The sequence below is a fragment of the Kitasatospora sp. NPDC056076 genome (assembly GCF_042266305.1).
Lineage (GTDB): Bacteria > Actinomycetota > Actinomycetes > Streptomycetales > Streptomycetaceae > Kitasatospora.
On sequence record NZ_JBHJWG010000004.1, the window covers coordinates 63566 to 118144 of the forward strand.

Below are 54579 nucleotides of genomic sequence, written 5' to 3' on the forward strand. Positions count from 1 at the left end.
GGGGGGGGGTGGTCCCACGTCTTGTTTTGGGGGTTTGGGGCGGGGCGTGCCCTTGGGGGGCGGGCGGCCGGCCTCCCCCGGGCCCCCCGGCACGGTTGCCACCGGTGGTCCACGAACGACCGTCAACTGCCGGAGGGCGCACGTGAAGATCGGTGACATCGAGATCCTGGCGATCACGGACGGGGTGGGTCGTGAGGTGGCCGCCGATATCCTCACCCGCCCCGGCATGGCCGACCCGTGGGCCTGCCACGGGCACCACCGGGCGGCCGACGGCAGCCTCGACCTGCCGCTCGGCGGCTTCCTGGTCCGCAGCGGGGAGCGGACCGTCCTGGTCGACGCCGGGGTCGGCCCGTACGACGACGGCAAGTACCGCGGCGGCGCGCTGCTCGACTCCCTCGCCGCCCACGGCGTCACCGTCGAGGACATCACCGACGTGGTCTTCACCCACCTGCACTTCGACCACATCGGCTGGGCCACCGTCGACGGCCACCCCGTCTTCCCCCGCGCCACCTACCGCGCCCACCGTGCCGACTGGCAGCACTTCGTGACGGGGGAGACCGCCCAGCCCGAGGCCGTCGCCAAACTCAGCCCGCTCGGCCCCCAACTGGAGCTGTTCGACGCCGATTTCACCATCGCCCCCGGCCTCGACGCCCTCCACCTCCCCGGCCACACCCCCGGCACCACCGTCTACGTCGCCTCCTCCGGCGGCCGCCGCGCCCTGCTGCTGGGCGATGTCGCCCACTCCGTGGTCCAGTTCGGCGAACGCGACTGGCAGGTCATCTGGGACATCGACCCGGAGGCCGCCTCCGCCGTCCGCAACCGCATCGCCGACCAGGCCGCCGACACGGACGATGTGCTGGTCGCCGCCCACTTCCCCGCCATGCGCTTCGGCCGAATCCTGACCGGGGACGGCCCCCGCCGCTTCGTCGCCGTGTAGCCCCTCACGACCCGGTAGCCCGGACGTACACGTCGGCGGCGCCGGGCCGTTCGCCCGGGTGCTCCACCACGAACACCTGCCGCCCGGGTTGCCCTTCCGGCAGCAACACGCCCTCGGCCGGCTCGTCGCCGGGGAGTGCTGTTCTCAGGTCCTCAGGCAGTGGGGCGGGGGAGCCGGCCCTCGGCAGGCGGTAGGTGGACAGGAAGTCGTCGATGTTGACCTCGTCGCCGCCGACCATCCCGTAATGAAGGAAGGCGACCTGCGCCCCGTCGGGGGTCCGTGACAGCACGGCGGCCGCCGGTATGTAGTACCGCCCTAGTCTGGCGTCGTTCCTGTAGTGCAGACCCGCCAGCCGCTCAGCGCGCGCCGCGACGGTGTCCGGCGGTTCGGCGCTCCGCCGCAACCCGGCCACCCCCCACCAGACGCACCCCACGGTGATCAGCACGCACAGCGCGAGGAATCCGCGCAGGAGCCAACGAGCCCAAGGCTTCTCTGGGGTCCAATCGGACGTCATCTCAGAGCTTCCTGGTTCGCGTGTCGCCGGCACCACCCATGTCGAACTCCCGTGCCAGGCCGGTGCGATGGAGGCGCTGGAGGTCCTCGTCCGAGACGTACCCCAGGCCCGGTACGTTCGTTCCCTTCTGATGAAGCGGGTCGTTCTTGTCGAAGTCCCAGTTGTACCGGTCGCGGACGTGGGTCTTGTAGGTGACGGTCACCTCCGGCGGAGCGCCGGGTGAGGTCGGCTTGACCTCGATCTTCGCCTCGGTGTTGTAGTGGAAGGACCCGACCGCGTAGAACCAGTCCTTGCTGCTGTCCGGGGTGGCGGACATGGGTTGCCAACCGGTCTGCTGGACCAGCGCGACCGGCTTGCCCGTGCGCCGGTACTCCGCCAGGGTCTCGGCCTGCCAGCCCGGGAGGTTGCCGTCGAGGGTGGTGGCCACGCTGTTCTGGAAGTCGGGGATGTCCTTCAACATGTCCTCGACGTTCAGGTTCAGCGGTTCGCCGGTGCCGGAAAGGTAGTGGGCCATGTTGGCGCTGGCATTGGTGCCGCCTGTTGCGAACGGCAGACCCGCGATTCCGGCCCCGAGGGTGGCGGCCAGCTTGCGGTCTCGGTCGGTCGGGGCCTCGGTGTTGTAGGCGCCCGCCCCCCGGTCGTACGCATCGGGCGGCAGCAGTACTCCACCCTCGCCGCCGAAGACCTTTGAGAGGTCCCGCGCGCCCGCCAGGTCCTCGCCCACCACCCGCTTGGTCCAGTCGTCGAGGTGGCGGTACTTCACAGCGTCGTTGATGCGGTCGAGCTCGTGCCCCGCCGTGTTGCTGACATCGGATGCGTACTTCGTCGCAGCCGTCAGCAGATTGCGGATGTCTCTGGCCACCGTGCCCAGTCGCCGGGACTCGCCCCCGCTCTCCGGGTCGTTGCTCCTGGTCAGCCAGGCCGGATAGCCGATGTCGCCGTCGTCCTTGATCGTGAGGTCGTTGGCGCGGGCGAGATCGTCCGCTTCGGCGACCCATCGGCGGGCGAGGGCCAGGCCGGTCGCGGTGTTCGTCAGCGTGAGCTTCGCTGCCTCCATCTCCTGTTCGGCGATGGACATTTCGTCGACCAGGTCGGTGAGTGCCCGGCGTCCGAGGGTCGCGGCGTCGCCACTCCAGCCTTCCTGGAGAGTGGAGAGCACATCGACGGCGATGAACTTGGCCGAACTCATGGCCGACCCGACCTTGTCCCACTCCTCCGCGGCCCGGTGGAACGCTTCTGGGTCGCAGGAGCGGATCTGCTGGAGGGTGACCGGTTTGGCGAAGCGGCGTTCATGGAGCGGCTCACTGGTCTTCCGGCGCCCGTCGGGATCTTCGGCGTAGACGGACGGCATCAGCTCTTGTCCTCCAACAGATCGGCAGCACGCTGCAGTTGTTCCGCGACGGCGGCTTCCTGCCGGTAGTAGTTGGCGGCAGTGACGCGGAGTCCCTCGGCGATCGTCTTCACCGCATCGGTGACCTTGCCGGCTTCCGTGGACCAGTGGCCGGTGGCCGCGCCGAGGGACGAACCGACGGTCCACTCGTTGTGACGGGTCGCGGCAGCGGTCGACTCGCCGAAACCGGTGTTCGCCTGCGTGAGTTTGTCCGCCCCCTCGTCCAGCTTGGCCGCCGCCACCGGAAGCCGTTCCGGCTCCGAGATGTATCCACCCATAGGGTTCCCCCCCAACTGTGCTCTGTGGTTCTGGTCTTCACACTAACGAGCGGCTGGGGCGGGCGCAGGAAGTCGGCCAGGTCGACTTCCTGTGCGGGGGTCAGGCGGCTTTGGGCTGGTCCAGGGCGGCGGTGTTCGGCTGGGCGAGCCAGACGAGGCGGGCGGTGAGACCCGGGTGCCCGGCGAAGTGGCGGAGGGCTCGTTCGGGGGAGGCGAGGGTCAGGCGGGCCCGGCCGTCGAGGCTGATCACGTGGGTCGGCCCGTCGGGGTCGGCGAGGCCCCAGGCCACCACCCAGCCGTCGGCGTCCGCGCTGCTGTCGCCGCACACCTGGACGACGGCGAAGAGCCGGGGTGCGGTGTCGAGCACGAGTTCGCACAGCTCCTGGTTGAAGGAGGGGCCAGGGTTTGGCGAGGGTGCAGCAGCCATGGAAGTCTCCTAAGAGAACGGGAGTTGGACGCCAGTTGCCACCAGCCAGAGCGGCGAACATCCCTGACGCTTAGTCAAGCGTATCCAGTGGGTAGTATGTAATCCACCGCCTTCGGATAATTCTTAGCACCACCACTCCAATGAGTGAACGATGCCGAGGATGGTGGTCGAGAGTGAGGAGAGAGCGGATGCCGCCCAGCAAGTTTCCGCCGACCATCCGGCAGCGGCGGCTCGGCGCAGAGCTGCGTCGACTGCGTGAACAGGCCGGGCTGTCGGTCACTCGAGCCGGGGAGTTGCACGGCACGCAGCAGTCCCGGATCAGCAACATCGAATCCGGTGGCTACCCGGTGAGTGCGGACCGGGTACGGACCCTGGCGCGCCTCTACGGCTGCGTTGATGAAGCCCTGATCGATGCACTGACGCGCCTGACCGGCGGGCGTACCCGGGGCTGGTGGGAGGAGTATCGCGAGATCCTCCCGGCCGGAGCGCTTGACCTGGCCGAACTCGAACACCACACCCGGTCGATGCGGATCGCTTCCGCGATTCACATCCCTGGACTTCTCCAGACCCCGGAACACGCTCGCGCACTCTTCCGCGATGCGGTTCCACCCCTTTCGCCGCCCGAGGTGGAGCATCTCGTCTCCCATCGAATCAAGCGGCAGGCAGTGATCTATGGTGATCAGCCGGTCCAGTTGTCGGCCATCGTCCATGAGGCCGCCCTGCGGATGGGGTTCGGTGGCTCTGAGGTTGCACGCGCACAGTTGGATCACCTGCTGGCCATGAGCGAGAATCCTCACATCGACCTGCGGGTGATTCCGTTCGGTACCGGCAGCTATCCGGGTTCGGGCGCTGGCGTTGTGTACTTCCATGCTGTGGTGCCGCGGCTGGACACTGTTCAAGTCGACACGGACAAGTCGGAGTTCATCGACACCGAACCACAGCTGATCAAGTATCGAGCCGTGATGGATCGGCTGGAGACGCACTCGCTCAAGCCGGGCGCGTCCCGTGACCTCATCCGCCGCGTTGCTCAGAGCATCTGAAGACAGGAACGAACATGGCCGCTCATGACTGGCAGAAGTCCAGCTACAGCGCAGATGCAGCAAACTGCATCTACCTTGCGGCTGCTGCTGGCGGCGCCATCAGGATTCGTGAGAGCGATGACCCTGACATCATCCTCACCACTGCGCCGGAGAATCTCCGTGCGCTCATATGCGCAGCCAAGGCCGGGGAGTTCGACCACCTGACGGCGTAGCTACCCTGACCCGCATGGACTGGCTGGAGCGGGTGGCGAAACTCAGGCGCTGGACGAACAACGGCGTCCGGGCGCCGCACAAGCCGTTGTTGCTGCTGTACGCACTCGGCAGTTACCAGCGGGATGCGGACGGCGAACTGCGCTACAGCGCGGTCGAGGAGGAGCTGAAGCGGCTGCTCGCCGACTACGGGCCGTCGAATCCGACCACCCCCGGCTACCCGTTCCACCACATGATCAGCGACGGGGTGTGGGAGGTCCGGACCGATCACGGGCCGGGGAGCCCCGGCAGCGGGGTCGGGGTTCTCCGCGCGAGCGGGGCGACGGGCAGGCTCGCGGCGGAACTGCGCCTGGCGCTGGGGGAGGAACCGGCGCTGCTGGGGCGGATGGCCAGGGTGCTGCTGGACGCCCACTTCCCCTCCTCCCTGCACGCCGATCTCTGCGAGGCGGTCGGTCTCGACCTGGAGCAGGCCGAGGCCACCGCGACCGCCGCCGCCCGGCGGCAGCGGGATCGGCGGATGCGTGACCTGATACTCACCGCTTACGAGTTCCAGTGCGCGTTCTGCGGCTACGACGGCGCCCTCGGGGCGAGCGCGGTCGGGCTGGAGGCCGCGCACGTGCGCTGGTGGTCGTATGACGGGCCGGACGACGTCGACAACGGCCTGTGCCTGTGCTCGCTGCACCACAAGCTGTTCGACAAGGGCGTCCTGGGCCTGGGGGAGGGGCGGCGGATCCTCGTGTCCCAGCGGTTCGTCGGCCGAAGTGAGGCCAGCCGGCAGCAGGTGCTCGCACTCGCCGGACGACCCGTCATCGGCCCGCAGCCGGGCGTCCCGCCGGTCGCGGACCGGCACCGGGAGTGGCATGCGCGGGAGGTGTTCCGCGGGGCTCCGCGTCAGGTGGCGTAGCCGCGCTCTGCCCGTGGCGAATCTGCGGTGGGCAGAGAATCGGGGGGCGGGGGGCGGTGCGGGGTGAGAGTGGAGGGGACGGCAGTTCCGCCTCGACCAGGAGGACCAGATGACTCCATTCGCCACCGCGCTCGCGCCCCGCGCGGGGGACGGTGATACCCGGCCCGGGCCCTTCGACGACCAGCTCGCGGCCCAACTGCTGGCCCAGCGCATCGTGTTGCTCGGCACGCAGGTCGACGATGTGTCGGCGAACCGGGTGTGTGCGCAGCTGATGCTGCTCTCGGCGGAGGATCCGCGGAGCGACATCGGGTTGTACATCAACAGCCCCGGCGGGTCGGTGTCGGCCGGGCTGGCGATCTTCGACACCATGCGGCTGATCCCCAACGACGTCTCCACCCTGGCGATGGGGTTCGCGGCCAGCATGGGGCAGTTCCTGCTCACCACGGGGACGCCCGGCAAGCGCTTCGCGTTGCCCAATGCGCGGATCATGATGCACCAGCCGTCGGCGGGCATCGGCGGGACGACCGCGGACATCGAGATCCAGGCCGAGAACCTGGAGTACACCAAGCGCACCATCGAGCGGATCACCGCCGAGCACACCGGGCAGAGCGAGGAGACGATCGCCCGGGACAGCGACCGGGACCGCTGGTTCACGGCCGAGCAGGCCGTGGCGTACGGGCTCGTGGACCGGGTGGTGGAGTCGGTCGACGACATCCGCCCGGCCTCCTCGCGGCGACGGATGGGGCTCTGACATGGGGTCGTACACGGTTCCGTACGTGATCGAGCGGACGGCGAAGGGCGAGCGGACGTACGACGTGTTCAGCCGGCTGCTGAACGAGCGGATCATCTTCCTCGGCACCGAGATCGACGACGGGGTCGCGAACGTGGTCATCGCGCAGCTCCTGCACCTGGAGTCGGAGAACCCGGAGCGGGAGATCTCGATCTACCTCAACTCGCCCGGGGGATCGTTCACTTCGCTGATGGCGATCTACGACACGATGACCTTCGTGCAGGCGCCGATCTCGACGTTCTGCGTCGGACAGGCGGCGTCGACGGCGGCGGTGCTGCTGGCGGGTGGGGATGCGGGGCGGCGGTTCGTGCTGCGGCACGCGCGGGTGCTGCTCGGGCAGCCGGCCAGTGGTGGGCGGCAGGGGACGGTCTCGGACCTCAGCCTCGCGGCGAAGGAGATGGTCCGGATCCGGTCGCAGGTGGAGGAGGTCCTTGCCCGGCACACCCACCACGACGTGGCGACGCTGCGCGCGGACATGGATCGGGACAAGGTGCTCAGTGCCGAGGAGGCCGTCGCGTACGGGCTCGCGGACCAGGTGTTGAGCCGGCGGTGAGCGTCGGCGGTGGCCGGTACGACGGGGGTGTGCCGGCCACCGCTGCGGTCAGGCCGCCATGCAGAGCCCGTCGTACTGCGCCCGGGGCCCGCTCGTCCGGTTCGGCCGGGTGTGCCGGACCAACTCGTCCTGGGCGAGCGAGAGGAGGTCGCCGAGGCGGAGTCCGAGGGCCTTGGCGGCGGCTGCGAGCACCTCGGAGGAGGCCTCCTTGCGGCCGCGCTCCAGCTCCGAGAGGTACGGGACCGAGATCCGGGCGGTCTCCGCGACGTCCTTCAACGTCCGTTCCTGGGCGATCCGTTCGCGCCGCAGCACGTCGCCGACGAGGTCGCGCCAGAGCGGTTCCTTCGGCGCGGGAGGTGCGGGCGGCGCGGCCTGCGGGCGGCGCAGCGGGATGACGCGGGCTTCGTTCGGCGCATGAGTGCTCACCCCTCCAGCCTAGGGATCCGGGGCGCGGGGGGAAGGGCGCCGCGTTCTGCCCTGGGTGAAGCGGTGCTACGCAGGGAAGACCCGGCCGAGGTGGTAGCGGAGGACGGCCGTGGCGTCCTCCGCCGTCCGCTGGTCGAGCAGCACGCTGAGGCCCAGGCCCGCCGAGACCGCCAGCAGGACGACGGCCTCCTGGCGCGGGTCGGCGGCGCCGGCGGCGGCGAGCTGGGCGGCGAGGAAGGCCTCCATCTCGTCGGGTGCGGCGAGGAAGGGCTGTCCGCCGAGGGCCGGGTCGGTGACGGAGAGGACGGCGTACTCGGTGTAGATGAGGTGGAAGGCGCGGCTCTCCTCGTCGGTGGGGACGGCTTCGAGCAGCACCGCCTCGACGACGGCGCGCGGGTCGCTGCTCGCGCCGGTGGCGCGGACGCGGTGCTGGACGCGCTCGCCCATCCGGGTGGCGAGGCGGGTCATGGCGGCGAGGAGCAGCTGTTCCTTGGTGTCGAAGTAGTACTGGACGAGCCGCACGGAGACGCCGGCCTCGATCGCCACGGAGCGCATGGTGACGGAGTGGAGGCCGCTGCTCGCCGCCGAGCGGAGCAGGGCGTCGATGATGTGGGCCCGTCGCTCCTCGTGGTCCACCAGCTTGGGCATCGGGTTCCTTCCGGATGTTTTTGTGGTACAACCATACCATCAAAACCGGGAGGGATCATGACCAGGACCAGCGTCGGGCACTTCACCAGTGAGGCGGCGAAGGCGAAGTTCCTTGAGGCGTACGACCGGGCGATGGAGCTGTGGCCCGGCCCGCGGCAGGAGTTCGACGTCGAGACCGGGTACGGGAGCGTGCACGTCCACCGGTACGGCGCGGGGACCGGCGAGCCGATCGTGCTGCTGCACGGCCACGCCGGGCACCCGTCCAACTGGTACCCGCAGATCGCGGCCCTGGGCGCGCACCACCCGGTCTACGCCGTCGACACCCTGGACGACCCCGGCCGCAGCGTGCAGCGCGCCGTCGCGGCCGGATCGGCGGAGAACGCCGAGTGGCTGGGGGAGGTGCTGACGGGGCTCGGACTGGACCGGGTGCACCTGGTGGGGGTCTCGTACGGCGGCTGGCTGGCCCTCAACCAGGCGATCCACGCGCCCGAACGGCTCGCCTCCGTCACCTCGCTGGACCCGGGCGGCATCGAGAAGGTCCCCGCGCGGTTCTACGCCCACATGATCGGCGGACTGTTCGGCATGCTCGCGCCGCGACCGCTGCGCCCCGCGCTCGGGCGGCTGCTGGCGAACCCGGCGCTCAGTGCGCCGCGCGAGATGATCGCCCCGCTGATGCTCGCGATGCGCAGCTACAAGCCGGGCGGCCGGCCGCCGGCCCGGCCTTTCACGGACGGGGAGTTGGGGTCGATCGGGCTGCCCGTCCTGGTGCTGGTGGGCCGGCGCAGCGCGCTGCTGCGGCCGCGGCAGGTGGTGGAGCGGGTGACGGCGCTGGTTCCGGGGGTGCGGGCCGAGATCCTCGAACGGGCGGGCCACGGGCTGAACCTGGAGCAGCCCGAGGCGGTCAACGAGCGGCTGCTGGCCTTCGTCGCCTCGGCTGGACAGGGGAAGCAAGCGGCGTAGCGGAGGGCGACCGGCCGGGTCGGCCCCCGGCCGATCAGCCCGGCGGGGTCGGCGGAGGGGGCGGGGGCGGTGTGCAGTGCCGCAGCACCATGCCCCTGCGCCACTGCACGCCGCCGGGCAGGTCGAACTGTCCCCGTCGGCTCGCCACCGTGATCTGCTCGACGGCGACCGTCGCGGTGGCCGTGCAGTAGCCCGCCCGCACCGCCACCAGCGTGCCCCCGCGCACGACGGCCACGAGCCCGTCGATCTCGAAGACCACCTCGATGTCCACCACGAGGGTGCCGACCGACACCCCGTCGACCAGCACCTTCACCGAGGGGTGGTGGACCGACCTGACCCGGTGGTCCACCAGGGCGACGACCTCCTCGCTGCCCGGGGCCGCGCACGTGCTCCGCGCGGCCTCCATGAGCCGCGCTTGGGTGCGCCAGCCGCCGGCGACCAGATCGATCATGTCCAGCCCCAGGAAGCCGTGCACGACGCTCGCCACCTCCTGCTCGGCGGCCCGGGAGAGAGCCCGGTCCAGGCCGCCCAGGGCGGTGACCGCGTCGTGTCGGCGGAGGGCGTCGGCGAGCGGTTCCAGGGGCCCCAGGAACGTCGCCAGGCTGTACGGGTCATCCGTCGCGACCATCGTCATGGCGCACCTCCTCGAAGCTCGGCCGGCCCGGATCCATCCGCGGGTCCAGCCGGACGCTGTGCCCGGCCCCGGTGGGGCCGGCCCGGTCGGTCGGCTCGGTCAGCTCGGTCCGGGCGTCGCCCCACGCGCCCGCCTCGGCCGTCACCGTGCCCGCCTTGCCGCCCGCCCGGCCTGCCCGGCCCGCTGTGCCGCCCGGCCGCAGGACGCGGCGCAGCCCGAACGCCGCCAGGGCCACACCCGCGAGAGCGCCGAGGACGATCCAGAGCAGGTGGGGCTTCGGCGGGGGCGGCGGGACCTGCTGGGCGACGACGACCGGGACGATTTCGGTCACCGTGTGGGTGCCCGCGCACTCCACGGTGATCCGGTGGGGGCCGGTGGGCGCGGTGGCCGGGACGGTGGCGATCGACCGGAACCTGCCCGACTTGTCGGCCGTGACCGGGTGGGACCGGGGCCCGTCGTCCCAGGAGAGCACCACCTGGTGCGGGTCGGCGCCCCCGGCGCAGGCGTTCGTCCGGCCGTCGACGTGCAGGGGGGCGCCCGGCGACGCGGTCATCGTCCGGACGGGTGAGGGTGAGGGTGAGGGTGAGGGCGAGGACGAGGACGTGGTCGGACCCGGGGCCGGGACGAGGACGTGCACGTCCGCCGTGATCCGGGGCTCCGCCGCACAGGACGCCCGGACGTCGTGGTCACCGGCGGCCGCGTCCGCGGGCACGGTGACGCCGGTGCGGAAGCCCCCGTCGGCGTCGGGCTTTCCGGGGCCGGGAAGCGCGGTGGTGCCCCAGAGCAGGGCGACGGTGTCGTCCGCGGGGCAGGCGAAGCCGGTGCCGACGACGGTCGTGGTGGACCCGGGCGCCGAGCGGGCCGGATCCGCCGTCAGTGTCGGCGGCGCGACGGTGAAGTGCGCCGTCGCCACGGTCGGGGGGAAGCCCGGGCACGTCGCCGTGACCGTGTGCACGCCGTCACCGGCGCCTTCGGGCACCGTGAACGTGCCGGAGGACGGCAGCTTCGTCCCGGTCCGGACGGTCGTGAGGTGGGTGGCCGGGGTGTCGTCCCAGGTCACCAGGGCGGGGACCGGGGTGGGGCGCGTCGAGAGACCGCTCTCGCAGACCGGGAAGCCGGAGAGCGCCACCTGAACGGTCCCGAACCGGGGTCCGTGCGTCGGCGCCAGGGTGACGGCCGCTGCCGAGGACGTGGCCCCCGAGGTCGACGGCGAGGGGGAGGGCGACGGCGACGGCGAGGGTGAGGTCGGCGAGGGCGAGGACGACGAGGTCGTGTCCGTCGGCGAGGGGCTCGCGCCCGTGGTCAGGACGGCGAGGCAGGCGAGGACCGCGACGAGCGCGGTGCGGCCACCCGGTAACGCCTTCACCAGCGACTCCGTCCACTGCCCGGCCCCGCCGCCCATCCTCACCGGCGGCCGGTTCGTGTGCATCCGGTGGCCACGGGCTCCCGGCGGGGTCCCGGCGGGCCGAGGCGCGCGGCGGCAGGGCGGATCCCGTGACGGTGTGAGACCTTCCGTCAACTGTCGGCCAGGTGTAACTTCTCCGCCACCCGGCTACCGGTCGGTAGCCATCTGGCTGCCCGACAGTCGCCGACGTCGGAGTTGTCCAGACTTCTCGGAGGCCACCCGTGTCACCCGTCACCCGCCGTACCTTCCTCGGCTCGGCCGCCGCCCTCGGCGCCGCCATCGGGCTGGACACGGCCCTGCCCGGCGCGGCGCCGGGCGCGCAGGCCGCCACGACCGGCAGCACCGGCAGCACGGGGACGATCCGGGACGTCAAGCACGTCGTGGTGCTCATGCAGGAGAACCGCAGCTTCGACCACTACTTCGGCACCCTGAAGGGCGTGCGCGGTTTCGGCGACCGCACCGCCCTGCAGATCGCGGGCGGCACCAGCGTGTTCAACCAGCCGAACGGCAGCGGGCGGCAGTACCCCTGGCAGCTCAGCAAGACGAACACCTGGTGGTGGGGCGTCAGCCCCGAGCAGCTCGCGCAGTGCGACGGCTCGCTCGACCACTCCTGGTCCACCCAGCACCAGGCCTGGAACAACGGGAGGATGGACTCCTGGATCGCCGCCAAGGGCTCGGACAGAACCATGGGCTTCATGGCCCGCGAGGACATACCGTTCCACTACGCGCTGGCCGACGCCTACACCGTCTGCGACGCCTACCACTGCTCCATCCTCTCGGCCACCGGCCCCAACCGCACCTACCTGTGGTCCGGCACGATCGACCCGGCCGCCACCGCGGGCGGACCGGCCTACGACGGCGGCTCCGAGTCGGGCCTGCGCTGGCAGACCTACGCCGAGGCCCTCCAGGACGCGGGCGTCAGCTGGAAGGTCTACCAGAACGCCAACGACAACTTCGGCGACAACGGCCTCGCCTACTTCAACCAGTTCACCGGCGCGCCGAGTTCGAGCCCGCTCGCCCAGCGCGGCATGGGCTCGGTGCCCGCCCGCACCGGCTCGACCCCGGACGACATCGCCGCCGCGATCAGGGCCGACGCGCTCGCCGGCACCCTGCCCCAGGTCTCCTGGGTGGTGGCCGACCAGCTGTTCTCCGAGCACCCGGACGGCCCGCCGGAGAACGGCGCGCACTTCGTCAACCTGGTGCTGCAGGCCCTGGCGGCCTCCCCGGAGGTCTTCGACTCCACCGCCCTGTTCCTCAACTACGACGAGAACGACGGCTTCTTCGACCACGTGCCCCCGCCCGCGGCCCCGGCCGGCACCGCCGGCGAGTTCTGCAAGGGGGCGGGCATCGGCCTCGGCTTCCGCGTCCCGATGATCGTGGTCTCGCCGTGGACCCGCGGCGGCTGGGTCGACTCCCGGGTCTACGACCACACCAGCGTCATCCGCTTCCTGGAGACCTGGACCGCCGCGCTGGGCACCCCCGCCGTCTGCCCCAACATCAGCACCTGGCGCCGCCAGGTCTGCGGCGACCTCACCGGTGCCTTCGACTTCGCCAACCCCGTCCACGGGGTGCCCGCGCTGCCCGACACCAGCGCCACCATCAGCCAGGCCACCGCGAACCTCCAGATCAACCCGAGCCCCGGCACCAACTCCATGCCCGTCCAGGAGCCCGGCACCAAGCCCGCCCGCGCGCTGCCCTACCAGCCCAACGCCTGGGTGGACCGGATCGAGTCCACGGCCGACGGCCGGACCCTGCTCTGGATCGACCTGGCCAACCAGGGCCCGCAGGCCACCGCCTGGGCGCACTACTCGATCCACGCCAACGCCTACCGCACCGAAGGCCCCCGGCAGTACACCGTCGCCCCGTACGACGCCGGCAGCGGCACCGACGGCAGCGCCCGCGACTCCTTCGACATCGGCGCCGGCTCCGGCAACGGGCAGTACGACCTCACCGTGCTCGGCCCCAACCGCACCCTGCGCCGGTTCGCCGGAAACGCGACCACCGCGGGCCGCACCGCCGAGGCCACCACCTCGTACGCGCCGGCGCCGGACACCGGCCGGCCGGCGCTCTGGTTCGCCATGACCAACACCGGCACCAGTACGGTGACCTTCACCGTCACGGCCACCAACTACCGGACCGGCAGCTGGACCTACCAGGTCGCCCCGGGGGCCACGGTCAGGGACTACTTCAACGCCGTCACCATCGCGCAGGGCTGGTACGACTTCACCGTGACCGTCGGCAGCGACCCCGCCTGGAGCCGCCGCGCCACCGGCCACCTGAAGACCGGCGCCGCCAGCGTCACGGGCTGACCACCGGAGCGGGTGATCGACTAAGGGGTCGACGGCGGCGCGGGTTCGCGCCGCCGTTCCAGCCAGGTGCGGCTCAGGTCGTCCCAGACCGCCTGGTACCTGCCGAAGACGCCGTCGAGCTGGTGCCGGGTCGGGCCGTCGGCCGTCGTCGACGCCAGCAGGTACTCCAGGTCGTCGGAGAGCCGCCGGAAGCGGTACTGCGCCTCCTCCATCAGCACCCACCGGGAGCGCCAGTTGAAGAACGGCTCGGCGGCCGCCAGCGCCGTCACCAGGGCCACCAGCGCGAACGCCAGGTCCGTCCACCGGTGCAGGCCCAGCAGGATGGTGGAGGCGGCGGACAGTGCCAGCGTCAGCAGCTTCACCGCGGAAGCGCGCCGACGGAACCGTTCCTTCCTCCGGCGGGCGTAGTCGTGCCCCCGGCGGATCTTGTCCAGCAGGAGTGCGGACGTCTCCGTCGGGGTGAGCCCCACACCCACGACCGGTCCACTGTTCGGATCCACCCTGCCCCCACCCGTGCCTCTCGCCCGCTCCCGCCCGTCCCCGCCTCCGCGGGGCTTCCGGTCGACGGTAGCGGAGGCCTGCTCCGGGCATCCGGCAGGGCGGTGCACCGCCGCTCCGAACGCCCGGAGCCGGGGCCCGCGGGCCGGTCAGGCGGCCGTGGGCAGGGCGGTGGCCGCCAGTGCCTGGTCGTAGCGGTGCAGGACGAGGCGGGCGACGGCCGGGTGGGCGCCCAACGGGGCGGTGGTCCAGGTGGCCGCCGTGGTGGCCGCGCGGCGGGCGAAGAAGCCGGGGGAGAGGAGGTAGCCGGCCAGCGCGACGTCGGGGTGTCCGGCGGCGAGGAGGGCGGCGACGGCCTGCTGCGGGGTGGGGGCGGCGGCGGACAGGTGCGCGGGGGTGACCGGGCGTCCGATCCGGGCGGTGAGCAGCCGGGCCATCCGCTCGGTGTCGGCGAGGGCGGCGGGGTCGGAGGAGCCGGCCCCGGCCAGCACCACGGGGGCCCCGGGCGGGGCGCCGGCCTCGGTGAGGCGGTCGGCGAGGGCCTCGGCGAGCAGCGGGTGGGGGCCGAGGGCCCGGGCGAGCCGGGCGCGGGGGAGGCGGGCGGCGGCGATCGTCTCCGGGAGGTCGACCCGGACGTGGTAGCCGGTGCCGAGCAGCAGCGGGACCAGCACCGTCTCCGTGCCGCGCAGCCGGGACAGCGCCTCGGCGAGCGAGGGCCGGGCGAGGTCCAGGAAGCAGCAGTGGACGGTCAGTTCGGGCCGGAGCGAGCGGACCAGGCGCAGCAGGGCGCGGGTCGAGGCGGCCGCCGCCCGGTCGCGGCTGCCGTGCCCGACCGCGAGCAGCGCCGGTGGCATCAGCCCGCCGCCAGCCGGTAGCCGCGCTTGGGGACGGTGCGGATCAGGGCGGCGTGCGGGCCGAGCGCGGCCCGCAGCCGGCCCACCGCCGCCTCGACGGCGTGCTCGTCGGCGGCCGCGTCCGGCCAGGCGGCGCGCAGCAGGTCGGCGCGGCTGAGCACCCGGCCGGGGCGTTCGGCCAGCGCTCGGAGCACGGCGGCGCCGCGCGGGCTGAGCCAGTGGCTCTCGCCGTCGACCAGGGCGGCGTTGCCCTGGAGGGTCAGCACCCGCCCGGCGAGGTCGATCCGGCGGCTGGCCCGGCCGGGCAGCAGGTCGGCGAGCAGCCGGACCAGGGAGCCGAGCCGGCCGCGCTCGGGGTGGACGGCGGGCAGGCCGAGGTCGGTGAGCGGCCGGGCGCACAGGGTGCCGACGCAGACCGGCAGCACGTCGGCGCGCAGGGCGTCCAGCAGCGGCTCGTACAGGCCCTCGGCCTCGGCGGCGGCCAGCAGCGCGGTGATCGCGGAGGCGCTGGTGAAGGTGAGCGCGTGCACCTGGCGGCGCACGGTCTGGTCGAGCAGCCGGCGCACTGCGCCCGGGTCCTCGGGCGCCGCCCAGCGGTAGACGGGGACGGAGATCACCTCGGCGCCGCGCTCGCGCAGCGCCGCCGCGAAGGCGTCCAGCCGGACGCCGTGCTCCTGGACGGCGATCCGGCGCCCGGCGAGGGGGCGGGCCAGCAGCCAGGTGAGCAGTTCGCCGGTGGCCTCGGTGCCGGGGGAGTAGCCCTCGTCGAGCCCGCTGGCGCGGACCGCCCCGGTGGCCTTGGGGCCGCGGCTGAGCACCACCGCGTCCCGGCAGGCCTCGGCGAGGGCGGCGCCCCGGTCCCAGCCCTCGGCGGCGCTCATCCAGCCGCGCCAGCCGACGCCGGTGGTGGCGACCACGTAGTCGAGCGGGGCGGTGAGGCAGCGGTCGGTGGCCTCGCGCAGGGCGAGGTCGTCGGCGAGCGGCAGGATGCGCAGCACCGGGGCCTCGACCACCTGGGCGCCGCGCCGGGTGAGCAGGGCGGTGAGCTCCTCGCGGCGGCGTGCGGCGGTGACGCCGACGGTGAAGCCGGTGAGCGGGCCGGGCGGTGCCGGCGGCCCCGGTGGTGCTGCCGGTCCCGGCGGGGTGGGGTTCGGTGCCATGCCGGTCAGCCTGCGCGGCACGTGTTACGGGGGCGTTGCCCGCCCGTCACCCGCCGGTAAGCGAAAGTGCCGCTGCGATGACGGGAGATGTCCGGGTGTGCACCCCGGTGGCCGGGCGCCGTGAGCGAGGCGTACCGCGTCCGCAACATCCGCGACCCGGCCGCGAAACAGCGGGCCGCGACCGTTCTCGGCATGGCGTCGACCAGCCCCGCCGCCCTCGCCGCAGCCACCGACACCCCCTGCACCTGCTCACCCGAGGAACCGCAATGACTGGAGACACGCGATGACCCTTGACGACGGCACTGTCCGGGACCTCGTGCTGGTCGGCCACGGCATGGTCGGCCAGCGTTTCCTGGAGGCCTGGAGCGAGCAGCCCGCCGCCCGCGGCTGGCGGGTCACCGTGCTCGCCGAGGAGCCCCGGCCCGCCTACGACCGGGTCCACCTCAGCGCGCTGTTCTCCGGCAGCGCCCCCGAGGACCTCGCGCTCTGCCCGCCCGGCTTCCTCGCCGACCACGGCATCGACCTGCGGCTCGGCGACCCGGTCACCGCGATCGACCGGGCGGCGCGACTGGTCCGCACCCGCTCCGGCTCCGAACTCCGGTACGACGCCCTGGTGCTGGCCACCGGCTCGGTGCCCTTCGTGCCACCCGTCCCCGGCACCGACGCGCCCGGCTGCCACGTCTACCGCACCGTCGAGGACGTCGACGCGATCCGCGCCGGTGCCGCCGGCGCCGCCACCGGCGTGGTGGTCGGCGGCGGCCTGCTCGGCCTGGAGGCGGCCGGCGCCCTGCGGGCCGGCGGACTGGCCACCCACGTGGTCGAGTTCGCGCCCCGGCTGATGGCCGTCCAGGTCGACGACGGGGGCGGCGCCGCGCTGCGCCGCAAGATCGAGGACCTCGGCGTCACCGTCCACACCGGCGCGGGCGCCGACGCCGTGCTGACCGGCCCGGACGGCCGGGTCCGCGGCCTCGCCCTCTCCGACGGCCGCGAACTGGCCGCCGACCTGGTGGTCTTCTCCGCCGGGGTGCGCGCCCGCGACCAGCTCGCCCGGGACTGCGCCCTGCCCGTCGGCGGGCGCGGCGGCATCGTCGTCGACGCCCACTGCCGCACCGAGGACCCGGCCGTCCTCGCCATCGGCGAATGCGCCCAGGCCGCCGACGGCCGGGTGTACGGGCTGGTCGCCCCCGGCTACCAGATGGCCGAGACGGCGGCCCGCACGATCGCGGAGCAACCGGGTGCGGGATTCACCGGCGCCGACACCTCCACCAAGCTCAAACTGCTCGGCGTCGACGTCGCCAGCTTCGGCGACCCGCACGGCAGCGCCGAGGGCGCCCTCGACGTGCTCTACAGCGACGGCCGCAGCGGCGTCTACCGCAAGCTGGTGATCGGCGCCGACGGCGCCCTGCTCGGCGGCGTCCTGGTCGGCGACACCGAGGGCTACGGCGCGCTGCGCCCGCTCGCCGTCGCCGGGAAGCCGCTCACCGTCGCCCCCGAACAGCTCGTGCTGCCGGCCGGGTTCGCCCCCGCCGGACCGCTCGCCCTGCCCGACGACGCGGTGCTCTGCTCCTGCCACAACGTCACCCAGGGCGCCGTCCGGGCCGCCGTCCGCGACCAGGGTGCCGACGGCGTCGCCGCCGTCAAGAAGTGCACCCGGGCCGGGACCGGTTGCGGCAGCTGCCTCAAGCAGCTCGGCACCGTCGTCAGCGAGGAACTGGCCGCCGCCGGGGTCGCCACCGTCCAGGGCCTGTGCGAGCACTTCGCCCACAGCCGTGCCGAGTTGTACGAGATCGTCCGGGTCACCGGACTGACCGGCTTCTCCGACCTGCTCGCCGGGTACGGCAGCGGCGGCGAGGGCTGCGACGTCTGCAAGCCGACCGTCGCCTCCATTCTGGCCAGCCTCGGCAACGGCCACATCCTGGACGGCGAACAGGGCGCCCTCCAGGACTCCAACGACCACTTCCTCGCCAACCTCCAGCGCAACGGCTCCTACTCGGTGGTCCCCCGGGTGCCCGGCGGCGAGATCACCCCCGAGGGCCTGATCGCGATCGGCGAGATCGCCCGCGACCACGGCCTCTACACCAAGATCACCGGCGGCCAGCGGATCGACATGTTCGGCGCCACCGTCGACGAACTCCCCGTCATCTGGCGCAAGCTGGTCGACGCGGGCTTCGAGTCCGGGCACGCCTACGGCAAGTCGCTGCGCACCGTGAAGTCCTGCGTCGGCGAGACCTGGTGCCGCTTCGGCGTCCAGGACTCCACCACCCTCGCCATCGAACTGGAGCTCCGCTACCGGGGGTTGCGCTCCCCGCACAAGCTCAAGGCCGCCGTCTCCGGCTGCGCCCGCGAGTGCGCGGAGGCGCAGAGCAAGGACTTCGGCGTCATCGCCACCTCGGCCGGCTGGAACCTCTACGTCGGCGGCAACGGCGGCACCACCCCCCGGCACGCCGACCTGCTCGCCGCCGACCTCGACCGCGAGACCCTCATCCGCACCATCGACCGCTTCCTGATGTTCTACATCCGCACCGCCGACCGCCTGGAACGCACCTCGGTCTGGCTGGAGCGCCTGGAGGGCGGACTCGACCACCTGCGGGCCGTCGTCCTGGACGACTCGCTCGGCATCGCCGCCGAGCTCGACGAACTGACGGTCCGTCACATCAGCGGCTACCGCGACGAATGGGCCGAAACCCTGGCCGACCCCGAGCGGCTGCGGCGGTTCTCCTCCTTTGTCAACGCTCCCGGCACCCCCGACCCCGCCGTTACCTTCGTTCCCGAACGCGGCCAGATCCGCCCCGCCCGCCCCGGCGAGGCCGGCCGCACCCTCAACTCCCCGGTGCTCGTCGCCGGGGCCCGACTGGAGGTGCTCACCCCGTGACCGTACAGATCCACGACGGCAACCACTGGCAGACCGTCTGCGCCCTCACCGACCTCCAACCCGGCCGCGGCGTCGCCGTGCTGCTCCCCGAGGCCGGGCAGGTCGCCCAGCAGGTCGCCCTGTTCCGCAGCCGCGGCGGCGAGTTGTACGCCGTCGACAACCTCGACCCGTTCAGCGGCGCCCCCGTCCTCTCCCGCGGCCTGCTCGGCAGCCGCGGCGACCGGCCCACCCTCACCTCGCCGATGTACAAGCAGGTGTACGACCTCACCGACGGCCGCTGCCTGGACGAGGACACCGCGCCCGACGGCGCACCCGCGGTGCTGCGCCGCTGGCCGGTCCGGGTGCTCCCCGTGGAGGCCGCGGCATGACCACCGTCGTGGAGTCCAGAACCCCCGCCCCGCTGGCCGGTTGGGACCCGGAGGACGAGGAGATGTGGGCCCGCGGCGGCGCCCGGATCGCCCGGCGCAACCTGGTCTTCTCCGTCCTCTCCGAGCACATCGGCTTCTCGGTGTGGAGCCTGTGGTCCGTGCTGGTGCTCTTCCTCGGGCCCGAGTACCACATCGACACCGCGGGCAAGTTCACCCTCACCGCGCTGCCCACCGCGCTCGGCGCCCTGCTCCGGCTGCCGTACACCTTCGCCGTCGCCCGCTTCGGCGGCCGCACCTGGACGGTGGTCAGCGCCCTGCTGCTGCTCGTGCCGACGGCCCTCGCCGCCCTGGTGCTGGAACCCGGCGTCTCCTACGGCACCCTGCTCGCCGTCGCCTGCACGGCCGGCGTCGGCGGCGGCAACTTCGCCTCCTCGATGGCCAACATCAACGCCTTCTACCCGCACCGGCTCAAGGGCTGGGCCCTCGGGATCAACGCGGGCGGCGGCAACCTCGGCGTCCCCGCCGTCCAGTTGCTCGGGCTGCTCGTGCTGGCCACCGCCGGCGCCGCCCACCCCCGGCTGCTGCCGCTGCTCTACCTGCCGCTGATCGTGCTCGCGGCGGCCGGGGCCCAGTGGCGGATGGACAACCTGCCGAAGGCGCCCAGGGGAGAAGGGCGGGCGCTGCGGGAGGTCGCCCGCGACCCCTACGGCTGGGCGGTCTCCACCCTCTACATCGGCACCTTCGGCTCCTTCATCGGCTTCGGCTTCGCCTTCGGGCAGGTGCTCCAGGTCCAGTTCCACGACCGCTTCGACACCCCGGTCAAGGCCGCCGCCCTCACCTTCCTCGGACCGCTGCTCGGCTCCCTGCTGCGGCCCGTCGGCGGACGCCTCGCCGACCGGTACGGCGGGGCCAGGGTCACGCTGGCGACCTTCGCCGCCATGGGCGCCGGCACGGCGGTCGTGCTGCTCGCCTCCCGGGCCGGCTCGCTGCCGCTCTTCCTCGGCGGGTTCATCGCGCTCTTCGTGCTCAGCGGGATCGGCAACGGGTCCACCTACAAGATGATCCCGGCGCACTACCAGGGCCTCGCCCGGACGGCGGTCGCGGCCGGCGCCGACCCGGCCGCCGCCGAGGCCGACTCCCGGCGGCGGACGGCGGCGCTGATCGGCCTGGCGGGCGCGGTGGGGGCCTTCGGCGGGGTGCTGGTGAACCTGGCCTTCCGGCAGTCCTTCCTGGCCAGCCACAACGGGGACGCCGCGTACCTCGGGTTCCTGGTGGCGTACCTGCTGTGCTCGGCGCTGACCTGGGCGGTGTGGCTGCGGCCGCGACGGTGACGCCGTGCTGCTGCCGGGTCGTCACGAGGTCGTTCGTACGACGATCGGACGACCCGGCGCGCGGGCGGGCGGAGCGGCGGTTAGCGTCGGCCGCACCACGCCCCACATCCTCGGAGGTTGCAGTGCAGCGGTGGATCGTCCTGACGGTACTGACCTCGGCCCTCACCGGCCTCGCCGCCCCGGCCCACGCCGCCGCCCCGACGGCGGCCCCGGCCGACGATGCGCCCGCCATCGCCGTCACCCTCGGTGACGTCGTGATCGACCCGAAGATCCCCAGCAAGGCCCGGGTGAACGTCAGCTACCTGTGCTCGGTCGCCGACGGGGCCCGCTCGCTCACCGTCTCGGTCGAACAGCAGGACCCGGAGGACTCCTCCTCCAAGGCCTTCGGCTCCAGCCGGACCCCGGACACCGACATCGTCTGCGACGGCACCGTCCAGCAGCGGCAGCTGCTCGTCCAGTCCAAGACCGTCAACTGGATCCCCGGCGCGGACGCCGTCGCCATCGCCACCGTCTCCAACATCGGCACCACCCCGTCCGCCGCCGCCGACTCCCGCCAGGTGAAGCTCGCCGTCGGCTGAGCACGGAATCACCGTTCGCGGTGGCCCCCGGGCCTGGCGCCGTGTCAGGGCGCCAGGCCCGGGGGCCGTTGGCCGAGCCCCGCTGAGTGCTGAATCCCACCCCTGAACAGGACTGCTGCTGCGCGCCCCCATGTTCTACAGTTCTGTAGAACTACGCGAGAGGGGCACGGCATGGACAGGCCGCTTCGGCTGCCGCAGCAGGATCGGGCCGACTTCGAGACGGAGTTGGGCAGGGCGTTGGCGGCGCCTCAGGTGCGGGCGGCGTTGCAGGGGGTGGGGGGTGAGGTGGACCGGTTGCGGCGGGTGGCGCGGGAGAACGCGGAGTACGTGCTGGCCGCCGCCGCGCCGGAGTACGAGCGGTACGCGGCGTTGCGGGCGGATGCCGACGCCGTGGCGCGGTTGCCGGTGGACGTGCCGGGGCGGGGGCGGGCTTCCGGGTGGTGGGGGGTGCTGGGGGTGATCGTGCCGATCATCGCCGTCGTCGCCGCCGGGGTGTTGCTGGTGCTCGGCTACGTGCTGGGGCTGTCGGACGACGCCGAGGCGTTGGGGCGGGCGCTGGTGGGGGCCGGCTGGGTGGCCGGGGGGATCGGGGCGGTGTGCCTGCTGGTGGGCGGTCTGGGGTTGTTGGGGGCGGCGTCGCGGTCGGCGGGGAGCGGGGAGGCCGTGGGCGGGGCCGGGGAGCTGGTGGTGGCGCGGGACGCGTGGCGGGCGGCGCTGACGGAGCGTGGGCTGGTGCCGTTCCTGGTGACCCAGGCGCATGCGGGGCGTCCGGTCTGAGGAATGCCAAGGCCCTGGTGGGGCCTGGTAAGGGGGAGTTAAAATCCGGGCCCGCCGGGGGAGTTGTCCGCGCCGCCGTGGCGGGGTGATCGGCCCTGGTGGGGTGCGGTGTGGGCGCGTCGGGCCCCGGGGGTGCCGCTGTCGGGCGCCGGGTGGGAGGCCTTGTGCGCGACCATCAGTGAAATATCATATGGCGCATTGCACAGCGCTCGGCCCGGAGTGAGGCCCCTTCCCCGTCCGCCCGGACCGCGTGTGCGTCCCGCCCTCCCCCCACGTCACGAGAGACGGAACCCGACCCGTGTTCAGATTCCGATCCCGCACGCCCAGTGGCGCCCGCCGCCCGGTGCGCGCCCCGCGGACCGCCCTGGTGGCCCTCGCCGCCGCCATGGCCGGTGCCGCGCTCAGCAGTCCGCTGTCCGCGATGGCCGACTCCCACGCGCAGCGGGCCGCCACCGTCGAGGCCCGGCCCGGCACCCCGAAGGCGGAGCAGGCCGCCGCCCCGAAGAAGTCCGGCCCGCGCCGGGTCGGGGCCGCGAAGGCCGGCCCGGTGGGCACCACGACGAAGGCGCCGCAGCTGGTGGACGGCGCCGACCCGGGCACCGGCGGCAAGGACGGCGACGGCAACGTCGCCAACGAGTACGACCTCCAGGTCACCTACAAGGGCGGCCAGGAGTCGACCGGTGTGGTGATCGGCGCGCCCAAGGTGTACCTGGTGCTGTGGGGTTCCCAGTGGGGCACCCCGTCGACGAACGCGGCCGGTGACACCGTGGCGACCGGCGACCCGGACCAGGCCGCGCCGTACCAGCAGGACTTCTTCAAGGGCCTGGGCAGCCAGGGCGACGGCTGGAGCGCCGTGCTGACCCAGTACTGCGAGGGCGTCGCCGCGGGCTCCGTGCAGTGCCCGGCCGGTTCCGCCCACATCCCGTACCCGCAGCAGGGCAGCGTGCTGGCGGGCGTCTGGGTGGACAACGCCGCGCCCGCGCCGCAGGCGGCGACCGAGCCGCAGCTCGGGGCGGAGGCGCTGGCCGCGGCCAAGCACTTCGGCAACCTGACCGAGGCGCAGAACCGCAACGTGCAGTACGTCATCGACTCGCCGCAGGGCACCGACCCGGACAAGTGGAAGGAGCTGGGCTACTGCGCCTGGCACGACTTCCAGCGCTCCCCGTACGGCCAGCTCGCCTACACCAACATGCCGTACCTGACGGACGTGGCCGGCTGCGGCACCAACTGGTTCGGCGAGAACACCCCGCGGGGGCGGCTGGACGGCTACGGGATCATCGGCGGCCACGAGTACGCGGAGACGGTGAGCGACCCGAACACCCCGGGCGGCTGGACGGACGCCACCGGTCAGGAGATCGGTGACAAGTGCGCCTGGATCCCGAAGGGCGCCAACGGCGGGCTGTTCTTCGAGGACCTGGCGACGGGCAGCTTCCCGCTGCAGACGCTGTGGTCCAACGCCGACCACCTGTGCGCGGCCTCGGACCCGATCGTGTCCTCCCCGCCGGTCTCGGTGAGCACCATGTGCGACCGTACGGACCCGGCCGGCCACCCGCTGTCCATCCCGGCGGTGGGCGTCTCCGGCACCGGCTCGGCCCTCACCTACAGCGCCACCGGGCTCCCCCAGGGGCTGGCCATCGACCCGCACAGCGGGGTGATCTCCGGCACCGCCGCCGCGACCAGCGGCTACCAGCGGATCAACGTGACGGCGACGGACGCGGCGGGCAAGGCGGCGTCCACCGGCTTCTGGGAGAACGTCAGCGCCGCCGGCGGGTCCGGCTGCGGATCGATCGAGCAGCTCACCGACGCCGGGTTCGAGAACGGCTCGGCGGACGTCGACCACACCGTGATGACGGACGCCTGGAGCCCGTCGGGGTACAACATCGTCACCCCGTCCAGCCTGCACGCGCCGCACTCCGGCTCCTGGTACGCCTGGCTGGGCCAGAACACCGGGACGGACGACTCGATCACCACCTACCTGAACACCTATCCGGGCTACGGGCAGGCGAGCTTCTCCTTCTGGCTGGACGTGGAGACGAGCAACACCTCCGCCACGGCGCCCGACACCCTGTCGCTGGTGGCGGTCGACCAGTACACCGGCCAGCCGCTCGGCACGGTGAAGAGCTGGAGCAGCCGGAACCCGACCAACGGCTACCAGTACCAGTCGGTGGACCTCTCCTCGGTGATCGGCCAGGTCGGCTGGGGGACCACCATCGGCCTCAAGCTGGTCTCCCACGAGTCCGGGACGAGCCCGACCACCGCGTTCCTGATCGACGACGCCTCGGGCCGGGAGAGCTGATCCCGCAGCCGAACTGATCCCGCTCCCGAACGTCCGCCCCGGTACCGCGTGTTGCGGTGCCGGGGCTTCGTTCGCTGTTTCAGGCACCCGTCGCCGCTGCCGTCGGCCCTCAGGCCCCCGGCAGCGGCGGCGATGCGGTGTGGCTGCGGGCGGCGTCGACCAGCAACTGGACGGCCTCGACCGGCAGTCCCAGCCGGCGGGCGATCCAGGGGGCGGTGCGGCCGGCCCGGGCGAGCATCCAGGCGGAGTACAACTGGCCGAGCTGCGGGGCGTGTTCGGCGAGCAGCAGGGGGCGCACGGCCTCCATCGGGAAGCCTTCGAGCGCCCAGGCGCTGTACTCGCGCCCGTTCGGGCCGGGCGGGGGGAGCGGGAGCGGGCGGCGGGCTTCGAGCCAGCGGCTGAACAGGACCGCGCCGACGACCAGCAGGCCGGAACAGGAGGCGCCGATCAGGACGGCGCCGATGACGGGGCGGCCCTCCTCCTCGGCGAGGCCGAGGGCGATCTCCTCCAGGACGAGCAGCCCGAGGACGGCGGCCAGGACGGCCGCCTCGCGGGGGTGCGGGAGGAGCCTGGACGTCGTCATGGGGTACCTCTTCCTCGGCGGGGGGTGCGGAGGGCGGGGGCGGGCGCGGCGGATCACCTTCCGTACAACGGCGGCGGGCGGTCCGGGGTACGCCCGGACGGCGAGGTGGTGAAGGGCCGCGCACGGAGTTGACGGTGCGTCAGCGTCTCATCCTCGGAAGGGAGTTCTGCCGGGAGCGGACCCGCGGGTACGGGGCTGGGAGTGGGCCCGGGCGCGGGTGTCGCGCGGGCGGGGGCCCGTCGGGGTGCGGTCCGTGTGTCTCGCCTCCTTCCGGTCGGGCGCACCGGGGCGGTGCGGACGTCGACGGGTACAGGAGTCCACCTTCGGACCTGCCGACAGCATAGCCCGGCCATGCCAACTTCGACAGGCTTGTCGAAGTTGGCATGCGGAGCGGCCGACTCCCCTCCGGGCCCCGGCCGGACGGGCCGCGCCCGGCCTGGAGGATCGACCAGCGGCGGACCGGTCCGAATGGTGCCCGGGACCACTCGTGACGCCCGCCCGCCGACCGCTTCAATCGCCCTACCGAACGAACGGAACAGGCCGGGGACGGAGGGGCGACATGGATCTGAACACGGTGGCCGAACTGCGGGACGCCCGCCTCGGCGGCCCCTGGCGGTCCGGCGACGCCTGGCTCGGCGGCGGGACGTACCTGTTCTCCGAGCCGCAGCCGCACATCCGCCGCCTGATCGACCTCGGCCGGATGGGCTGGCGGCCGCTCACCCGGACCCCGGACGGCGGCCTGGAGATCGCCGCGACCTGCACCGTCGCCCAGCTCTCCCGGTACGGCCGCCAGGAGGCCGACTGGACGGCCGCGCCGCTGGTCGAACAGTGCTGCCGGGCCTTCCTGGCCTCCTGGAAGATCTGGAACATGGCCACCGTCGGCGGCAACCTCTGCAACGGCCTGCCCGCCGGCCCGATGATCTCGCTCACCGCCGCGCTGGACGGCGTCTGCCTGCTGCGCGCCCCCTCCGGCGAGTACCGGAAGGTCCCGGTGGCGGAGTTCGTCACCGGCGCCGGCCGCAAGGACCTGCGGCCCGGCGAACTGCTGCGCTCCATCACCCTGCCGGCCCGCGCGCTGGCGAGCCGCACGGCCTTCCGCCAGGCCTCGCTGTACGGGCTGGGCCGCTCCGCCGCGCTGCTGGTCGGCACCCTGGACCCGGTGGACGGCTCGCTGACCCTCGCCGTCACCGCCTCCACCGTCCGCCCGTTCCGCTTCTGGTTCCCGCCCGCCCCCAACGCGGCGGCCGTCGAGGAGGCGATCCGGGACGGCATCCGGCCGGAGGACTACTTCGACGACATCCACGGGCTGCCCGCCTGGCGCCGGCACCTGACCTTCCGCTTCGCCGAGCAGATCCGCCGGGAGCTGAGCCCTCACACCCCCACCGAGGAGGCAGCGCGATGAGCTTCGCGATGCACGTCAACGGCCGCCCCACCGGGGCCGAGCCGCGCCCCGGCCAGTGCCTGCGCACCTACCTGCGCGAGCGCGGCTGGTTCGGGGTGAAGAAGGGCTGCGACGCGGGCGACTGCGGCGCCTGCACCGTGCAGGTCGACGGCAACCCGGTGCACAGCTGCCTCTACCCGGCGGCCCGGGCCGCCGGCCGGTCCGTCACCACCGTGGAGGGCCTGGCCGGCCCGGACGGCGAGCTGCACCCGATGCAGCAGCGCTTCCTGGACGCCCAGGGCTTCCAGTGCGGCTTCTGCACGGCCGGCTTCCTGATGACCACCAGCGCCCTGGACGAGGAACAACTCACCGACCTGCCACGCTCGTTGAAGGGCAACCTGTGCCGCTGCACGGGCTACCGGGCGATCGAGGACGCGATCAACGGCGTCCGCCACACCGAGGAGCCCGACCCCGGCCACGCCGTCGGCCGCAACCTCGGCGCCCCGGCCGGGCCGCAGGTGGTCACCGGCACCGCCCGCTACACCTTCGACGTCGACGTGCCCGGCCTGTTGCACATGAAGCTGCTGCGCTCGCCGCACCCGCACGCCCGGATCCTCTCCATCGACACGGCGGCCGCCCTGCGCGTCCCCGGCGTGCACCTCGTGCTCACCCACCACGACGCGCCCGAGCGGCTCTACTCCTCGGCCCGGCACGAGCACCCCACCGAGGACCCGGACGACACCCGGCTGCTGGACGACGTGGTGCGCTTCGTCGGCCAGCGGGTCGCCGCCGTGGTCGCGGACAGCGAGGCGGCCGCCGAGGAGGGCTGCCGCCGGATCGTCGTCGAGTACCGGCAACTCCCGTACGTGCTCGACCCGGAGGAGGCGATGGCGCCCGGCGCGCCGGTGCTGCACCCCAAGGGGCCGGAGTCCCGGATCGCCCGCCCGGAGAACAACGTCTGCGGCGAGGCGCACGGTGAACTCGGCAGCGTGGAGCAGGGGTTCGCCGAGGCGGACGCGGTGTACGAGGAGACCTTCCGGACCCAGCGGGTCCAGCACGCCAGCCTGGAGACCCACGGCTGCGTCGTGACCTTCGAGCCGGTCGAGGAGGCCGGGGAGGCCGGGGAGACGGGGGAGGAGCGGATCGTGGTCCGTTCCTCCACCCAGGTGCCCTTCCTCACCCGGCGCGCCCTGTGCGCCCTGTTCGACCTGCCGATGGAGAAGGTCCGGGTGGTGGCCGGCCGGGTCGGCGGGGGCTTCGGCGGCAAGCAGGAGATGCTCACCGAGGACATCGCGGTGCTCGCGGCGATGCGGCTGCACCGGCCGGTGAAGCTGGAGTTCACCCGCGCCGAGCAGTTCCACGGCGCCACCACCCGGCACCCGTTCCTGGTCACCGTCAAGCTCGGCGCCAAGCGGGACGGCACCCTGACGGCGATCCGCTTCCGGGTGGTGTCCAACACCGGCGCGTACGGCAACCACGGGCCGGCGGTGATGTTCCACAGCGTCGGTGAGTCGATGGGCGTCTACCGGGCGCCGAACAAGAAGGTGGAGGCGTACTCCGTCTACACCAACGGCGTGCCGGCCGGGGCCTTCCGCGGCTACGGCCTCGGGCAGGTCACCTTCGCCGTGGAGTCCGCGATGGACGAGCTCGCCCGGCGGCTCGGCGTCGACCCGCTCGTCCTGCGGGAGAAGAACATCATCGGCCCGGGCGAGCACATGGAGGGCCCGCTCGGCGAGGAGGAGGACCTCCACATCGCCAGCTACGGCCTCGACCAGTGCCTCGGCGTCGTCCGGGAGGCCCTCGCGAACGACACCAGCGCCGAACTCGCCCCCGAGGGCTGGCTGGTGGGCCAGGGCTTCGCGATGGCGGCCATCGCCTGCGGCCCGCCCGGCGGGCACATCGCCGACGCCACCGTGCGGCTGCTGGAGGACGGCGGGTACGACATCGCGGTGGGCACCGCCGAGTTCGGCAACGGCACCACCACCGTCCACCGGCAGATCGCCGCCGGGGCCCTGGGCACCACCGTGGACCGGATCACCGTGCGGCAGTCCGACACCGACGTCGTCCGGCACGACACCGGTGCCTTCGGTTCGGCCGGTACGGTCGTCGCGGGCAAGGCGGTGATGAAGGCCGCCAACGCGCTCGCCGAACTCCTCCTCACCTTCACCGCCGAGTACGCCCGCACCCCGCGCAGCCTGCTGCGGCTCGGCGCCGACGCGGTCGAGTGCGACGGGCGGACGATCACCCTCAAGGAGGTCTTCGAGGCCGCCCGGGGCAAGGGTGTCGAGCTCGCCGCCGACGGCCACTTCGGCGGCTCGCCGCGCTCGATCGCCTTCAACTCGCAGTGGTTCCGGATCGCCGTCGACCCGGACACCGGGGAGATCCGGATCCTGCGCAGCGTGCACGGGGCCGACGCCGGGCGGGTGATGAACCCGATGCAGTGCCGCGGCCAGGTCGAGGGCGGGGTCGCCCAGGCGCTCGGCGCGACCCTGTTCGAACGGGTGCTGCTGGACGAGCACGGCGAGGTCACCACCGCGGCCTTCCGCCGCTACCGGCTCCCGGCGTACGCCGACGTGCCGCGCACCGAGGTGCACTTCAGCGCCACCTCGGACGCGATCGGCCCGCTCGGCGCCAAGTCGATGAGCGAGAGCCCGTTCAACCCCGTGGCCCCGGCCTTCGCCAACGCGCTGCGCGACGCCACCGGCATCCGCTTCACCGACCCGCCGTTCCTGCGCGACCAGGTCTGGCAGGCCCTGGCCGAGCGGCGGGGGAGCCACGACGCCGAGTGACGGGGGCCGGGCCGGGACAGCAGGCCCGGCCGGGACCGAAGACCCCGGCCGGGCCCGCTGCCGCTACCGTGCCAGCAGCGGCAGCGGTGCCCCGGTGCGGGCGGTCAGCTCCAGCCGGGTCAGCAGTGCCGACGGCGAGACCTCGATCACCCGGCAGCCCGCCCGGTGCCGGCAGTACCGGGCGACGGAGGTGCCGCGCAGCAGGTCGAAGCGGCGCCGGGTGGCGGCGCCGAGGACGAGCAGGTCGTCCGGTCCGGTGACGGCGGCGGCCAGGGCGGGCCCCGGTTCGGCGTTCACCACCACCGGGTGGATCACCAGGCCGGACGGGTAGCCGCCGTAGGCCTGTTCGAAGGCGACGTCCAGCCGGCGGCGGGCGGCGTGCTCCAGTTCGGACAGCGGGCGCAGCCCGTCCCGGTCGCCGACCGTCCAGGCGGCGACCGGCACCAGCACGGCCTCCTGCCGGGCCGCCTCGCCGACGGCGTGGTAGAGGGCGGCCAGACTGCTCAGCGACCCGCTCAGGCCGACGATCACTCGGGTGGTGCCGGTCGTGGTGTCGGTCGTGGTCCCGGTCATGGCCGTTCGCCTCCGTCTCTCCGGTCGCGCACTCCGGTCGGGTTCTGCCGGTGAGGTGCTCCTTGCTTCGGATACCTCCAGTGAACCCCGGAACCGTGCCCTCCGTACCGGCGCTGACACCGTCATGACGCCGGTCGCACGCATCTTGACGGCCTCCTGACAGGCGGCCTCCTGACGGCCGCGGGGCTCAGCCCAGGCCCGGGACGAACTCGATCAGCAGGTCGATCGCCTTGATGCCGAGGAACGGCAGCACCAGCCCGCCCAGCCCGTACACCCGCAGGTTGCGCCGGAGCAGGTCGGTCGCGGAGGCGGGCTGGTAGCGCACGCCGCGCAGGGCGAGCGGGATCAGGGCGACGATGATCAGCGCGTTGAAGATGATCGCGGAGGCGATCGCCGACTGCGGGCTGTGCAGGCCCATGATGTTGAGGTGGTGCAGCCCGGGGTAGGCGTGGGCGAACATCGCGGGGATGATCGCGAAGAACTTGGCCACGTCGTTGGTGATCGAGAAGGTGGTCAACGCGCCCCGGGTGATGAGGAGTTGCTTGCCGACCCGGACGATGTCGATGAGCTTCGCCGGGTTGGAGTCGAGGTCGACCATGTTGCCGGCCTCCTTGGCGGCCGGGGTGCCGGAGTTCATCGCGACGCCGACGTCGGCCTGGGCGAGGGCGGGGGCGTCGTTGGTGCCGTCGCCGGTCATCGCGACCATGTTCCCGGCGGCCTGTTCGCGCCGGAGGTGGGCGAGCTTGTCCTCGGGGGTGGCCTCGGCGAGGAAGTCGTCCACCCCGGCCTCCTCGGCGATCGCCCGGGCGGTCAGCGGGTTGTCGCCGGTGACCATGACGGTGCGGATGCCCATCCGGCGCAGTTCGGCGAAGCGTTCGGCGATGCCCTCCTTGATCACGTCCTTGAGCTCGACCACGCCGAGCGCCCGGGCGCCGTGCCGGTCGTGCACGGCGACCAGCAGCGGGGTGCCGCCGGCCGCGGCGATCCGGTCGACCAGGGGCTTCGCCTCCATCGGCATCCGTCCGCCGGAGTCCACCACCCAGCGGGCGACGGCCGCGGCCGCGCCCTTGCGGATCAGACAGCCGGTGCCGTCCGGCCAGCTGAGGTCGACGCCGCTCATCCGGCTGTGCGCGGTGAACGGGACGGGCCGCTGCTCGCCCAGTTCGCCGGGGGTCCGCGGCGGCACCCAGTACTGACGGTTCGTCAGTTCGACCAGGGAGCGGCCCTCCGGGGTCTCGTCCGCGACGGACGCCAACTGGGCCGCCTCGGCGAGCTGTTCGGTGGTCGCGCCGGGCAGCGGGTGCAGGGCGACGGCCCGGCGGTTGCCGTGGGTGATGGTGCCGGTCTTGTCGAGCAGCAGCACGTCCACGTCGCCCGCGGCCTCGACGGCCCGTCCGGACAGGGCGATCACGTTGCGCTGGACGAGCCGGTCCATCCCGGCGATGCCGATCGCGGACAGCAGGGCACCGATGGTGGTCGGGATCAGTGCGACCATCAGTGCCACCAGGACGACGGTGGTCTGCGGGGCGTGGGCGTAGATGGCCATCGGCTGGAGCGAGACCACAGACAGCACGAAGACGATGGTGAGGGAGGCCAGCAGGATGTTGAGGGCGATCTCGTTCGGCGTCTTCTGCCGGTTCGCGCCCTCGACCAGGGCGATCATCCGGTCCACGAAGCTCTGCCCGGGGCGCGAGGTGACCCGGACCACCAGGTGGTCGGAGAGCACCTTCGTCCCGCCGGTGACGGCCGTGCGGTCGCCGCCGGACTCGCGGATGACGGGCGCGGACTCGCCGGTGATGGCGGACTCGTCCACCGTCGCGACGCCCTCGACCACCTCGCCGTCCTGCGGGATCACCTCCCCGGCCGGCACCAGCACGATGTCGTGCAGCGTCAACTCCTCGGCGGGGACGACCTCGTGGCGGTGGTCGCGGGTGCCGACCCGCCAGTGCAGCAGCCGCCGGGCGGTGGTGGCCGCCTGGGCGCGGCGCAGGTAGGCGGCCTGCGCCTTGCCCCGGCTCTCGGCCACGGCCTCGGCGAGGTTGGCGAACAGCACGGTCAGCCAGAGCCAGAAGGAGATCGCCCAGGCGAAGACGCTCGGGTGGACGACGGCGCTGATGGTGGTGAGCGCCGAGCCGGTCTCGACCACGAGCATCACCGGGTTGCGCAGCATCGTGCGCGGGTGGAGCTTGCGTACGGCGGCGGGCAGTGCCTCGGCCAGCTGGTGCCGGGTGATCAGCTGCCGTCGGCCCTTGGCGGTCGACGGGCGGTGGCTCGGGTGCGGGTGCGGGTGCGGGGGCTCCGGCGCGGCGGGCTCCGGGCGGCGGAACCAGTTCTGCGGGCCGGGGCCGGGGCCGGTGCCGGGGGTGGTGCCGGGCGTGGTGCCCGGGCCTGTGCCGGGGGTGGTGTCCGGTGGGGTGAGGGCCGAACGGCGCATCGTCTCGGGGGACCTTCCGGGGCGCCCCGAAGCTGCGGGGCGGCGTGCTCGGGGCGACGGGGACGGGCCACAGCCCACCATCGGAGTCCGCCGGGCCATGCCGGCCTTGACGCGGGCTTGGCGAGGAAACGGCCATCCTTGACGCTTCCCTGACATTGCCGGCGCCCGGCCCCTGACCTGCACGAACAGTCGTTCGGAACGCTGGAATCCCGGGCATGTCAGGAAGTCGTCAAGGTACGCCCCCGATGCGTAGGCCGTGCGTCAAGGCCGGGTGCGAACGGTGCCCGGAGGGTCTCCACTGGATGCGGGCCGCCGGACGACGGCCCCTGCCGCAGATCCCAGGAGCCCGCCGTGACCACCGCCACCGCCCTCATCGACGTCGACCGGCCGCTGGGGCGCACCATCCGCCTGGTGCCCGCCGCCGACCGCCAGGACCGGCCCGAGCCGCCCTCACCCGCGCCGAGCACCGTCGACCAGGCGCGCACCCGCCCGGCGCACTGCCGCTTCGCCATGCACTACGAGGACTGACCGAGCCGCCCTTCCCCACCACCCGTAGGAGTAGCCGCCATGACCCAGCTGATCGCCCCGCCCGTTCCGACCCCCGCCCCCGCCGACGCCCTCGGCGGCCCGTGGCCCGCCTCCGCGCGGCCCGGCCCGGGCGGTGAGGTCCTGGTCGGCGGCGTCGGACTGGCGGAGGCGGCCGAACGGTTCGGCACCCCGCTGTACGTCCTGGACGAGGGCGAGGTGCGCAGCCGCGCCCGGGCCTACCGGCGGGCACTTCCGCACGCCGAGGTGCTGTACGCGGCCAAGGCCTTCCTGTGCAGCGCCATGGCCGACTGGGCCGCCGAGGAGGGCCTCGGCCTGGACGTCTGCTCCTCCGGCGAACTGTGGCTGGCCGTCTCGGCCGGCTTCCCGGCCCAGCGCATCCTGCTGCACGGCAACGCCAAGTCCCCGGAGGAACTGCGGCTGGCCCGGCGGCTGCGGGTCGGGCGGATCGTCATCGACGGCCCGGCGGAGATCGCCCGGCTGGCCGCGCTGGTCGCCGCCGACACCCCGCAGAAGGTGCTGGTCCGGGTCGTCCCCGGGATCGCGGCCGGCCACCACGCGGCCGTACGCACCGGCGTCGGCGGCCAGAAGTTCGGCTTCCCGATCGAGGGCGGCGACGCGGCCGACGCCATCGCCCGGGTGCTCGACCAGCCCGGACTCGAACTGGCCGGACTGCACTGCCACCTGGGCTCGCAGATCACCGAGCTCGAACCCTTCCTCCAGGCCGTCGACGCCCTGGTGCGGCTGCTCGCCGCGGTGCGGGACCGGCACGGCGTCGAACTGGCCGAACTGGACCTCGGCGGCGGCCACGGCATCAAGTACCTGCCAGGGGACGCCGAGTTCGACCTCGCCGAGTTCGCCGTCCGGGTCACCGACCGGCTTGCGGTCCGCTGCGCCGAGGCCCGGCTGGAGGTGCCCCGACTGATCGTCGAGCCGGGCCGCGCCATCGCCGGACCGGCGGCGGTGGCCGTCTACCGGGTGCTCTCCGTCAAGCACACGGCGGACGGCCGCACCTTCGTCGCCGTCGACGGCGGCATGAGCGACAACCCGCGCCCGGCCCTGTACGGATCCCCGTACAGCGTCCGGCTGGTGGGCCGCCGCTCCGACGCCGGCGCGGCCCGGGTGGACGTCGTCGGCCGCCACTGCGAGGCGGGGGACGTCCTGGTCCACGACGCCGTCCTGCCCGCCGACCTGCGCCCCGGCGACCTGCTCGCCGTCCCCGCGGCCGGCGCCTACCAGCTGTCGATGGCCTCCGGCTACAACCTGGTCGGCCGGCCCGCCGTGGCCGCCGTCAAGGACGGCCGCGCCCGGCTGCTCATCCGCCGTGAGACGGTGGAGGACTTCCGCCTGCGCGAGGTGGGGCGCTGACCCGGTGCCGCGGTGCTGCGGACCGCGGACCGCAGCGAACCTGTTGGACATCCGATGACGCATCGTCATCCGGGGGCGTTACCGTCTGACCATGATTCGAACGACTCGTGTGCATCCCGTGGTGGTCGCCGGCGTCTCCGTGCTCCTGCTCGCGGCCTGCGGGCCCGCGGACCCGTCGCCGTCCGCGCAGTCGTCAGCGATGCCGTCCGCGAAGGCTGCCGCGTCGGACGGCGCCGGCCCGAGCGCTGCCGGCCCGAGCACCGCCGGCCCGGGGCCGACCAACACCGTCGTCATCAGCGGCAGCAGCGGTGGTACGTACGAGTTCACGGGGGGTGCCTGCCTCGGCAAGGAGTCCCCGTCCGGGAACCTCCTGCTGATGGCGACGGGCGGGCCCGACGGGAAGGCCATGCTGACGGCCGTCTTCGACGGCAAGGGGGAGATGATCCTGACGGTGGCCATGGACAAGGTCCTCGCCCCGTCCACGGTCACCTGGGGAGGAAAGGCCGAGGTCGGCGAGAAGGCAGGTCGGACCAGGGACGTTGTGACCTTCACCGACCTGCCGGTCTCCAGGACGCCGGACGCTGCCGAGGCGAAGGCCAGCGGAAGCCTCACGTGCGACACCCTGGGCCCCGCGATGCTCTGAACGCCGGGCCGGCTCCGGCCGCCGCGAAGCCGTGCACCGACGGCCGGTGCTCAGCCGAGGAGGAGGTCGCGGCCGAGGGTGGTGAGGCTGTGCCGGACTTCGCGGCCCCGGCGCTCGGTGGTGATCACCCCGGCGTCGCGCAGCACGGTGGCGTGGGCGGAGGCGGTCGGTGCGGACACACCGAGGTCCGAGGCCAACTGGCCCGTGGTGCAGGCGCCCTGGGCGATCGCCCGGAGGGCCCGGGTGCGGGCGGCGCCGAGGAGGCGGGCCAGTCCGTCCGCGCGGCGGGCCGGGTGGTCGCGGCCGGGGTACAGCAGGGCCGGCGACCGGTGGGCGCCCAGGGGCGCGGTGAGGCCGGAGAGGAACAGGTTGGGCCGCAACTCCAGCCCGCGCCCGCCGAGGTCGTACGCGAGCCGCCACTCCGGACTGGCGTACCGGAGGGTGCCCTCGTCGTGCCAGGACAGGTCCGGGTGGAGCCGCGCCAGCATCGGGCCGAGCCCGGTCTCGGCGACGACGCGTGAGCGCTGTTCGACGTCCGCCCGCAGGGCGCGCTGGATGTCGGGCCAGTCCGGGGCGAGGCAGGTGCGGAACAGCGCCCAGGCGGCGTCGGTGATCCGGCGCAGCCGGCGGGTGCCGCCGTCCCGCAACTCGGTGATGACGCGGGGGAGGTCCGGCCCGGTGCCGTAGTCCTGCATCTCCCGGTGGACCTCGGCCTCGGGGAGGGCGAGCAGGGCGTCGAGTTCGTCGCCGATGGTCGCCCGCGCGGCCGTGCTGTCGGGGGTCAGGAACATCGGCACGCCGAGCGGGCTCGCGTTGACCAGATCGATGAACGCCGCGGCCTGCTGCGGGACATGGCCCTTCACCCGGCGCCACCACCGGTCCCGGTTCACCGAGTCGCGGGCGCAGTGGTGCTGCGGGCCGGCGACGCCGCCCAGCACGTGATCCAGCGGAGAGACCGCGAACCGGACGCGGGCCAGATCGGCCGGCCGGAAGCCGATTTCGAGCACAGCCGATGGTGCCACGCGGCCGGGCCGCCGTGGGTGAGTTCTCAACTATGAGGCCCAGCGGCGAAGAGCTGTCGCCGGAGGAGCCCCGACGGCGAAGGTGGCGGTGCACGGCCAATCCGACACCGGAGGAAAGAAACCCATGCGCAAGCTCGCCAGCCTCGCCCTCGCGGCGGCGGCCACCCTCGGCCTGGTCATCGGCTCCACCAGCAGCGCCTCGGCACAGCCGATCGGAGGCGGCGGTTGCCGCGGGAACCGCGACATCGTCACGAACGCGGTGTACGTGGGCCACGGCGTCTCCCTGCTGCCCTGCGCGCGGCCCAACAACCTCCAGAGCAGCGTGGCCTCGTCGGTGACCGCCTACGGGACGCCGGACACCCAGGTGCGCATCTGGCAGGCGGTCGCCCGCGTCAACGCGGACGGCTCCATCACCGACTTCTATCCGAGCGACCTCTACACCGTCGACAGTGACCTGTCCAACAACGTTTCGGAGCAGTGGAACGGGCACGACCTCTACTGCGCACTCGGCGGGACCTTGGTGATCGACACCTGGATCACCAACGACGACGTCCGCCAGGGCTCGGTGCAGTCGCCGAGGTTCACCTGTTGACGCAGGATCCCGACGGCCCCGAGCCGTGACAGGCCCGCGCGGGGCGGGGGGGGGTCCCCCCCCCCCCCCCCCCGCCCCGGCCCACCCCCGGGGGGCCGTCGCCCCCCGCCCGTTCCCCGCCCGGCGCGGCCGGGGTGGGTCCCCCCCCCCCCCCCCCCGGCCCGCGCCCTACCCGAGGGAGGCCTCGGCCACGCCGACGAGGTCGAGCCCCTCGCGCCGGACCCGGCCGGCTCCCCAGGCGCCGAGCGGCCGGAGCGCCTCGTTGAGCGTGCGCCCGTCCTCGGTCAGGGAGTACTCCACCCGCGGCGGCACCTCGGCGAAGACCTCCCGGTGGACCAGGCCGTCCTGCTCCATCTCCCGCAGGTGCTGCGTCAGCATCTTCTCGCTCACGCCCGGCAGGGCGCGCCGGAGTTCGGCGAAGCGGCGCACGCCGTGGGTGGTGAGCTCCCACAGGATCAGCCCCTTCCACTTGCCGCTCACCACGTCGAGCGCGGCGTCGATCCCGCAGATGTAGGGCCCGTTCCTCGGTGCCTTGGCCATCACCGATCCCCCTTACGAAAAGGTAAGTACCGCAGAAAATAGTGGGTACTTCCGAGGATAGTTGCCCTCTCCGAGGATGGAGGGGTGAACGAACGACAGAACCACACCACCGGTCAGCACAGCGCCGTCACCGTGATCGGGCTCGGCCCGATGGGGCAGGCGATGACCCGCTCCCTCCTCGCCGCCGGCCACCCGGTCACCGTCTGGAACCGCACCGCCGCTCGGGCCGACGGCGTCGTCGCGGCCGGGGCGACGCTCGCGGCGACGCCCGGCGAGGCGGTCGGGGCGAGCGGCCTCGTGATCCTCAGCCTCACCGACTACCGGGCCATGTACGACATCCTCGACGGCGCCACCGCGGCGCTCGCCGGGCGGACCCTGGTCAACCTGAGCTCCGACACCCCCGACCGCACCCGCGAGGCGGCAGCCTGGGCGGCGGGCCACGGCGCCGAGTTCCTCACCGGGGGCGTCATGGTCCCCGCGCCGATGGTCGGCACGGCGGCGTCCCACGTCTACTACAGCGGTCCCGGGCAGGTGATGGAGCGTCACCGGGCCGCGCTGGCCCTGCTCGGTACGCCGAGGTACCTGGGCGAGGACGCGGGCCTCGCCCAGATGATGTACCAGGCCCAACTCGCCGTCTTCCTCACCACCCTGTCCGCCCTGATGCAGGCCACCGCGATGCTGGGCACCGCGGGGATGAAGGCTGCGGAGGCCCTGCCGGACCTGCTCTCCTCCGCCGACACGATCGGCGCCATCCTGCGGGCCGGCGAGGCCGCCCCCGGCACCGCGCTCGACGCGGGGGAGCACCCGGGCCACCTCAGCACGGTCACCATGATGGGTGCGACCGCCGACCACATCGTCGAGACCAGCACCTCGCTCGGCCTCGACCCCGCCCTCCCGCTGGCTGTTCAGGCCCACTACCGCCGTGCGATCGAGGACGGCCACGGCGCGGACAACTGGACCCGCATCATCGACGGCATCCGGTCCCCCCGCTGACCGACTGCCCTGCGGGTGGGGCGTGCCGGGGCCGTGCGGGGGAGCCGGACCGCTCTGGTACGGATCCGTCGAGGATTCGCTGATGTTCTGTCACACAGGAGCTCTACGTTGTGCCCATGATGCGAATGACTCGTGTGGTCCCCGCCGTGGTCCTCGGCGCCTCCGTCCTCCTGCTCTCGGCCTGTGGTTCCTCGGGCTCGTCGTCCTCCTCGAACACCGCCGCGCCAAGTTCCGCCGCACCGACCGCCGCCGTGCCGACCGCCGTCACGTCGAGCGCCGCCACCTCCGCACCGGCCGACGCGCCGACCCCGGCCGTTCCCTCGAAGACGGCCGATGCGGCGGGCGGTTCGGCGGGTGGTGCGGCGGGCTCCGGGGGCGCGAACACCGTCACCATCACCGGCAGCGAGGGCGGCACGTTCACCTTCGACACGGCGGGCTGCGTCGGCAAGAAGTCCCCGTCGGGCCCGCTGACCCTGAGCGCGACGGGCAAGTCCACGAAGAAGGCCGCCCTGGTCATGGGCTTCGACGGCCAGGGCCAGATGAGCCTGTTGCTGACCGTCGGCGAGCCCGAGGACCCGAAGGTGGCGGCGTGGGCCGGAAAGGTCCCGGTCGGTGCGGGGGCCGGCCGCACGGAGGACGCCATCACGTTCTCCGGCATGGCGGTGCACCAGATGCCGGGCGGCATCGATGCCACGGCCAGCGGCACCCTCAAGTGCGGGTCCGCCGACGCGCTGTTCTGATCGCGTCGCACGGGAAGTCGGCCCGGCCGACTTCCCGTGCGGGAGCTTGAAGTCGGGCCCTCCGACTGCGCTCAGGCGGGCTGCCAGAGCTCGATGCGGTTCCCCTCCGGATCGGTTACCCAGCCGAACCGGCCGAGCCGGCGACCGGCCGGGCCGGCGCCGCACACGGCTCCGCCCCGTCGGGCCGCACAGCTCGACGGGGCGGAGCACCGGGCTGCGGTCAGCCCGCCCGGACGGCGCTGACCAGGTCCGGCAGCAGGTTCGCCGCGTCGGGCGTGCCGAGGCCGGTGACCGGGTCCCAGCCCGTACCGGCCGGGTAGCCCGGGACGGTCGGGTCGGTGGTGTTGTTCCCGAGCGTCACGTCGTTGAAGTCGGCCGCGTACTTCGCCGGGTCGGCGCCCAGCTTGTACAGGGCCGGGTTGATCTGGCCCAGGCCGCCGCCGTTGATCTGGTCCGCGATCGAGACCAGGCCGGCCCACTGGGGGCAGGACAGCGAGGTGCCGCCGATGTCGTACCAGCCCGTGCTGCACGGCGTGGCACCGCACTTGAGGCCGGAGGAGCCGTCCGGCGGCAGCGACAGGTAGACCAGCGCACCGGTGCTGGAGGCGGCCTGGAGTGAGACGTCCGGGACGCCGCGCTTGGCGCCGATCGCGGTGGAGCCGGCCGGCAGTGCCGACTGGTAGTCGGGCCGGTCGAAGACCCGGCTGAACCCGCCGCCGGAGTTGGTCCAACCCACCTCGGCGGAGCCGGAGTTGCTCTGGCAGGCGGCCGGGTTGTCGGTGCTGTCCACGGTCCGGGCGCCGGTCGCGCCGGGGTCGGTGCACAGGTAGGTGCCGCCCACGCCGGTCACCAGCGGGTCCGAGGCGGGCCACTCCACGGACGGGTACGGCAGGGTCGAGCCGCCCGACTTCACCGGGGTCTTCTCCGAGCCGGCCGTGCCGCTGTCGCCGGAGGAACCGAGCACCGTGACCCCGTTCAGGGCCGCGGACTTGAAGGCGTGCCGCAGCGGTTCGATGGACTGGGCGCTGCCGAAGGCGCCCTCGGCGGAGGCGAAGGACTGCGAGATGACGTTCGCCAGGTGGTGGTCGACCACGTACTGCTCGGCGTTCATCAGCGTCGGCAGGCCCTGGACGCCGAGCGTCTCCGCGGTCGGCGTGCTGACCAGCAGGATGTTCGCACCGGGTGCCATCGCGTGCGCGGTCTCCACGTCGAGCGCGACCTCCACCGCCCACGCGGCCTTGCTCTCCTGGCCGGTGCCGTGGCTGGTGGGCGGCGGGGCGTTGGTGCCCGGATCGCCCTGGACGTGCAGCTCGCCGAAGGACGGCATCCCGGGCTGGCAGGTCACCGCCTCCTCGCCGCACATCGCGGTGACGCCGAAGGCCTGGTCGAAGACGTGCAGGTCGTGCGCCATGGTGTCGCTGCCGTACGAGTCGAGGATCGCGATCGTCTGGCCGCGGCCGTCGAAGCCGCCCGCGTACAGCGGGCCCAGGTGGTAGGCGGCCCTGATCGCCTGGGGGTCGAAGCAGCGGCGGCCCGCACTCGCGCACTGCGTCGGGGTGGGGGGAGTGGTGCCCGCCGACACCTGGGCGTAGTCGGCCACCGTGGGGTGCACCGTCGGGTAGCCGGCGGCCGCGGCGCCGCCGGGCACGGCGCTGCCGACCACCGGGGCGGCGAGCGCGCCGGAGGCCGCGAGGGCCAGGCTGCTCACCCCGGCCAGGAGCATGCGGCGTATCGTTCGAGCCTTCAAGTAGTCCTCCACGAGGGTGGGTTGGGGGACATCGGCGATCGACCCGGGGCGGATCGAGCACCCCGGGCACGGAGCGGAACACGGAGCGGAACACGGAGCGGAATCCGGGACGCGGGGTCACGGACGGCCGCGAGTGTAGGTGCGGCGCCGACCGGCTCTCAATGGCCTGTTCGACGCGGGTTCGACGCCCTTTCGACGGCGGCGGCCGCCCGCCGCGCCCCGCCGTACCCCTGCCGGGAACCGGTGGAACCCGTTCGAGTGAACGGCCGCCCGGTTGCTTCGTCCACGGCCGTCGACCCGCCAAGCTGGGCCGCGGATGCGTAAGAACCTGGTGAGGAAAGGCCGTTCGATGACGCGCGCGCTGATCGTGGTGGATGTGCAGAAGGACTTCTGCGAGGGCGGAAGCGTCCCGGTCGGCGGCGGTGCCGACCGGGCCCGGGCGATCGCCGCGCTGATCCAGGGACCGGAGCGGGAGGGGTGGTCCCGGGTGGTCGCGACCCGGGACCACCACGTCGACCCGGGCGGCCACTTCTCCGAGCATCCCGACTACCGGGACTCCTTCCCGGTGCACTGCGTGGCCGGCACCGAGGGCGGCGAGTTCCACCCCGACTTCCTGCCCGCCGTCGAGGCCGGCGCGGTCGACGAGGTCTTCTACAAGGGCGCCCGCTCCGCCTCCAAGAGCGGCTTCGAGGGCTTCACCGCCGACGGCACCCCGCTCGCCGACTGGCTGCACGACTGCGGCGTGGACGCCGTCGACGTCGTCGGCATCGCCACCGACCACTGCGTCAAGGCCACCGCGCTGGACGCCCGCCGGGCCGGCTTCGACGCCCGCGTCCTGCTCGACTACACGGCCGGCGTCGCCCCCGACACCACCGATGCCGCGCTCACCGAACTCCGCGACGCCGGGGTCGACCTCACCGGCGCCCCGGTGGTCCGCTCCTGACCCGCCGGCGCTCATAACGGAACGGTTGCGGAGCCCGCCCTTCGCTGCGCCAGGGGTTGACGGCGCGGGGAGGGCGGGCGTTTGCTGTGTCCCGCTCGTGCGAATCTGTTGAGTTGTGGTCTGTTTTGTTGTTTTGAACGTTCAAACTTGGCCGCCGAGCGCCACCACCCCCATGCCCCGCCTCCGTCCAGAGCCACCCATCGGGAGGAATGCAATGTCACACCTTTCCCGCCGCGACCTGCTCCGCGCCTCCGGCGCCGGCCTGCTGGCCCTCACGGCCGGCGGAGCCCTCGCGGCCTGCGGCGACCCGGGCTCGGGGAGTGCCTCCGGCGGGGACGCCGACACCGGCAAGGTCACCGTCTGGTCGTGGGCCACCGCGGCCGTCGCGCTGCGCGCCGTCGTCCCGGCCTTCGAGAAGGACAACCCGGGCATCACGGTGGACGTCCAGGACATCGGCAACCCCGCCATCTGGGACAAGATCACCGTCGGCCTGGCGGCCGGCGGCCAGGGCCTCGGCGACGTCCTGCACATCGGCTGCGACTACCTGCCCGGCTACCTGGAGAAGTTCCCCGGCGGCCTCGCCGACCTCTCGGCCTTCGGCGCCGACGCGCACAAGGAGAAGTTCGCCAAGGGCCTGTGGCCGGTCGTCACCGGCAAGGACGGCCACGCCTACGCCCTGCCCTGGGAGGCCAACCCGCTCGGCTTCTTCTACCGCAAGGACTACTTCGACAGGGCCGGCCTCGACCCCGCCTCCTTCGCCACCTGGGACGACCTCACGGCGGTCGCCGACCGCTTCAAGGCCGCCAACCCCGGCATCTCGCTGATCGGCATCAACAAGGCCGCCAACCCCAGCCCCGACCTGGACTTCGTGCAGTCCCTGATGCAGCTCCAGGGCGCCTTCTACTTCGACCTCGGGGGCCGGATCACCCTCGGCTCCGAGCCGGACGTCCGCGCCCTGGCCACCCTCAAGCACCTGGACGACGCCGGGTTGGTCGCCGACGCCCCCGGCGACCAGGGCTGGGCCACCCTGATGAAGGCCGGCAAGCTCGCCGTCGCCCCGATGCCCGCCTGGGCCGCGCACTACCTGGAGGCCAAGTTCGCCGACCAGCACGGCAACTGGCGCCTCGCCAAACCCCCGGCCGTCACCCCCGGCGGCAAGCGCACCGCCCTGGTGAACTCCACCCACCTCACCGTCGCCGCCTCCAGCCCGCGCCGCCGCGCCGCCTGGAAGTTCGTCGAGTACGCGCTCACCCGCCCCGCCTCGGTGAACGCCATGTTCGACGCCGGCGGGGTCTTCCCCGCACTCCTCGACGCCTACGGCGACCCGCTGTACGCCAGGCCCAGCGACTACTACGGCGGCCAGTCCCCGCTGCGGACCTTCGCCGACCTGGCTACCGACGGCGGCGACCCCACCAACTACTCCGGCGACTACGCCCGCGCCCTCAAGCTCGCGAGCGACGCCCAGGCCAAGGTCCTCCTCAAGGGCGGCGACCCGGCCGGCGTCCTCCGGGCCGCCGCCCAGCAGCTCGCCCAGCAGACCGGACGCACCGTCGCATGACCGCCGCCATCGCACCCCCCGCCACCGGACGGACCCGCCCCGCCCGCCCCGCCGGCCCGGCCGCGCGCGCCCACCGCCGGGCCCGGCTGCGCCGCACCGCCCTGCCGTACCTGCTGCTCGCCCCCGCCCTGATCACCTTCGGCGTGTTCAAGGCCTACCCGATCGTCGACTCGCTGCTGCTCTCCTTCACCACCGGCTCCGGCCCCGCCGCCCGCCCCGCCGGCCTCGCCAACTACCGGCGCCTGCTGGACGATCCGCTGTTCTGGACGGCCCTGCGCAACACCGGCGAGATCCTCGTCGTACAGGTCCCGCTGATGCTCGGGCTGGCCCTGCTGCTGGCCGTCGGCATCAACTCCACCCTGGTGCGCTGGCGGGCCGTCTGGCGGCTCGGCGTCTTCATGCCCGCCGTCACCGGCCTGGTCGCCACCGGCGTGATGTTCGCCTTCCTGCTCAAGCGCGACGACGGCGCGGTCAACTGGCTGCTGCACGCCGTCGGCCTGCCCGCCGTCGACTGGCTGGGGCAGCCGTTCTGGGCCCGGATGTCCGTCGTCCTGGTGCTGACCTGGCACTACACCGGCTACAACGCCGTCATCTACCTGGCCGGCCTGCAGTCCGTCCCGAAGGAGCTGTACGAGGCCGCGATGGTCGACGGCGCCGGTGCCGTCCGCCGCTTCACCGCGATCACCGTCCCGGCCCTGCGCCCGCTGCTGCTGTTCACCGTCGTGCTCTCCACCATCGGCACCCTCCAGCTCTTCGACGAGCCGTACGTGCTGACCGGCGGCGGCCCGGACAACGCGAGCCTGACCGTCTCCATGTACCTGTACCAGAACGGCTTCCGCTACTTCGACTTCGGCTACGCCTCCGCCATCGCCTACGCGCTCACCCTGCTGGTGGCCGTGCTGGGCGCGGTCCAGATGCGCCTGATGGGGGAGAAGGACGGATGAACCCCAGGAACCTCCGCGGCTGGCCGCTGACCTTCCTCCTGGCGGGCCTCACCGGCTTCTCGGTCGCCCCCTTCTACTGGCTGCTGGTCTCCGTCACCCGCAAGGACACCGAGATCTTCGACTGGCCGCCGCACCTGCTGCCCGGCGGGGGCCTCGGCGACAACCTCCACCGGCTGGACCAGCGGATCGGCCTGCTCCGGGTGCTCGGCAACTCCCTGCTGGTGGCCGGGATCCAGACCCTGGGCGCCCTGGTCGTCGCCCTGCTGGCCGGCTACGCCTTCGCCAAGTTCCGCTTCCGCGGCCGCACCCTGCTGTTCGCGCTGCTGCTCTCCACCCTGGTGGTGCCCGAACAGGTCATGCTGGTACCGCTGTTCACGATGATGACGGACTTCGGCCTGCTCGACTCCTACCAGGCGATCATCCTGCCCGGGCTGTGCGTGCCCTTCGCGGTCTTCCTGATGCGCCAGTCGCTGAGCAGCCTGCCGGACGAACTCCTGGACGCCGCCAGGGTCGACGGCGCGGGCGAGTTCCGGGTGCTGTGGAACGTCGTCGTCCCGGTGATGCGGCCGGTGCTTGCCGCGCTCTCGATCTTCCTCTTCCTGGGCTCCTGGAACCAGTTCGTCTGGCCGCTGATCGCCCTGCGCAGCCCCGGCATGCACACCCTGCCGGTCGCCCTGGCGACCCTGTACGGCAACCAGAGCACCACCGACTACGGCGCGATCCTCTCCGGGACCGCGCTCTCCACCCTGCCGATGATGGTCCTCTTCCTGGTCCTCCAACGGCAGTTCATCTCCGGCCTGCTGGCCGGCGCGACGAAGGGCTGAGCGGCATGACCGAGACCGACACCGCAGCGGGGACCGCGGCCGACACCGCAGCGGGGACTACGGCCGGGACCACGACCGAGGTCTGGGAGCCGCACGCCCCCGCCCCCGGAGCGCTCCACCCGCTGCCCCACGCCCGGGCCCGGGGCCTGGACCTGCGGGCGAGCGGTACCGCCACCGTCCGGGAGGTCGCCGACGGCGTGGTCGAGGTGAGCGCCGAGGGCCCGGCCGAGGTGCGGATCGAGTGGCGGGTGCCCTGCGTGGACGTCACCTCCTTCTGGACCCCGGAACCGCGCGGCACCGGCTGGCTGCCCGCCGCCTGGAGCGCCCCGCGCCGCACCGGCCCCGCCGCCGGCGCCCCGATCGCCGCGCTGGTCGGCACCGGGGACACCTCGGTCTGCGCCTTCGCGGCCGAGCAGACCGAGGTGCTGGTCGGGGCCGGAGTGGTCGAGGAGACCGGTGACTTCCGCTGCTGGGCCCAGGCCGCCGGCCGGATCACCGTCCGGATCGACACCTCGGGCCGGCACTTCGCCCGCTGCCTGGCCGACCTGACCGCCTGGTGGGGCGAGGGCCGTACCGTCGTCGTCCCGGAGGACGCCCGCCGCCCCGCCTACTCCACCTGGTACGCGATGCACCAGGACGTCTCGCCCGAGCGGATCGAGGCCCAGGCCGCGCTCGGCAAGGCCCTCGGGCTGGACGTGATCATCGTCGACGACGGCTGGATGACCGCCGACCGCACCCGCGGCTACGCCCACTGCGGCGACTGGGAGCCCGTCTCGCTGCCCGACACCGCCGAGCACGTCCGGCGCGTCCACGACCTCGGCGTCCGCTACCTGCTCTGGTACGCGCTGCCGTTCATCGGCAAGGACAGCGCCGCCTACCGGAAGATCGGCCGGCACGCCCTCGCCGACGTCCCCCACCTGGGCGCGGTGGTCGCCGACCCGCGCTACCCCGAGGTCCGCGAGTTCCTCACCGACCGGCTGGCCCGGGCCGTCGAGGAGTGGGGCATGGACGGGCTCAAGGTCGACTTCGTCGACTCCTTCGCCCGCGCCGCCGAGCGCCCCGACGCCCCCGGGCCCGGCCCCGAGGCGGACTGCGCCGAGGTGGCCGAGGGCGTGGAGCGGCTGCTCGCCGCGATCCGGGCCCGGACCACCGCCGCCCACCCGGACGCGATGATCGAGCACCGGCAGCCGTACGTCAGCCCCGCCCTGTGGCCGTACGCCACCATGATCCGGGCCACCGACTGCCCGCTCAGCCCGCAGGAGAACCGGCAGCGCACCGTCGACGTGCGGCTGGCCGCCGGGCCGGTGCCGGTGCACGCGGACATGCTGATGTGGCACCCGGCCGAGCCGCCCGAGCAGATCGCCTGCCACCTGGTCAACGTGCTCTTCTCGGTGCCCCAGATCTCCGTCGACCTCGCCGCGCAGGACCCCGGGCAGCGCGAGGCGATCGCCTTCTGGCTGGGGGTGTTCCGCGAGCACCTCGACACCCTGCAGCGCGGCGAACTGCTCCCCAGCCGGCCCGACCTCGGATACCCGCTGGTCACCGCCCGCGGGGAGGGGACGGTCGTGGTCGCCCGGTACGCGGCGCTGCCGGTGGACGTCTCGGCGGACGACTGGCACACCCTGCTGGTGGCCAACGCCGACGCCGACCCGGACGTCCGGCTGGTGGGCGGCAGCGGCAGGGCCAGCGCCACCGTCCAGGACGCCCGGGGGCGTATCGTCCGGCAGGACGAGATCGACCTCGACCGGACGGACACCCTCGCGGTGCCGCGCGGCGGGCTGCTGTCGCTGCGCCGCCCCTGACCCACCACCGGAGGACCCGCATGCCCGAGGGAGCGCACCGACCGCGCCGTGGCGCCACCACCATCGAGGAGGTCGCCCGCGCGGCCGGGGTCTCCCGGCAGACCGTCTCCAACGCACTCAACGCCCCGCACCGGGTCCGCGCCGAGACGCTGACCAGGGTCAGCACGGCGATCCGCGAACTCGGCTACCAGCCCGACCAGTCGGCCCGGTCGCTGCGCAGCGGCGCCCGGCGCACCATCGGCTACCTCGCGCCGGTGGACGACCCGCTCGACCCCAACCCGCTGATGGCCGGCTTCCTGGAGGCCCTGGTCGACGCGGCCGGGGAACGCGGGCAGCGGGTGCTGCTGTTCCGGCCCGCCCCGCCCGCGGCGGACCCGGTGGCGGCCATCGACGAACTGGTGGCGGCCCGGCAGGTCGACGGGCTGGTGCTGGCGGACGTCCTGACCGAGGACCGGCGGATCGCCCACGTCGCCGGGCTGGGCGTCCCCTTCGTCAGCTTCGGCCGGACCGGACCGGGCGAGCCGCAGCACTGGGCGGACATCGCCAACGACGCGGCGATGGCCGCGGTGGTGCGGCACCTCGCGGCGCGGGGCCACCGCCGGATCGGCTACCTCGGCGCCGCCGAGGACCTGCCCTGGATGGCGGCCCGGCGGGCGGGCTTCCTCGCCGAGACGCGCCGGCTGGGCCTGACGGCGGTCGCCCCGTCGGAGGCGGCGCCGACGGCCGGGCCGGTGGCGGCCGTGCGGGAGCTGCTGCGCGGGCCCGACCGGCCGACGGCCGTCGCCGCGGGCAGCGACCTGCTGGCGCTGGACGCGTACGAGGCGATCCGGGCCGAGGGGTCGGCGGTCGGGCCCGCCGGGGTGGCGGTCACCGGGTTCTACGACTCACCGCTCTGCCGCCACCTGCACCCGCCGCTGACCTCGGTCCGGCTGCCGCTGCGGGCCCTGGCGGCCGGGCTGGTCACCCGGCTGCTGGACCAGGTGCACGGCGGGGCCGCGCCGACGGGCGGCCTGGAGCTGCCCACCGAGCTGGTGGTGCGGGCGAGTTCGGCCTGACCGGCGGTGGCCTGAGCGACGGAGCCCTGCGCGGCCGGGCCCCGCCGCGGTGCCTCAGGCCCGGTGCGCCTCCGGGCGCTCCGGGGACGCCTCCGCGAGCGCCCGGGTGACCGCCGCCACCCCGGCGCGCAGCCCGTACACCGGCGTGGCCGGCTGCTGGCGCCAGGACTCGTCGATGCCGCCGGCGTCCACGGTGTCGAAGCCCAACTCGTCGACCAGCGCCCGCACCACGGCCTTCGCCGCCTCGTCGTCCGAGGAGACCGGCACGGCGAGGCGCTCCGGGTCGCCCGCCGGGAGCGGGCGGTCCAGCAGGTCCTGCGCGTAGGTGCCGTTGAACACCTTCACCACCGGGTGGCCCAGGTGCTGCTCCGTCCAGCGGCTCTCCGTCAGCCCGCCGTCCTCGATCGCGTCGATCCGGCCGTCGCGCTCCTTCGGGTAGTAGTTGCCGGTGTCGATCACCGCGAGCCCCTCGGCGGCGCCGTCGAACAGCCCCGCGGGCAGGCCCGGTACGTTCTTCAACGGCACCGTCACCACCACGACCTGGGCGCCGTGCGCCGCCTCCGCGGCCGTCACCGCCTTCGCGCCCGTCTCCTCGACCAGCGCCCGCAACGACTCCGGCCCGCGCGAGTTCGCCACCGAGACCTCGTGCCCGAGAGCCGTCAGCCGCCGCGTGAGGTTACCGCCGATGTTGCCCGCGCCGATGATGCCGATCTTCATGGGTAAGCCCCTTCGCGAGTGCCGTCCTTGGCCGTCGCCCTGCCCCAACCACACGCCGATCGGATCTGTTCCCCCACACCCGGGGTGGCCCTGCGCAACCCCGGGCCGACGCGTGCCTGGTCCTGCCGGGGCCAGGCACGCCACGCCCGGCCGGGCCACAATCACCCCGTGAACCCGACCCCCGCCCTCAGCGACTTCCTCCGCACCCGCCGCGCCCGCCTCCGCCCCGAGGACGTCGACCTCCCCGACTACGGCGGCCTGCGCCGGGTCGCCGGCCTGCGCCGCGAGGAACTCGCCCACCTGGCCGGCGTCAGCGTCGACTACTACACCCGCCTCGAACAGGGCCGCGTCGGCAACCCCTCCACCACCGTCCTCGACGCCGTCGCCCGGGCCCTGCGCCTCCTCCCCGACGAGACCGGCCACCTCCACCGCCTCGCCCGCCCCGCCGGCCGCACCCACCGCAGCCGCCCGGCCCGCCAGCAGCCCCGCCCCTCCCTGCTGCGCCTCCTCGACCGCCTCGACCACACCCCCGCCGTGGTCATGGGCCACCGGATGGACATCCTCGCCTGGAACCGGGCCGCCACCGCCCTCTTCGGCGACTACGGGGCCCTCCCGCCGGAGCACCGCAACATCGCCCGGATCACCTTCCTCGACCCGGCCTCCCGCGACCTCTACGCCGACTGGACCACCTGCGCCCGGGAGAACACCGCCTTCCTCCACCTCGAAGCCGGCCGCCGCCCCGACGACCCCCGGCTCGCCGAACTCATCGGCCAACTCTGCCTCGGCAGCCCCGAGTTCCACCGGATGTGGGCCGACCACCCGGTCGCCGACAAGACCTCCGGCCACAAACGCTTCCACCACCCGGTCGTCGGCCCGCTGGACCTGGCCTACGAGACCCTCCGCCCCGCCGACGACCCGGACCAGGCCCTCATCACCTACACCGCCGACCCGGACACCCCCTCCGACGACGCCCTCCGCCTCCTGCTCTCCTGGGAGGTCACTCGCTGACGGTCCCGAAACGAACGGCGCCCATGATGGGTCCATGACGGACGGCACCGCACTGCAGCACCTGGTCACCGGTCTCCCCGAGGCGTTCTAGACCGCCCCGCGGCCGAGCCGCATCGACGCCTGCCCCTGCTGCGCCTCCCGGGCCGGGCTGGACCGCCTCCTGCGCACGCCCCGCGCGCAGTTGACGCCCGAGGAACTGGGACCCTACGCCGCCTCCGTGCTGAACACCGTCGGCTCGCCCGCCGACCTGCGCTACTTCGCGCCGCGCATCCTCCAGCTCGTCCTGACCGGCGAACTCGCCTGGCCCGACGTGCCGTTGGTCTGCCGCAAGCTGGCGCAGGCCGGCTGGCAGGACTGGCCGGAGGCGCCGTACCTGCGCCGGCTCCTCGACGCCCTGTGGCCGGACGTCCTGCACGACGCCCGGAAGTGCGGGGACACCGAGGCCGTGCTCAGTGGCCTGGGGGCCGCCGATCCGGACGGGACCGGCGGTCGGGTAGGCCCTGTCCGGTCGGTCTTGTCGGATCAGCCCGCGGCGGTGGGCGCCCGGCTGGGCGTGCGCCCGGATCGTCCTCGTACTGGGTGTACTTGGGCGATTCGGGCGTGCGGCCAGGCGGGATGCCCGGCGTCGCGGGCCCGGCAAGATCGGCCGGAGAGGGCCTAACAGAATGGGCCCGGCTCGCGAGCCCCGTGGCCGTGGAGCGCCTGTACGAGTTCGCCCTCGGCGGTGAGCTCGAACCGCGGGACGCCCTTTGGGACGAAAGGGGAGCCGCGTACCGGACCTTCGCGGCCTGGCTGCGCGGGCCCGAGCTCCAACTGGCCGTCGAGGCGGCCTTCCTGCGGATCGATGACCCCACCCAACTCGATCAACTCATCACCGTCCATGACATCCTGGCGGCATGACCCACGACATGGTGCCGCCACTGCTCGCAGTCGCACTGCTCCTGCTCGTCATCAAACTGGCCCGTGAGCGGCGAAACGGCAAGCCCTCGCCGCTGATTCCGCAGTCGACTGCGGGGCGGGCGACGGCGCTGGCGGTCGCCGCCCTGGTGGCGGCCTCCGGGCCGGCGGGTGGTCAGCCGTGGGACGCGTCGCTGATCCCGGCGATCGCCCTCGGTGGGCTGGTGGGCTCGTTCGTGGACCTCCGCCACCGCTGAGCCGGGCAGCCGGGCGGCCGGGCCCCCCGGCCCCGGCCGCCGGGCCCTCACTCGAAGCGCGCGGTGTCGCCGGCCCCCCGGCGGGTGATCTCGGCCTCGCCGCTGGAGAAGTCGATGACCGTGGTCGGCTCGGTGCCGCAGTCGCCGGAGTCCACCACGGCGTCCAGCACGTGGTCGAGGCGTTCCTTGATCTCCCAGCCCTGGGTCATCGGCTCGTCCTCGCCGGGGAGGATCAGGGTGCTGGAGAGGAGGGGCTCGCCCAGTTCGGCGAGCAGCGCCCGGGTGACGGCGTGGTCGGGGATCCGCACCCCCACGGTCTTCTTCTTGGGGTGCATCAGCCGGCGCGGCACCTCCTTGGTGGCGGGGAGGATGAAGGTGTAGCTGCCCGGCGTCGCGGCCTTGACGGCCCGGAAGACGTTGTTGTCGAGCTGGACGAACTGCCCCAGCTGAGCGAAGTCCTCGCACACCAGGGTGAAGTGGTGGCGGTCGTCGAGGCGCCGGATGGACCGGATCCGCTCCAGCCCGTCGCGGTTGTCCAGGCGGCAGCCGAGCGCGAAGCAGGAGTCGGTCGGGTACGCGATGAGGGCTCCGGAGCGGAGGCTGTCGGCCACGGTGCTGATGGTGCGCGGCTGGGGGGATTCGGGGTGCACGTCGAAGTACTTGGCCATTGGCCGACCTTACGGGATCCCACCGGTTGATCGCCGCAACCGCGACGCAGTACGGTCGGTCACCGTGGCACTGGACCAGGCGCGGGTGAACCGGATCTTCCTGCCCGGGACGTACGCCGAGGGCGTTCCGTACGGGCTGTTCCGCGAGCTGCGGGCCGAGGCCCCGGTCTGCTGGGTGGAGGAGCCGGCGGTGGGGGACTGGCCGGCCGGGGCGGGCTACTGGGCGGTGCTGCGGCACGCGGACGTGAAGCACGTGCTGCGCAGCCCGGAGCTGTTCTCCTCACACCTCGGGGCGACCCAGATCCGCGACCCGGACACCCCCGCCGACCTGGCCTTCGTCCGCACCATGATGCTCAACCAGGACCCGCCGGACCACGCCCGGCTGCGCCGGATCGTCACCGCCGCGTTCACCCCGCGGGCGCTGCACCGGCTGACCGCCGCCATCGAGGGGCGCGCGGCCGAACTGGTCGCCGCGATTCGCCCCCTGGGCGAAGCCGACTTCGTGCCGCTCGCCGCCGATCTGCCCGTGTGGACGCTGGCCCTGGTCCTGGGCGTGCCCGAGCAGGACCGGCAGCTGCTGGTCGACTGGTCGAACCGGGTGATCGGCTACCAGGACCCCGACTACGCCCACTCCAGCACCGCCGACCCATCCCGGCTCACCGCCGTGGGACGCGCCGCGCTCGACCACCGGCCGACCACTCCCACCGCCCCTGACGGCCGCCCGCTCAACCCGCGCTCCCGCGCGGCCCTCGCCGACATGTTCGCCTACGCCCACGCGCTCGCCCGACAGCCGCCGCCGGGCAGCATCGTCGCCCGCATGCGGGACGCCGGCCTGAGCGCCGCCGAGTTCGAGACGATGTTCTTCCTCTTCGCCGTCGCCGGGAACGAGACCGTGCGCAACGGCCTGCCGGGCGGCCTGCACACCCTGCTCAGTCATCCGGACCAGTACCGACTCCTGTGCGAGCGGCCGGAGTTGGTCCCGTCGGCGGTGGAGGAGATGCTGCGCTGCTGGCCGCCCGTGGTGCACTTCCGCCGCACCGCGACGCGGGACACCCGGATCGCCGGGCAGCCGGTCCGCCGGGGCGACAAGGTGGTGGTCCACCACGCCTCGGCGAACCGGGACGAGGCCGTGTTCCCGGAGCCGGACCGCTTCGACGTCTCCCGCACCCCGAACGACCACGTGAGCTTCGGGTACGGCCCGCACTTCTGCGTCGGCGCCCGGCTCGCCCGCCTGCAGCTGCGGTCCGCCCTGCGCCACCTGCTCGACCGCCTCCCGGGGCTGGAGCTCGACCCGGACCGGCCGCCGCGGCGCCTGGTGTCCAACTTCCAGAACGGCCTCAAGAGCCTGCCGGTGCGCTGGACGGTTCCGGGGTGACGGCGCGCTCCGCCGGTGGGCCGGCTCAGCCCGCGCAGGCCGGGCAGAGGCCCCGGTAGGTGACCTCGGCGCCCGAGACGGCGAAGCCGAACCGCTGCTCCGCCGGGAGGTCGGCGAGCGGGTCGCCCAGGGGGTGGACGTCCCGGATGGCGCCGCAGCCGGTGCAGACCAGGTGCTGGTGCGGGTGGTGGGCGTTGGGGTCGTAGCGCTTGGCGCGCCCGTCCGTGGACACCTCGATGACCTCACCGAGGGTGACCAGCTCGCCGAGGGTGTTGTACACCGTCGCGCGGGAGATCTCCGGGAGGCGCTCGGCCGCGCGGGCGTGCACCTCGTCGGCGGTCAGGTGCACGTGCTCGCCGTCCAGGACCTCGGCCACGACACGCCGCTGGGAGGTGAGGCGCCAGCCGCGCTCGCGCAGCCGCTCCAGCAGGTCACTCATCACGGTTCACCTATTCAGGTCATGGGGGAAGACCGGAGTTTACCAATGCCGGTCCTGAGGCCTCCGACCTCGGCCGGACGGGGGTTTGGTGTCTTTCTTGACTTGGACTACGTCCATCGTAGGATCGGCTCCGGCGCTAGCCTGGGTAACGGCAGTGCCGAATAGCAGCAGTAGGTGCCGTAGGTAGCAGATAGACACCGTGATCCGCCTTGTACGGAAGGATTCCCATGTCTGAGAACCACGATGCAACCGGTGTAGAGGCGAGCGCGGGCGGCTGCCCGGTCAACCACGGGCGCGCGCTCCACCCCACCCAGGGCGGCGGGAACCGCCAGTGGTGGCCGGAGCGGCTGAACCTCAAGATCCTCGCCAAGAACCCCGCCGTCGCCAACCCGCTCGGCGCGGACTTCGACTACGCCGCGGCGTTCAGCGCCCTGGACCTCGCCGCCGTCAAGCGGGACATCCAGGAGGTGCTCACCACCTCGCAGTCCTGGTGGCCGGCCGACTTCGGCCACTACGGCCCGTTCATGATCCGGATGGCCTGGCACAGCGCCGGCACCTACCGGATCAGCGACGGCCGCGGCGGCGCCGGCGGCGGCCAGCAGCGCTTCGCCCCGCTGAACAGCTGGCCGGACAACGCCAGCCTGGACAAGGCCCGCCGACTGCTGTGGCCGGTGAAGAAGAAGTACGGGCGCAGCCTGTCCTGGGCCGACCTGATCGTCCTGACCGGCAACGTCGCGCTGGAGGGCATGGGCTTCGAGACCTTCGGTTTCGGCGGCGGCCGGGTCGACGAGTGGGAGCCCGACGAGGACGTCTACTGGGGCCCCGAGACCACCTGGCTCGGCGACGAGCGCTACACCGGCGACCGCGAGCTGGAGAGCCCGCTGGCCGCCGTCCAGATGGGCCTGATCTACGTCAACCCCGAGGGCCCCAACGGCAACCCGGACCCGATCGCCGCCGCCCGCGACATCCGCGAGACCTTCTACCGGATGGCGATGAACGACGAGGAGACCGTCGCGCTGATCGCCGGCGGCCACACCTTCGGCAAGACCCACGGCGCCGGCCCGGCGGACAACGTCGGCCCGGACCCGGAGGCCGCGCCGATGGAGCAGCAGGGCCTCGGCTGGAAGAGCGGCTACGGCACCGGCGTCGGCGCCGACGCCATCACCAGCGGTCTCGAGGGCATCTGGACGGCCACCCCGATCACCTGGGACAACAGCTTCTTCGAGACCCTGTTCGGCTACGAGTGGGAGCTCACCGAGAGCCCGGCCGGCGCCCACCAGTGGAAGCCGAAGGACGGCGCCGGCGAGGGCACCGTGCCGGACGCCCACGACCCGGCCAAGCGGCACACCCCGATCATGCTCACCACCGACCTGTCGCTGCGCTTCGACCCGGTGTACGAGCCGATCTCGCGCCGCTTCCTGGAGAACCCGGCGGAGTTCGCCGACGCCTTCGCCCGCGCCTGGTACAAGCTGACCCACCGCGACATGGGCCCGGTCGTGCGCTACCTCGGCCCGGAGGTCCCGGCCGAGCACCTGCTCTGGCAGGACCCGCTGCCGGCCGTCTCGTACCAGCAGGTCGGTGCCGCGGACGTCGCCGACCTCAAGCGGCGGATCGCCGGGACCGGCCTGTCGGTCTCCGAGCTGGTCTCCGCGGCCTGGGCCGCGGCCTCCTCCTTCCGCGGCAGCGACAAGCGCGGCGGTGCCAACGGCGGCCGGATCCGGCTGCAGCCGCAGGCCGGCTGGGAGGTCAACGAGCCGGACCGGCTGGCCGGTGTCCTGCGGGCGCTGGAGGGCGTGCAGCGGGACTTCAACGCGCAGGCCGGCGACAAGCAGGTCTCGCTGGCCGACCTGGTGGTGCTGGCCGGCGGCGTCGGCGTCGAGCAGGCGGCCAGGGCGGCCGGGCTGGCCGTCGAGGTGCCGTTCGCGGCCGGCCGGGTGGACGCCCCGCAGGAGCTCACCGACACCGAGTCCTTCGCCGCGCTG

Annotated in this window: 55 protein-coding genes and 1 pseudogene (1 of these 56 running past the window's edge); 35 read left to right on the forward strand and 21 right to left on the reverse strand. The window is 73.4% G+C overall.

Annotation, left to right across the window (positions count from 1 at the left end):
• The first annotated feature begins 142 nt into the window (after positions 1-142).
• The gene (locus ACFC1T_RS04875) at positions 143-937 is read left to right on the forward strand and encodes an MBL fold metallo-hydrolase (RefSeq protein WP_375883611.1); all 795 of its coding nucleotides are present in this window, start codon (positions 143-145) and stop codon (positions 935-937) included.
• A gap of 4 nt (positions 938-941) precedes the next feature.
• On the opposite strand, the gene ACFC1T_RS04880 is transcribed toward ACFC1T_RS04875, so the two are convergent.
• The 4 genes from ACFC1T_RS04880 to ACFC1T_RS04895 form a co-directional block, all read right to left on the reverse strand.
• Positions 942-1451 carry a hypothetical protein gene (locus tag ACFC1T_RS04880; RefSeq protein WP_375883613.1) on the reverse strand — a complete coding sequence of 170 codons (510 nt, stop codon included), beginning with the start codon at positions 1449-1451 and terminating at the stop codon, positions 942-944.
• Position 1452: 1 nt separating this feature from the next.
• Entirely contained in the window at positions 1453-2802 is a 1350-nt protein-coding gene (locus ACFC1T_RS04885) for a hypothetical protein (protein ID WP_375883616.1), read from the reverse strand.
• Positions 2802-3119, reverse strand: coding sequence for a type VII secretion target (locus tag ACFC1T_RS04890; RefSeq protein ID WP_375883619.1), 318 nt, complete (start codon positions 3117-3119; stop codon positions 2802-2804). The genes ACFC1T_RS04885 and ACFC1T_RS04890 overlap by 1 nt, the downstream gene beginning before the upstream one ends.
• Before the next feature lie 100 nt (positions 3120-3219).
• Complete coding sequence (locus ACFC1T_RS04895) at positions 3220-3546, reverse strand: hypothetical protein (protein ID WP_375883621.1); 327 nt, start codon at positions 3544-3546, stop codon at positions 3220-3222.
• A 188-nt stretch (positions 3547-3734) separates the two neighbouring features.
• On the opposite strand from ACFC1T_RS04895, the gene ACFC1T_RS04900 reads away from it, so the two are divergent.
• The 5 genes from ACFC1T_RS04900 (at position 3735) to ACFC1T_RS04920 (ending at position 7043) form a co-directional block, all read left to right on the forward strand.
• A complete protein-coding gene (locus ACFC1T_RS04900; RefSeq protein ID WP_375883623.1) occupies positions 3735-4586 on the forward strand; it encodes a helix-turn-helix domain-containing protein in 852 nt (283 codons plus the stop codon).
• A gap of 14 nt (positions 4587-4600) precedes the next feature.
• Positions 4601-4798: a DUF397 domain-containing protein gene (locus tag ACFC1T_RS04905; RefSeq protein ID WP_375883626.1), complete on the forward strand. Its 198-nt coding sequence runs from the start codon at positions 4601-4603 to the stop codon at positions 4796-4798.
• A gap of 14 nt (positions 4799-4812) precedes the next feature.
• Positions 4813-5700 carry a phosphorothioated DNA-binding restriction endonuclease gene (locus ACFC1T_RS04910; RefSeq protein WP_375883628.1) on the forward strand — a complete coding sequence of 296 codons (888 nt, stop codon included), beginning with the start codon at positions 4813-4815 and terminating at the stop codon, positions 5698-5700.
• 109 nt (positions 5701-5809) lie between these two features.
• Complete coding sequence (locus tag ACFC1T_RS04915) at positions 5810-6451, forward strand: ClpP family protease (RefSeq protein ID WP_375883631.1); 642 nt, start codon at positions 5810-5812, stop codon at positions 6449-6451.
• Position 6452: 1 nt separating this feature from the next.
• On the forward strand, positions 6453-7043 hold the full coding sequence (locus ACFC1T_RS04920) for a ClpP family protease (protein WP_375883634.1): 591 nt from the start codon (positions 6453-6455) through the stop codon (positions 7041-7043).
• A gap of 48 nt (positions 7044-7091) precedes the next feature.
• Here the strand turns inward: ACFC1T_RS04920 and ACFC1T_RS04925 are convergent, their stop codons facing one another.
• Positions 7092-7469 (reverse strand): helix-turn-helix domain-containing protein, encoded by a 378-nt coding sequence (locus ACFC1T_RS04925; RefSeq protein WP_375883637.1) that lies wholly within the window; start codon positions 7467-7469, stop codon positions 7092-7094.
• Positions 7470-7535: 66 nt separating this feature from the next.
• Positions 7536-8117, reverse strand: coding sequence for a TetR/AcrR family transcriptional regulator (locus ACFC1T_RS04930; protein WP_375883640.1), 582 nt, complete (start codon positions 8115-8117; stop codon positions 7536-7538).
• A 57-nt stretch (positions 8118-8174) separates the two neighbouring features.
• Here ACFC1T_RS04930 and ACFC1T_RS04935 point away from each other — a divergent pair, with 57 nt between their 5' ends.
• Positions 8175-9077 (forward strand): alpha/beta fold hydrolase, encoded by a 903-nt coding sequence (locus tag ACFC1T_RS04935; protein ID WP_375883643.1) that lies wholly within the window; start codon positions 8175-8177, stop codon positions 9075-9077.
• 34 nt (positions 9078-9111) lie between these two features.
• Here ACFC1T_RS04935 and ACFC1T_RS04940 read toward each other — a convergent pair whose 3' ends face one another.
• Both ACFC1T_RS04940 and ACFC1T_RS04945 read right to left on the reverse strand, forming a co-directional pair.
• A complete protein-coding gene (locus ACFC1T_RS04940) occupies positions 9112-9711 on the reverse strand; it encodes a hypothetical protein (RefSeq protein WP_375883646.1) in 600 nt (199 codons plus the stop codon).
• Complete coding sequence (locus ACFC1T_RS04945; protein ID WP_375883649.1) at positions 9689-11140, reverse strand: hypothetical protein; 1452 nt, start codon at positions 11138-11140, stop codon at positions 9689-9691. Before ACFC1T_RS04945 ends, ACFC1T_RS04940 begins: the two co-directional genes overlap by 23 nt.
• Positions 11141-11337: 197 nt before the next feature.
• Between ACFC1T_RS04945 and ACFC1T_RS04950 the strand changes: the two genes are divergently transcribed.
• Positions 11338-13425 (forward strand): phosphocholine-specific phospholipase C, encoded by a 2088-nt coding sequence (locus ACFC1T_RS04950; RefSeq protein ID WP_375883652.1) that lies wholly within the window; start codon positions 11338-11340, stop codon positions 13423-13425.
• Between the two features lie 20 nt (positions 13426-13445).
• On the opposite strand, the gene ACFC1T_RS04955 is transcribed toward ACFC1T_RS04950, so the two are convergent.
• The 3 genes from ACFC1T_RS04955 to ACFC1T_RS04965 all read right to left on the reverse strand — a co-directional run bounded on the left by ACFC1T_RS04955 (position 13446) and on the right by ACFC1T_RS04965 (position 15937).
• A complete protein-coding gene (locus ACFC1T_RS04955; RefSeq protein ID WP_375883654.1) occupies positions 13446-13901 on the reverse strand; it encodes an SLATT domain-containing protein in 456 nt (151 codons plus the stop codon).
• A 171-nt stretch (positions 13902-14072) separates the two neighbouring features.
• A complete protein-coding gene (locus tag ACFC1T_RS04960) occupies positions 14073-14777 on the reverse strand; it encodes a sirohydrochlorin chelatase (RefSeq protein WP_375883656.1) in 705 nt (234 codons plus the stop codon).
• Positions 14777-15937, reverse strand: coding sequence for a uroporphyrinogen-III synthase (locus tag ACFC1T_RS04965; RefSeq protein ID WP_375883658.1), 1161 nt, complete (start codon positions 15935-15937; stop codon positions 14777-14779). The genes ACFC1T_RS04960 and ACFC1T_RS04965 overlap by 1 nt, the downstream gene beginning before the upstream one ends.
• 120 nt (positions 15938-16057) lie before the next feature.
• Here ACFC1T_RS04965 and ACFC1T_RS04970 point away from each other — a divergent pair, with 120 nt between their 5' ends.
• The 7 genes from ACFC1T_RS04970 (at position 16058) to ACFC1T_RS05000 (ending at position 24159) form a co-directional block, all read left to right on the forward strand.
• Positions 16058-16207, forward strand: coding sequence for a hypothetical protein (locus ACFC1T_RS04970; protein ID WP_375883660.1), 150 nt, complete (start codon positions 16058-16060; stop codon positions 16205-16207).
• A 13-nt stretch (positions 16208-16220) separates the two neighbouring features.
• On the forward strand, positions 16221-18809 hold the full coding sequence (gene nirB / locus ACFC1T_RS04975) for a nitrite reductase large subunit NirB (protein ID WP_375883663.1): 2589 nt from the start codon (positions 16221-16223) through the stop codon (positions 18807-18809).
• A complete protein-coding gene (gene nirD, locus ACFC1T_RS04980) occupies positions 18806-19177 on the forward strand; it encodes a nitrite reductase small subunit NirD (protein ID WP_375883666.1) in 372 nt (123 codons plus the stop codon). The genes nirB and nirD overlap by 4 nt, the downstream gene beginning before the upstream one ends.
• Positions 19174-20508 carry a nitrate/nitrite transporter gene (locus tag ACFC1T_RS04985; protein WP_375883669.1) on the forward strand — a complete coding sequence of 445 codons (1335 nt, stop codon included), beginning with the start codon at positions 19174-19176 and terminating at the stop codon, positions 20506-20508. The genes nirD and ACFC1T_RS04985 overlap by 4 nt, the downstream gene beginning before the upstream one ends.
• A gap of 122 nt (positions 20509-20630) precedes the next feature.
• Positions 20631-21086, forward strand: coding sequence for a hypothetical protein (locus ACFC1T_RS04990; RefSeq protein ID WP_375883671.1), 456 nt, complete (start codon positions 20631-20633; stop codon positions 21084-21086).
• 171 nt (positions 21087-21257) lie between these two features.
• Positions 21258-21863, forward strand: a complete 606-nt coding sequence (locus ACFC1T_RS04995; RefSeq protein WP_375883673.1) for a hypothetical protein — start codon at positions 21258-21260, stop codon at positions 21861-21863.
• A gap of 298 nt (positions 21864-22161) precedes the next feature.
• Positions 22162-24159, forward strand: a complete 1998-nt coding sequence (locus ACFC1T_RS05000; RefSeq protein ID WP_375883675.1) for an Ig domain-containing protein — start codon at positions 22162-22164, stop codon at positions 24157-24159.
• 109 nt (positions 24160-24268) lie between these two features.
• Here the strand turns inward: ACFC1T_RS05000 and ACFC1T_RS05005 are convergent, their stop codons facing one another.
• The gene (locus ACFC1T_RS05005; protein ID WP_375883678.1) at positions 24269-24742 is read right to left on the reverse strand and encodes a hypothetical protein; all 474 of its coding nucleotides are present in this window, start codon (positions 24740-24742) and stop codon (positions 24269-24271) included.
• 559 nt (positions 24743-25301) lie between these two features.
• Between ACFC1T_RS05005 and ACFC1T_RS05010 the strand changes: the two genes are divergently transcribed.
• Positions 25302-26144: an FAD binding domain-containing protein gene (locus tag ACFC1T_RS05010; RefSeq protein WP_375883679.1), complete on the forward strand. Its 843-nt coding sequence runs from the start codon at positions 25302-25304 to the stop codon at positions 26142-26144.
• Positions 26141-28912 (forward strand): molybdopterin-dependent oxidoreductase, encoded by a 2772-nt coding sequence (locus ACFC1T_RS05015; RefSeq protein WP_375883681.1) that lies wholly within the window; start codon positions 26141-26143, stop codon positions 28910-28912. The genes ACFC1T_RS05010 and ACFC1T_RS05015 overlap by 4 nt, the downstream gene beginning before the upstream one ends.
• A gap of 63 nt (positions 28913-28975) precedes the next feature.
• Here the strand turns inward: ACFC1T_RS05015 and ACFC1T_RS05020 are convergent, their stop codons facing one another.
• Positions 28976-29485: a universal stress protein gene (locus ACFC1T_RS05020; protein WP_375883684.1), complete on the reverse strand. Its 510-nt coding sequence runs from the start codon at positions 29483-29485 to the stop codon at positions 28976-28978.
• A 187-nt stretch (positions 29486-29672) separates the two neighbouring features.
• Positions 29673-31919, reverse strand: a complete 2247-nt coding sequence (gene kdpB / locus ACFC1T_RS05025; RefSeq protein ID WP_375883687.1) for a potassium-transporting ATPase subunit KdpB — start codon at positions 31917-31919, stop codon at positions 29673-29675.
• A 351-nt stretch (positions 31920-32270) separates the two neighbouring features.
• On the opposite strand from kdpB, the gene ACFC1T_RS05030 reads away from it, so the two are divergent.
• From ACFC1T_RS05030 to ACFC1T_RS05040, 3 genes are all read left to right on the forward strand, one after another.
• Positions 32271-32447 (forward strand): hypothetical protein, encoded by a 177-nt coding sequence (locus ACFC1T_RS05030; protein ID WP_375883689.1) that lies wholly within the window; start codon positions 32271-32273, stop codon positions 32445-32447.
• 39 nt (positions 32448-32486) lie between these two features.
• Positions 32487-33833, forward strand: coding sequence for a diaminopimelate decarboxylase (gene lysA / locus ACFC1T_RS05035; RefSeq protein ID WP_375883691.1), 1347 nt, complete (start codon positions 32487-32489; stop codon positions 33831-33833).
• Between the two features lie 91 nt (positions 33834-33924).
• Complete coding sequence (locus ACFC1T_RS05040) at positions 33925-34476, forward strand: hypothetical protein (RefSeq protein ID WP_375883693.1); 552 nt, start codon at positions 33925-33927, stop codon at positions 34474-34476.
• Between the two features lie 50 nt (positions 34477-34526).
• Here ACFC1T_RS05040 and ACFC1T_RS05045 read toward each other — a convergent pair whose 3' ends face one another.
• Entirely contained in the window at positions 34527-35414 is an 888-nt protein-coding gene (locus ACFC1T_RS05045) for an ArsR/SmtB family transcription factor (RefSeq protein WP_375883695.1), read from the reverse strand.
• Between the two features lie 208 nt (positions 35415-35622).
• Here ACFC1T_RS05045 and ACFC1T_RS05050 point away from each other — a divergent pair, with 208 nt between their 5' ends.
• The gene (locus tag ACFC1T_RS05050; RefSeq protein ID WP_375883698.1) at positions 35623-36090 is read left to right on the forward strand and encodes a hypothetical protein; all 468 of its coding nucleotides are present in this window, start codon (positions 35623-35625) and stop codon (positions 36088-36090) included.
• Between the two features lie 168 nt (positions 36091-36258).
• Here the strand turns inward: ACFC1T_RS05050 and ACFC1T_RS05055 are convergent, their stop codons facing one another.
• A complete protein-coding gene (locus ACFC1T_RS05055) occupies positions 36259-36630 on the reverse strand; it encodes a winged helix-turn-helix transcriptional regulator (RefSeq protein ID WP_375883700.1) in 372 nt (123 codons plus the stop codon).
• Positions 36631-36714: 84 nt separating this feature from the next.
• Between ACFC1T_RS05055 and ACFC1T_RS05060 the strand changes: the two genes are divergently transcribed.
• Together ACFC1T_RS05060 and ACFC1T_RS05065 are read left to right on the forward strand one after the other, a co-directional pair.
• A complete protein-coding gene (locus tag ACFC1T_RS05060; RefSeq protein WP_375883702.1) occupies positions 36715-37623 on the forward strand; it encodes an NAD(P)-dependent oxidoreductase in 909 nt (302 codons plus the stop codon).
• 125 nt (positions 37624-37748) lie between these two features.
• The gene (locus ACFC1T_RS05065; RefSeq protein ID WP_375883704.1) at positions 37749-38363 is read left to right on the forward strand and encodes a hypothetical protein; all 615 of its coding nucleotides are present in this window, start codon (positions 37749-37751) and stop codon (positions 38361-38363) included.
• 71 nt (positions 38364-38434) lie between these two features.
• Here the strand turns inward: ACFC1T_RS05065 and ACFC1T_RS05070 are convergent.
• Positions 38435-38500: pseudogene (locus ACFC1T_RS05070) on the reverse strand (VOC family protein); the annotation flags it as partial.
• An 83-nt stretch (positions 38501-38583) separates the two neighbouring features.
• Entirely contained in the window at positions 38584-40086 is a 1503-nt protein-coding gene (locus ACFC1T_RS05075; protein ID WP_375883707.1) for a protease, read from the reverse strand.
• A 373-nt stretch (positions 40087-40459) separates the two neighbouring features.
• Here ACFC1T_RS05075 and ACFC1T_RS05080 point away from each other — a divergent pair, with 373 nt between their 5' ends.
• The 6 genes from ACFC1T_RS05080 (at position 40460) to ACFC1T_RS05105 (ending at position 47236) form a co-directional block, all read left to right on the forward strand.
• A complete protein-coding gene (locus tag ACFC1T_RS05080) occupies positions 40460-41053 on the forward strand; it encodes an isochorismatase family protein (protein WP_375883710.1) in 594 nt (197 codons plus the stop codon).
• A 214-nt stretch (positions 41054-41267) separates the two neighbouring features.
• The gene (locus tag ACFC1T_RS05085) at positions 41268-42611 is read left to right on the forward strand and encodes an ABC transporter substrate-binding protein (RefSeq protein ID WP_375883713.1); all 1344 of its coding nucleotides are present in this window, start codon (positions 41268-41270) and stop codon (positions 42609-42611) included.
• Positions 42608-43555 (forward strand): carbohydrate ABC transporter permease, encoded by a 948-nt coding sequence (locus ACFC1T_RS05090; RefSeq protein WP_375883715.1) that lies wholly within the window; start codon positions 42608-42610, stop codon positions 43553-43555. Before ACFC1T_RS05085 ends, ACFC1T_RS05090 begins: the two co-directional genes overlap by 4 nt.
• Positions 43552-44379, forward strand: coding sequence for a carbohydrate ABC transporter permease (locus ACFC1T_RS05095; RefSeq protein ID WP_375883718.1), 828 nt, complete (start codon positions 43552-43554; stop codon positions 44377-44379). Before ACFC1T_RS05090 ends, ACFC1T_RS05095 begins: the two co-directional genes overlap by 4 nt.
• 5 nt (positions 44380-44384) lie before the next feature.
• Complete coding sequence (locus ACFC1T_RS05100; protein WP_375883719.1) at positions 44385-46181, forward strand: glycoside hydrolase family 36 protein; 1797 nt, start codon at positions 44385-44387, stop codon at positions 46179-46181.
• Between the two features lie 20 nt (positions 46182-46201).
• A complete protein-coding gene (locus tag ACFC1T_RS05105; RefSeq protein ID WP_375883722.1) occupies positions 46202-47236 on the forward strand; it encodes a LacI family DNA-binding transcriptional regulator in 1035 nt (344 codons plus the stop codon).
• A gap of 54 nt (positions 47237-47290) precedes the next feature.
• On the opposite strand, the gene ACFC1T_RS05110 is transcribed toward ACFC1T_RS05105, so the two are convergent.
• Complete coding sequence (locus ACFC1T_RS05110) at positions 47291-47953, reverse strand: NADPH-dependent F420 reductase (protein WP_375883724.1); 663 nt, start codon at positions 47951-47953, stop codon at positions 47291-47293.
• A gap of 168 nt (positions 47954-48121) precedes the next feature.
• Here ACFC1T_RS05110 and ACFC1T_RS05115 point away from each other — a divergent pair, with 168 nt between their 5' ends.
• The 4 genes from ACFC1T_RS05115 (at position 48122) to ACFC1T_RS05130 (ending at position 50115) form a co-directional block, all read left to right on the forward strand.
• Positions 48122-48961, forward strand: coding sequence for a helix-turn-helix domain-containing protein (locus tag ACFC1T_RS05115; RefSeq protein ID WP_375883726.1), 840 nt, complete (start codon positions 48122-48124; stop codon positions 48959-48961).
• A gap of 217 nt (positions 48962-49178) precedes the next feature.
• Positions 49179-49622, forward strand: a complete 444-nt coding sequence (locus ACFC1T_RS05120; protein WP_375883728.1) for a hypothetical protein — start codon at positions 49179-49181, stop codon at positions 49620-49622.
• Between the two features lie 32 nt (positions 49623-49654).
• Positions 49655-49861, forward strand: a complete 207-nt coding sequence (locus ACFC1T_RS05125) for a hypothetical protein (protein ID WP_375883731.1) — start codon at positions 49655-49657, stop codon at positions 49859-49861.
• The gene (locus ACFC1T_RS05130; protein WP_375883734.1) at positions 49858-50115 is read left to right on the forward strand and encodes a hypothetical protein; all 258 of its coding nucleotides are present in this window, start codon (positions 49858-49860) and stop codon (positions 50113-50115) included. Before ACFC1T_RS05125 ends, ACFC1T_RS05130 begins: the two co-directional genes overlap by 4 nt.
• 47 nt (positions 50116-50162) lie before the next feature.
• Here the strand turns inward: ACFC1T_RS05130 and ACFC1T_RS05135 are convergent, their stop codons facing one another.
• Positions 50163-50783, reverse strand: a complete 621-nt coding sequence (locus ACFC1T_RS05135; protein ID WP_375883736.1) for an L-threonylcarbamoyladenylate synthase — start codon at positions 50781-50783, stop codon at positions 50163-50165.
• Positions 50784-50847: 64 nt separating this feature from the next.
• Here ACFC1T_RS05135 and ACFC1T_RS05140 point away from each other — a divergent pair, with 64 nt between their 5' ends.
• Positions 50848-52158 (forward strand): cytochrome P450, encoded by a 1311-nt coding sequence (locus tag ACFC1T_RS05140; protein WP_375883739.1) that lies wholly within the window; start codon positions 50848-50850, stop codon positions 52156-52158.
• Positions 52159-52183: 25 nt separating this feature from the next.
• Here ACFC1T_RS05140 and ACFC1T_RS05145 read toward each other — a convergent pair whose 3' ends face one another.
• Positions 52184-52597, reverse strand: a complete 414-nt coding sequence (locus tag ACFC1T_RS05145) for a Fur family transcriptional regulator (RefSeq protein ID WP_360238584.1) — start codon at positions 52595-52597, stop codon at positions 52184-52186.
• Between the two features lie 227 nt (positions 52598-52824).
• Here ACFC1T_RS05145 and katG point away from each other — a divergent pair, with 227 nt between their 5' ends.
• Positions 52825-54579, forward strand: the 5' portion of a protein-coding gene (gene katG, locus ACFC1T_RS05150) for a catalase/peroxidase HPI (protein WP_375883742.1). The gene runs 462 nt beyond the window's last position; the window shows 1755 of its 2217 coding nt (coding positions 1-1755); the start codon lies at positions 52825-52827; its stop codon lies beyond the right edge, outside the window.

Bases quoted from the DNA above. Each gene is read 5' to 3' on its own strand.
- ACFC1T_RS04880 (WP_375883613.1), bottom strand. From the start codon at position 1,451: ATGACGTCCGATTGGACCCCAGAGAAGCCTTGGGCTCGTTGGCTCCTG.
- ACFC1T_RS04885 (WP_375883616.1), bottom strand. From the start codon at position 2,802: ATGCCGTCCGTCTACGCCGAAGATCCCGACGGGCGCCGGAAGACCAGT.
- ACFC1T_RS04890 (WP_375883619.1), bottom strand. From the start codon at position 3,119: ATGGGTGGATACATCTCGGAGCCGGAACGGCTTCCGGTGGCGGCGGCC.
- ACFC1T_RS04895 (WP_375883621.1), bottom strand. From the start codon at position 3,546: ATGGCTGCTGCACCCTCGCCAAACCCTGGCCCCTCCTTCAACCAGGAG.
- ACFC1T_RS04900 (WP_375883623.1), top strand. From the start codon at position 3,735: ATGCCGCCCAGCAAGTTTCCGCCGACCATCCGGCAGCGGCGGCTCGGC.
- ACFC1T_RS04905 (WP_375883626.1), top strand. From the start codon at position 4,601: ATGGCCGCTCATGACTGGCAGAAGTCCAGCTACAGCGCAGATGCAGCA.
- ACFC1T_RS04910 (WP_375883628.1), top strand. From the start codon at position 4,813: ATGGACTGGCTGGAGCGGGTGGCGAAACTCAGGCGCTGGACGAACAAC.
- ACFC1T_RS04915 (WP_375883631.1), top strand. From the start codon at position 5,810: ATGACTCCATTCGCCACCGCGCTCGCGCCCCGCGCGGGGGACGGTGAT.
- ACFC1T_RS04920 (WP_375883634.1), top strand. From the start codon at position 6,453: ATGGGGTCGTACACGGTTCCGTACGTGATCGAGCGGACGGCGAAGGGC.
- ACFC1T_RS04930 (WP_375883640.1), bottom strand. From the start codon at position 8,117: ATGCCCAAGCTGGTGGACCACGAGGAGCGACGGGCCCACATCATCGAC.
- ACFC1T_RS04935 (WP_375883643.1), top strand. From the start codon at position 8,175: ATGACCAGGACCAGCGTCGGGCACTTCACCAGTGAGGCGGCGAAGGCG.
- ACFC1T_RS04940 (WP_375883646.1), bottom strand. From the start codon at position 9,711: ATGACGATGGTCGCGACGGATGACCCGTACAGCCTGGCGACGTTCCTG.
- ACFC1T_RS04945 (WP_375883649.1), bottom strand. From the start codon at position 11,140: ATGCACACGAACCGGCCGCCGGTGAGGATGGGCGGCGGGGCCGGGCAG.
- ACFC1T_RS04960 (WP_375883656.1), bottom strand. From the start codon at position 14,777: ATGCCACCGGCGCTGCTCGCGGTCGGGCACGGCAGCCGCGACCGGGCG.
- ACFC1T_RS04965 (WP_375883658.1), bottom strand. From the start codon at position 15,937: ATGGCACCGAACCCCACCCCGCCGGGACCGGCAGCACCACCGGGGCCG.
- nirB (WP_375883663.1), top strand. From the start codon at position 16,221: ATGACCCTTGACGACGGCACTGTCCGGGACCTCGTGCTGGTCGGCCAC.
- ACFC1T_RS04985 (WP_375883669.1), top strand. From the start codon at position 19,174: ATGACCACCGTCGTGGAGTCCAGAACCCCCGCCCCGCTGGCCGGTTGG.
- ACFC1T_RS04995 (WP_375883673.1), top strand. From the start codon at position 21,258: ATGGACAGGCCGCTTCGGCTGCCGCAGCAGGATCGGGCCGACTTCGAG.
- ACFC1T_RS05005 (WP_375883678.1), bottom strand. From the start codon at position 24,742: ATGACGACGTCCAGGCTCCTCCCGCACCCCCGCGAGGCGGCCGTCCTG.
- ACFC1T_RS05010 (WP_375883679.1), top strand. From the start codon at position 25,302: ATGGATCTGAACACGGTGGCCGAACTGCGGGACGCCCGCCTCGGCGGC.
- ACFC1T_RS05015 (WP_375883681.1), top strand. From the start codon at position 26,141: ATGAGCTTCGCGATGCACGTCAACGGCCGCCCCACCGGGGCCGAGCCG.
- ACFC1T_RS05020 (WP_375883684.1), bottom strand. From the start codon at position 29,485: ATGACCGGGACCACGACCGACACCACGACCGGCACCACCCGAGTGATC.
- kdpB (WP_375883687.1), bottom strand. From the start codon at position 31,919: ATGCGCCGTTCGGCCCTCACCCCACCGGACACCACCCCCGGCACAGGC.
- lysA (WP_375883691.1), top strand. From the start codon at position 32,487: ATGACCCAGCTGATCGCCCCGCCCGTTCCGACCCCCGCCCCCGCCGAC.
- ACFC1T_RS05040 (WP_375883693.1), top strand. From the start codon at position 33,925: ATGATTCGAACGACTCGTGTGCATCCCGTGGTGGTCGCCGGCGTCTCC.
- ACFC1T_RS05050 (WP_375883698.1), top strand. From the start codon at position 35,623: ATGCGCAAGCTCGCCAGCCTCGCCCTCGCGGCGGCGGCCACCCTCGGC.
- ACFC1T_RS05055 (WP_375883700.1), bottom strand. From the start codon at position 36,630: ATGGCCAAGGCACCGAGGAACGGGCCCTACATCTGCGGGATCGACGCC.
- ACFC1T_RS05065 (WP_375883704.1), top strand. From the start codon at position 37,749: ATGACTCGTGTGGTCCCCGCCGTGGTCCTCGGCGCCTCCGTCCTCCTG.
- ACFC1T_RS05075 (WP_375883707.1), bottom strand. From the start codon at position 40,086: ATGCTCCTGGCCGGGGTGAGCAGCCTGGCCCTCGCGGCCTCCGGCGCG.
- ACFC1T_RS05080 (WP_375883710.1), top strand. From the start codon at position 40,460: ATGACGCGCGCGCTGATCGTGGTGGATGTGCAGAAGGACTTCTGCGAG.
- ACFC1T_RS05085 (WP_375883713.1), top strand. From the start codon at position 41,268: ATGTCACACCTTTCCCGCCGCGACCTGCTCCGCGCCTCCGGCGCCGGC.
- ACFC1T_RS05090 (WP_375883715.1), top strand. From the start codon at position 42,608: ATGACCGCCGCCATCGCACCCCCCGCCACCGGACGGACCCGCCCCGCC.
- ACFC1T_RS05095 (WP_375883718.1), top strand. From the start codon at position 43,552: ATGAACCCCAGGAACCTCCGCGGCTGGCCGCTGACCTTCCTCCTGGCG.
- ACFC1T_RS05100 (WP_375883719.1), top strand. From the start codon at position 44,385: ATGACCGAGACCGACACCGCAGCGGGGACCGCGGCCGACACCGCAGCG.
- ACFC1T_RS05105 (WP_375883722.1), top strand. From the start codon at position 46,202: ATGCCCGAGGGAGCGCACCGACCGCGCCGTGGCGCCACCACCATCGAG.
- ACFC1T_RS05110 (WP_375883724.1), bottom strand. From the start codon at position 47,953: ATGAAGATCGGCATCATCGGCGCGGGCAACATCGGCGGTAACCTCACG.
- ACFC1T_RS05130 (WP_375883734.1), top strand. From the start codon at position 49,858: ATGACCCACGACATGGTGCCGCCACTGCTCGCAGTCGCACTGCTCCTG.
- ACFC1T_RS05135 (WP_375883736.1), bottom strand. From the start codon at position 50,783: ATGGCCAAGTACTTCGACGTGCACCCCGAATCCCCCCAGCCGCGCACC.
- ACFC1T_RS05145 (WP_360238584.1), bottom strand. From the start codon at position 52,597: ATGAGTGACCTGCTGGAGCGGCTGCGCGAGCGCGGCTGGCGCCTCACC.